This window comes from Halobacillus sp. K22 (genome assembly GCF_052246795.1).
In the GTDB taxonomy this organism is placed as follows: domain Bacteria; phylum Bacillota; class Bacilli; order Bacillales; family Halobacillaceae; genus Halobacillus.
Window position 1 is genome coordinate 57672 of record NZ_JBQQCN010000001.1, and the last position, 57671, is coordinate 115342.

Genomic DNA, 57671 nt, shown 5'->3' on the forward strand with positions numbered 1-57671 from the left:
AAAATGCTATCAGCTGGGTGTCGAGGGCATTTTTACTGATGTCCCTCATCAAGCACTTGAATATCGAAAGCTTATGCCTAATAACAGGAAAGGGTTCTTCTAATGTTCTGGCTAATGATTCTTATCTTCTTATTCTGGATGATAATCTTTGTCGATTTTCAGCGAGGTTTCAAAAGTCTTCCTTCGATCGACCATCAAGCATGTAAAGATGAAAGATCACTTATTTCCGTTATTATTGCCGCTAAAGATGAGGAAGAATCAATTAAACAAACCATCGAGACACTTCTGAACCAAAAATACGTAAAGCTTGAAATCCTGGCAGTTAATGATCGTTCTACAGATTTGACCGGCTCGATTATTGAGAATATCTCCGCTCATCATCCAAATGTTCATTCTATTACAATCAATAACTTACCATCTGGATGGCTGGGAAAGAATCATGCCCTTCACATTGGAGCCCAACAGGCTAAGGGTACATACTTACTATTTACAGATGCAGACATCTACTTCCACGAGAACGTGGTCTCCCAGGCCGTCACCTTTTTAAAAAAGGAAAACCTCGATCACTTGACCGCAGCCCCGAATCTCAGGGCCGGTTCTTTTTTTCTAAAAGGGTTAATTTCCTTCTTTCTTTTTGGATTTGCATATCTAAAACGTCCTTGGACGGCTAATAGACCTTCAAATAAGGGAGGAATGGGAGTAGGTGCTTTTCAACTCCTGACCAACGCATGCTACAAAGGAATAAGTGGGCATCGTGCGATCCGCTTCCGTCCGGACGACGATCTTGCTATGGGTCTGCGCATTAAAAAATTGGGTTACAGGCAGAACCTGGTTACAGCACTCCGAAGCTTATCTGTGGAATGGTATCCTGATCTTCCTTCTGCTTTTAAAGGATTTGAGAAAAACGCTTTTGCCGGGTTAAATTATTCCGTTTCATTTGCACTGCTAGCTATACTCGGTGTGTTCACCTCTCAAATACTTCCTTTTATAACCATTTGGAGTGACCGTCTTCCGCTTCAAATAATTAGCGCTTTTACCATCGGTTTGTTATTTTATTTATATGCTTTAACCACGCGGCACCTTACTACATATTCTGTTTGGATGGTTTTCGGACTACCCTTTTTTGCTATGTTATTTATCTATATGCTCTCAAGAGCCTTGCTTCTAACCTTTCTTCGTGGAGGTATTGAGTGGCGTGGCAGCCGCTATTCACTAAAGGAGCTGAAGAAATACTATCGTAACTCTGAGGAGGAATAGCTATTGAAACACCTATTATTTTCACCCTATACAATTAAAAATGTGACACTGAAAAATAGAATTGTCATGTCGCCCATGTGTATGTATTCTTCACATAATCAGGATGGTCATACCCAGCCGTTCCACTTAGCCCATTATGAAAGCCGGGCTGCCGGCCAGGTTGGTCTGGTTATGACTGAAGCCACGTCGATCACTCCTGAAGGACGAATCTCACACGAAGATCTCGGGATCTGGTCTGATGATCATATTAATGGTCTGGCAACTCTTACAGAAGCTATTCACCGTCACGGAGCAAAAGCTGGTATCCAGCTTGCTCATGCAGGCCGAAAGGCTAATCTGCACAGTGACATCTTAGCTCCAAGCGCTACAGCCTTTAATGAATCTTTAAAAACACCTGTTGAAATGAATGCTCAGCAAATAAATGATACGGTACAGTCCTTCAAAGAAGGGGCAAAACGTGCCAAAAGTGCAGGATTTGATATCATTGAGCTCCACGGGGCGCATGGGTATTTAATTAACCAGTTTTTATCTCCTCTCTCTAATTTCAGAAAAGATAAGTATGGCGGTTCTCGAGACAAACGATATAGATTCTTGCATGAAACCATTGAAGCTGTGCGAGAAATATGGAGTGGCCCGCTGTTCGTAAGAATTTCCGGAGCTGAATATCATGAAGATGGAAATAAAATGGAGGATTTTATCTACTTTGCTGAAAAAATGAAGGCGCAAGGTGTTGATTTAATTGATGTAAGCTCGGGTGGTGTAGTACCGGCATCTATTGATCCCTACCCAGGATATCAGGTCAAGTATGCCGAAGAAATTAAAGCTAAAGCTGGGCTTGATACCGGAGCTGTTGGAATGATTACGAGCGGGAATCAGGCCGAAGAAATTTTACGGAATGAACGCGCAGACCTTATCTTTCTAGCTCGTGCATTGTTAAAAAACCCTTATTGGCCTAAACAAGCAGCCGATGAACTTGGATATAAACTTGAAGGTCCAAGACAATATACTAGAGCTTGGTAGCCCACTTCACCGAGTGTCTTATTCATCGTGGATGTTAATTTTCATACCTTCATTTAGAACCAGACGCTTATATAGAAAAACTTAATTAACAATAAATAGTGGATTAGAAGTGTGTTACAAGTCTTCAGGTGGTATGATGAGATTAGTAGGAGGGAGTTCTAATGGAACTATTTTTTTTAGGTACGGGGTCCGGGGTTCCGTCAAAGGAAAGAAATGTTTCTTCTCTTGCCCTCCGCATGTTGGAAGAACGTGGGACAACCTGGATTTTCGATTGTGGAGAAGGAACGCAGCAACAGATCTTACATACAAATCTGAGACCAAGAAGAATCGAGGTCATATTTATCACCCACCTTCACGGTGATCATATTTACGGGCTCCCCGGCCTGCTTAGCAGCCGTTCTTTCCAGGGTGGCGAAACCCCTGTAACCGTTTACGGCCCGAGGGGATTAAAAGAGTATATTGACATTAGTCTGCAAATCAGCGGCACTCATTTGCGCTATCCTCTTTATGTGGAGGAAGTTGAAGAAGGCATTCTATTTGAAGATGAGCAGTTTGTAGTGGAAGCAGTTTCTTTGCAGCATGGGCTGGAAAGCTATGGCTATATTCTAACTGAAAAAGACAAAATCGGAGAACTAAAACCATCTAAACTTAAAGAATTGGGGCTTGAACCCGGACCTATTTACCAATTGATTAAAAGCCAATCTCAAACGCGCTTGGATAATGGAAAGGTCATTTATAGAAAAGATGTTTTAGGGCCTCCTAAAAAAGGTAGAAAAGTATCAATCCTAGGAGATACGCGTTACCTCCCTGAGCTAAAGAATAAAGTTAAAGATTCGGATGTTCTTGTTCATGAGGCAACTTTCGCCAGTGATGAAAATCAGATGGCCTATGATTACTTTCACTCGACGGTAAATCAGGCAGCTACTCTTGCCAAAGAAGCTAATGTAAGAGAGCTTATTCTCAATCATATCTCCTCCCGCTACCAGGGGAGCGCACTTAAACAACTCGAAACAGAAGCCAGGAATATATTTGCTCATACAAGAATTGCGCATGATTTTTTTCAGTACCCAATTACACGTAATACGTGAAGGAGGACAACGTGATGCAAACCATTGTTCAACAACAAAAACGGTGGTACGAAGAAGGTCACACCAGAAGTTATCAGTTCCGAAAGGATCAGCTTTTGCGCATGAAGAAAATGATTAGCACGTTTGAAAAACCGATCATTGAAGCGTTGAAATTTGATTTAAACAAATCTGAATTCGAAGCGTACGTTTCAGAGATTGCACTTTTAAAAACCGAAATTGATCATCATGTAAAGCATTTGAAACAATGGATGGCTCCTAGTAAGGTCAAAGCGCCTCTAACCCATAAAGGTTCTAAAAATATCATTTATAAAGAACCTTATGGAACTGTGCTTGTAATTGCCCCATGGAACTACCCATTCCAACTGGCTCTAGCTCCAGTACTTGGAGCTATTGCGGCGGGTAATACCGTTATTATTAAACCATCTGAACTTACTCCGACAGTTTCATGGGTCATTAAAAAGATGGTGGAACAATACTTTTCCCCTGACTACATTGCAGTAGTCGAAGGTGATAAAGAAGTGACACAAGAACTAATGGAACAGCCACTTGATTATGTCTTTTTCACGGGAAGTGTGCCCGTCGGAAGAAAGATTATGGAGAAAGCCAGTAAACAGTTAATTCCCGTGACGTTAGAACTGGGGGGCAAGAGTCCCGCGATCGTTAATAAAGACGCGGCTATTGACCTCGCTGCCAAACGGATTGTGTGGGGGAAATTTACTAATGCAGGACAAACGTGCATTGCTCCAGATTACTTGCTCGTCCATCATGAAGTGAAGGCTCCACTAATCAAGGCCATGAAAAAATATATCCATGAATTTTATGGGAAAGTGCCTCTGGAAAACCCTGATTACGTAAAAATTGTGAATGACCAGCACTTCCAGCGAGTTTCCGCTTATATGGATGCAGGTACGGTAGTTTCCGGCGGAGCTCTGGATGAAAAGCGCCAAAAGATTGAACCTACTATCCTGGATCAAGTGAATTGGTCAGACACTGTGATGCAGGAGGAGATTTTCGGTCCTATTCTTCCGGTCTTAACGTTCGATAACTTATCAGAAGTTATCACTCAAGTGAATAACCGTCCAAAACCACTAGCTCTCTATTACTTCGGAGAAAGCGAAGAAGATCAAGAAGAGATAGCGAAGTCCATTCCCTTTGGAGGCGGTTGCATTAATGACACCCTTTACCATATTTTAAATCCTCATCTTCCTTTTGGGGGCGTTGGGGAGAGCGGGATGGGAAGCTATCACGGACAAGCAAGTTTTGATACCTTTACTCATTTGAAGAGCATTACGAAACAAACAACGAAATTCGACCAGAAATTCAGATATCCGGGCTCCTCTTTAGGACTAACAATTATTAAAAAGGTACTCGGTTAAGCTTAAAAAAGCAGGGGCGTGACTAATATTAGTCACGCCCCTGCTCTATAGTTTTAATTATATTTCAAATTAGAAAGATGGAAGATTATCTAAATTATTATCGGGATCTCCATCTGGCTGACTTCGCAGATGATCTTCTCCATCCTTACCTCGTATTAGATTCACGTGTTCAAGCTCTCCATTTCTGGCCATCTGATGAGCCTGATGATAATCCACTACTTGACCTGATGATAACTTCATCTCCACTATACTTCCCTCTCCATTTTTCTTCACTGCGATAATTCGTTCTGCCATGTCAACTCCTCCTTTTTCTTAGTATGTATCCATTAAACTGAATTATGATGATTAAACCACTTAAGGGTATAAATACTGAAATTATAGTTAAATTAACGATAAGAACAGGAGGGAAAATCATGACCCTAACTCAATTTGAACAAGTAACCGAACAGTTGTCCAGAGCGAAACGAGCAGTGGAGCGGATGCAGGAAAATCAAACCGGTTATGCGGAAGCTCAGCAGCAAGTGAAAATAGCTGAAGAAGCTCTAAATGGATTAAAACATGACCTTGACTTAGATTCTGAAGCTGACCAGAAAGAAATTCAGCGGGCCACCGATTTACTTCGTCTCATTGTGGAAACCTATCAGGCTTCCAACTGACTAAATAAGCCACCGTGCTTGAGCACAGTGGCTTATTTATTTATCTCTATTACATAACCTTCTATGACACTGAATATATTTAGGACAAGCCATTTAAGAGGGAGTGTCCTGATGGGAGTTTTTTTTAGTTACATTTTGCTTGGTTTATCGCTAGCTGCACCCATTGGTCCAATTAACGCTGCGCAAATTGATCAAGGTATCAAGAACGGCTTCCTGCATTCCTGGGCGATTGGGCTTGGATCTATTATTGCTGATTTATTTTTTATTCTTTGTGTTTTTTTTGGAGTGGTTCACTTTTTAGAGATTCCTATGATGAAATCATTTCTATGGTTATTCGGAGCATTTGTATTGTTTTATACGGCTTTCGAAAGTTTTAAAGGAACAAAAGAAATTGGAGTTGGACAATCCAGGAGCAAGGAATCCATAAAGAAAACATTTACAAACGGCTTTCTGCTGGCTATTACAAATCCATTATCCATTCTTTTCTGGCTGGGTATTTACGGGAGTATTCTTGCTGACACCATCCAACGTTATAATCTGGCTCATGTTCTGCTTTATGGAGGAGCTGTACTTCTAGGTTTAATGATCTGGGATCTCTTCATGGCTTTCGTCTCCAGTGGCTTTCGAAAAGTTTTAACACCAAGCCTGCTCCACGTAATTTCATTCCTGTCAGGTCTAAGCTTATTAGGATTTTCTTTTTATTTTGGTTTTCAAGCATTCAAATTACTCTTCCACTTTTGAATGCTTCCACTTCTTTTTCATGAAAAGAGTTACAACACCTATAACCAATAAAAACCCTACGCTCACAAAAAAACCAATTCGACTCGTTTTATTTAATAATGTTCCTGAAACCGCCAGTAAAATCAGCGCTAATCCTATTATTCGTTTCAATCGTTTAAATGAAGTTAACTCCATAATTTTATTATAGGAAAACAGGATAAACAGCCAGATGTATAAAAGCATAAGGCCCGCAGCTGTCGTTAAGTATTCATATATCTTTTCCGGGAGCAGTAAAGCAACTATTATCGAACCGATTAAACCTCCAATAGTTAAAAGCACAGCATAATACGGGACTTTTCTAGGACCTGTTTTAGAAAAAAATTTAGGTGCGTCGCCATCTTCTGATAAAGAAGTTAATATCGTCGTGATTCCGTACAATGAGGCCACCATAGTGGAAAAACCTCCAATGATTAAAGCTCCATTAAATGCATGAGGCACAAAAGATAAATCATACTTACTTAAAGCAGTAATGAAAGGACTCTCATCTCCATTAAATTTAGTATAAGGCACGAGCCACAATGCCAGACCAATGGATACTATATAAATTGTTGTAAGCAATGAAAGCATAAATATTCCTGACTTAGGAGCATCTTTTGGATCCTTTAGTTCATTCGCCATAATACCCATTACTTCAATCCCGCCAAAGCTGTAAAATACATAAATGGAAGCTGCCCACAATCCTGTTATACCAACTGGCAGTAATCCTTTACTGTCCCATGTAAACGATGGGTCAGGCTGCCCGCCTTTTAGAAATCCCCCTACAGCAAGAAAAGCAATAATTATAAACATTAGAATGGCTGCTATTTTCATAACGCCAAATATGTTTTCAAATCGTTCAAATCCAGCTACACCGGTTATAATAACTCCAATTCCAAGAACCCCGAATATACTTGAGGAAACCCAAAGCGGGACATTCGGGAACCAGAATTGAGCAAAGATGGCTAAAGCTGTCAATTGACTCCCCATTATAAGAAGTTCAGAAGACCAGTAAACCCATCCGTTGCTAAAGCCTGCCCATCTGCCATAAGCCTTTTTAGCATAAGCACGAAAGGAACCTTTCTGAGGATCTTCGGCTGTCATAGCTGATAAGGCATCAAAGACTACATAAGTTCCTAAAGCAGCAAGCAAAAATATAAGAAGTACGGCTGGCCCCCCTCTTTTCAAGGCCAAAGCTGATCCAAGGAAGAAGCCCGTACCAATGGTGCACCCTACTCCAATTAATGACAGCTGCCACCACTGGATTTTCTTGTTATCTGTTGTTTCCTGTTTGTCCATACGGGGTTATCCCTTCCAATAAAATCGATTAGCGGATTTACATGTAAGTTTGATTTGAAAATAGTATATGTCATACCTCTGTTCTCATACGAGGAGAAGCTAGATGAAATACTCCGGTCAAACCCCGGTGTTAAAGAAAAGCTCCCATTACTGGAAGACTCAGTTTCGAGATAAATGGGAACGGTTACTATATTTGGAAGAGGGCTGGTGGGGAAATAACTCGTCTTGTTCCATCACCCAGACCCTCGAGACATAAGCCGCTCATCAACGGATGGAAAAACCGCCATCCTTTTGATGGTCGGCTTATGCTGTTCGTGTCTATCGGGGTGATTCCACATTTGAACACTTTCCTATGGCCCTGCACGACGTAGGGTCGATCGACGTTGCCACAGGACGTGGCGACCTTAGTCGATCCTCCTTTTACCATGAGCTTCCTCGCTCGTTTCACTCCCTGCGGGATCTCACCTAGTTCCTTCTCCCATGGGAGTCTCGCTATTTCCCCACCAACCCAGCCACAGGAGAATAACGGACCCTTCCAGAAGAGAAAAATTCTTCTGCTTCATCTCAATTAAATCCTTTTAGGACAAGCTATTGCGGGTAGTTCCATCCTGAAAATGGGCAGAAAACCATATGATTTAATTTTACATCACGCGAAGGATATTTGAAGCCGTTTCGAGCTCCTGATTTAGCAAGGTCCGAAGGGGGATGATGAAGACTCCTGCGGAATAAACATGATCGGGGAGATCCCGCAGGGCTGTTAAGCCCGAGGAAGCTCAGCACATGCCCGCGGAAAGCGAAATCGTCCCCCGAAGGACCTTCACTATAACCCAATATCTCGAAACTGAGTCTTCAAGTAAACGGCCCTTTTGTTTAATAACGTGCGTATGAAATACCTATAATAATGTTCAATGATATGTAATAAAAAGGCAGCTGAGCTGCCTTTTTATTACATATCATGAGAAGTTTTCTGGTTTTGACGGGAATGGTTTTGGTTTTTAACTTTATGGGAGCCCTCTATAGGAGTGCCGTAAGGCTGGTCGGGGCCTGTTGTCAAATTTGGTTTAGTTTGCTGTTTGGGTCCTTTTTTCCTAGGTGACATCGTTTAATCCTCCTTCTTAAACTGAATTTATTTGCGCGTTCTTGCTTCTTCAGGACCTTCCATACCAGTAGCTCCTGGATAACTCAATTGCTGATCTCGGTCAGACTCCACTTTTCTTGATTTTTTTAATTTCTTTTCTTGTCGATCTTTGCCCATATAAATATCCTCCCTTCGCTCTTAGTATGAGAAAAGAGACAGGAGTCATACTCTCCTGTCTCATTGTAATATCTTCTTTATTTCTTTTTAAAGTCATCCAGAAAGTCTTTTTGAAAGCTGGTGGTAACAGTGTTATTTTGAGGAGCAGATAACGATTGGAATGGGTTGTTCCCATATTTTTCAGTTAAATCGTCAATAGCTTTATATAACTTTTCTTTACTTGCATATTGTTCATAATTAAATAAATCAAGCTGCTGAGTAATCTCGGATTTTTCAGCTAAATCTTGAGCAGTTACTCCAAGAAGCCGTATTGGTTCCTGATTCCAATGTTCATCAAAGAGCTGTAAAGACACTTGAAACAAATCCTCGGCTGACTGGATGAATTCCTTTAATTGACGGCTTCTTGTCACCGTTTTTCTGTCGTGGTAACGAATCATAATTTGTACATTCTGCGCGAGCACTTTTTTATTTTTCATACGGACTTCTACCTTATGTGTTAATTTTCTCAACACACTGCGCACTTCCTGATCATCCGTAGTATCTTCGGGTAAAGTAGTAGAAGTACCAATACTTTTAAATTCATGCACTGCATCAGGATCAACAGGGCGCTGATCATCGCCATTCGCACGATTTTGCAGCCGCTCCCCATTAATACCGAGCAGACGCTTTAATTCAAGAACAGGATGTACCGCCAGATCTCCAATTGTTTCTATCTTAACCTTTCTCAGCTTTTCTGCGGTTTTTTCGCCCACTCCATACATTTCTTCAATCGGTAACGGCCATAATTTATTCTCTAAATCTCTTTTTCTTAATATCGTAATTCCCATAGGTTTTTTCATATCTGATGCCATTTTTGCCAGGAATTTATTTGGAGCTATACCTATGCTGCATGGAAGATCAAGTTCTTCTGCAATTCGACGCTGTATCCGCTCCGCAATTTCAGGAGGAGATCCTTGACCCGCGCAATCAGTAATGTCCATGTACCCTTCGTCAATGGAAACAGGCTGAACGAGTGAGGTCACATCTGCAAGAATCTTAAACATCTCTTTCGAAGCCGTACGATATCTTTCAAAATTAGGTCTCATAACCATTAATTCCGGGCATAAACGTCTAGCCTCTCCTACAGGCATTGTTGTTTTTACACCAAATTTTCTTGCCTCATAGCTGCTTGTAACAACAATTCCACGCCTTTCTTCAGGGTTTCCGGCAATCGCAAGCGGCTTCCCTTTCAATTGGGGATCAAATGCCATTTCGACCGAAGCGTAAAAACTGTTCATATCTACATGAAATATGACCCTTCCATTTTTGGGATACCATCTAGACACATTAATCCTTCCTTTTTTCGAACTCTTGTTCTTCTATTGTAACATATTTGAAATAAGGCCAGAACCACAATAACTTTGAAATACTAGCAAAAAAAATCCCGGAATTTAAGTCCGGGATTTTTAACTATTCTCTTATTATTCTGCTGCTTGCTGAATAATTGCTGTTACAAATTCTGCTACTTTCTCCAGTTCCGCAACCGGAATGCGTTCGTTCGTGGTATGAATCTCTTCATAACCTACTGATAAATTGACCGTTGGAACGCCGTAACCAGCAATAATGTTGGCATCACTTCCTCCGCCACTAGTAAGAAGCTTGCTTTCCCTGCCAATCTTAGAAGCAGCTGCCCTGGCGATTTCTACTACCTGGTCGCCTTCCTTTTGCTTGAAGCCTGGATACATGATCTCAACATCCAAATCGACTTCGCCTCCCATTTCTTTAGCTGTTTCTTGGAAGGCTTGCTTCATTTTCTCTACTTGTTCTTGCATCTTTTCAGGAACTAGAGAACGTGCTTCCGCTAATATTTCTACATGGTCGCATACAATATTTGTCTTCTGTCCGCCCTCGAAGCGACCGATATTCGCTGTGGTTTCTTCATCAATACGACCAAGCGGCATCCTGGCGATTGCTTTTGAGGCAAGAGTAATAGCAGAAACCCCTTTTTCAGGTGCGACGCCTGCATGGGCCGTCTTCCCTTTAACCACTGCGTTTATTTTTGCCTGTGTAGGTGCGGCAACGATGATATTTCCGACTGCCCCATCACTATCGATGGCATAACCATATTTAGCTTTTAAAAGTGAACTGTCCAGGGCCTTCGCTCCTACAAGTCCACTTTCTTCTCCAACAGTGATAATGAATTGTAAGTCTCCGTGTTCTACATTCTGTTCTTGTAGGGAACGGATCGCTTCTAGAATTGCTGCTACTCCGGCTTTATCATCCGCTCCGAGTATGGTTGTTCCATCACTTACCACATACCCATCCTTTACGGAAGGATTTACTCCGTTTCCTGGAACCACAGTATCCATGTGTGAAGTAAAATATATAGGGTCTGCTTCTTTTTTAGAGCCTTCTAAATTGCAGATTAAATTGTTTGCTCCGTGACCGGTAATGGATTTTGCATCATCTTCCACTACTTCAAGTCCAAGGTCCTGGAATTTTTTCTTAAGAACTGCTGAAATCTCAGCTTCTGCTCCAGTTTCAGAATCCACCTGGACTAATTCTAAAAATTCTTCAAGCACGCGCTCTTTATTAATCATAACCATTTCATTGTCCTCCTTCGTATGTAAACCATGTCCTCTTAGTACGTTAGCTGAACTAAGAGGTGGTGTCAATTATAGAGGGATGTTTCCGTGTTTTTTATATGGACGGTCTTCTTGTTTATTTTTTAACATATCCAGCGCCTTTATCAATGTAATCCTCGTTTCCCTAGGATCAATTACATCGTCAACCATACCGAGTCCTGCTGCTACATAGGGATTAGCAAACCGCTCCCGGTATTCATCGATCTTGCTTTTCCGTGTTTCTTCAGGGTTTTCACTTTCCTTTATATCTTTGGCAAAAATAATATTCGCTGCGCCTTCAGGTCCCATTACGGCTATTTCTGCATTCGGCCATGCATAAACAAGATCCGCACCAATGGACTTACTGTTTAATGCTACGTAAGCTCCTCCATAGGCCTTACGGGTAATCACTGTCAGTTTTGGAACAGTGGCTTCGGAATATGCATATAAGATCTTCGCTCCATGTCTTATAATGCCGCCGTGTTCCTGTTTGATGCCAGGAAAAAAGCCTGTTACATCTTCGAAAGTAATTAATGGAATATTGAAAGCATCACAGAAGCGAATAAATCGAGAAGCTTTATCGCTGGAATCAATATCAAGACCGCCGGCCATGTATTTAGGCTGGTTACATACGAGTCCCACTGTCTTTCCATTTAAACGAGCAAAGCCTACCACTATATTTTTCGCAAAATCTTTGTGGATTTCAAAGAATGATCCTTTATCGACTACTTCATCAATGATGATCCTTACATCATAAGGGCGCAGCGGATCAAAAGGAATTTTATCCGTTAGGTCAGGTAGATAATCATCTTCTTCCTTTACTTCCGCTTCTGGAGGTTTTTCCTTGTTATTTTGAGGGAGATAGCTGACTAAGTCTTTAACGGCGTCGAGAGCAGCGGCTTCATCTTCCGTCTTTAAATGAGCGTTTCCGCTCAGTGTATTATGAACCTTAGCCCCGCCAAGATCCTCAGAGGATATTTGTTCACCTGTAACTGTTTCAATTACTTTTGGACCGGTTATGAACATTTGAGAGGTTTTTTCTACCATAATGACAAAATCGGTAATGGCAGGTGAGTAAACCGCTCCACCCGCACACGGTCCCATAATAACAGATATTTGAGGAATGACTCCTGAATAAATAGAGTTACGGTAAAAAACTTGGCCGTACCCATCCAGAGAGGATACTCCTTCTTGAATTCTTGCTCCTCCTGAATCATTTAAACCAATGAAAGGCGTGCCGTTTTTAACAGCTAGATCCATTACGGCTGCTATTTTCTTTGCATGCATCTCACCGAGTGCGCCGCCATATACGGTAAAATCCTGAGCAAATAAATAAATATCCCGTCCATCTATCTTTCCAAATCCCGTAACTACTCCTTCGCCAGGAGCTGTCTTTCCATCCATTCCAAAAGCATCATGGCGGTGTTCGATGAATGGATTCAATTCAATAAATGAATCTTCATCAACAAGGTAATCAATCCGTTCTCTCGCTGTCCATTTTCCTTTGTCATGCTGCTTATCTATTCTTTCATCCCCGCCCCCCATTTGGACCTGACGGCGTTTATCGTAAAGTTCATTAATTTTATCGAAAATATCCACAGCTCATCACTCCTTAGACTTTGGTTGGCAAAGCTCATAAAGCACACCATTGGCAGCTTTTGGATGTAGAAAAGCAATTTGGCTTTCATGAGCTCCTGATTTTGGTTCTTCATGAATCAAGGGGATGCCCTGTTGTTTATATTGTTCCAAACGAGTATAAATATCATTGACTTCAAGAGCAATATGATGAATTCCTTCGCCCCTTTTGTTCAAAAAGGATTGTATAGCAGATTGCTCACTAAGAGGCTCAAGCAGTTCAATTCTTGTTTCACCAATATTTAAAAAAGCTACTCTTACTTGCTCGGAATCTACTTCTTCTACAGATTCAAGGTCAATTCCTAGTGTATGCTGATAAAATGGAAGGGTCATGTCAATACTTTCTACGGCAATTCCGATGTGCGCAATCTTTTTAGGTGTTTGCACCGTTTCTTTATGAATCAATTGCTTAATATATACAGCGATCGCATCAGTAGGGGAGCCGCTGGTAAATATCTTAGCCACCCCTTTTGATTCCAAATAGGGGATGTCCTCCGCTGGAATTACCCCGCCTCCGATGACAGGGATATCTGCTGCTTCTTGCTCCTTTAATGCCTCGACCACCTTAGGGAACAACGACTTATGAGCTCCTGACAAGGAAGATAGACCAATAACGTCCACATCTTCTTGTATGGCAGCTCTTGCAATCTGTACAGCCGATTGTCTGAGACCTGTATAAATAACTTCCATTCCGTGATCTCTTAACGCCTGGGCAATTATTAAAGCACCCCGGTCATGGCCATCCAGACCCGGTTTTGCTATTAAAACTCGTATAGGCTTCATCACCATCATCCTTTCCTACATTCCCGTGTATTCACCGAATTCATCACGCATCACGTTTGCGATTTCCCCTACGGTTGCATATGCTTTAACCGCTTCTACAATACAAGGCATGACATTATCGTCTGAACGGGCTGCTTTGCGCAGCTCTGCCAAGCAGGTCTCCACATTGGAATCATCCCTCGTATTTCTAACGTGCTGAGTTTTATCGATTTGTGCTTTTTCAAGAGCTTCATCGACCCTCAATAAATCCTGGTGAATTTCTTCATCTGATTGATATTCATTGAGCCCTACTACAATATCTTCATTGGCCTCCAGTCTTTTCTGAGCATCATATGCAGCTTTATGAATTTCACGCTGCATATAACCTTCCTCAACAGCCTGGACAGCTCCGCCTAATTTTTTAATTCGCTCAATGTATTCGTTAGCTTCCTTTTCAATTTGATCGGTGAGTGCTTCAACATAGTAAGAGCCCCCAAGAGGATCGATCGTATCGGCAACCCCGCTCTCATTCGCTATAATCTGCTGGGTTCTTAGTGCAATTCTGGCGGAATCTTCTGTTGGAAGCGCCAGAGCTTCATCTCTTGAATTTGTATGGAGACTCTGTGTCCCGCCCATAATAGCAGCAAGCGCTTGCAAAGTAACGCGAACAATATTATTGTCCGGCTGCTGGGCAGTCAGAGTACTTCCGCCTGTCTGGGTATGGAATCGCAGCTTCCAGCTTTTAGGGTTCTCTGCTCCGTAATGTTCTTTCATAATTTTGGCCCACATTCTTCTTGCTGCCCTGAATTTAGCCGCTTCTTCGAAAAATTGATTATGAGCATTAAAGAAGAATGCCAGCCTCGGTGCAAACTGGTCCACTTCCAGACCCGCTTCAATGGCTGCATCTACATAAGCCATTCCGTTAGCGAGTGTAAAGGCTACCTCCTGCACCGCTGTAGAACCTGCTTCCCGTATGTGATACCCCGAAATACTGATGGTATTGAATTTGGGCAAATGAGTTTGACAATAAGCAAATATATCAGTGATTAATCTCATTGAAGGCTTTGGCGGATAAATATACGTGCCTCTTGCGATATATTCTTTCAAAATGTCATTTTGAATTGTACCGGTAAGCTTTTCCGGTTTTACTCCTTGTTTTTCCCCGACTGCAATGTACATGGCAAGCAAAATAGAAGCTGGTGCATTGATCGTCATGGATGTGCTGACTTGATCCAAGGGAATCTCATTAAAGAGTTGTTCCATGTCATGAAGAGAATCAATGGCTACTCCTACTTTTCCAACTTCTCCTTCAGCCATTGGATCATCGGAGTCATAGCCTATCTGAGTAGGAAGATCAAAAGCTACTGACAAACCTGTCTGCCCCTGCTTCAGTAAGTATCGGAATCGTTCATTCGTTTCCTCTGCAGAACCAAACCCTGCATATTGACGCATGGTCCAGTAACGGCTGCGGTACATTGTCGGCTGAATTCCCCGCGTGTAAGGGTACTGTCCCGGAAAGCCAATTTCCTCTATGTATTGATCCTCACTTTGGACAGGTTCATATAAACGGTCGATCTCTAATTCTGAACTTGTTATAAATGATGGTTTACGCTCCGGGAACCGTGCCGTAGTTTTTTCGACATCTTTTTCCCACGCTTCTTTGGAATGATTATATTTAGATGAACGGGTCATATTAAAATGCCTCCTCTTATCAGTAAGTCCCTCTCTAGCATACCAGAAATAAAGCGCTTACCTACCTAAAAATTAGTAAAATTCTCATTTATATTGTAATTGATTTCCTGCCCTTGTCCAAATGAATTTTTTTCGATAGAATGTTGTGTAGGATGGAGCAAGAAGGAGGTTAAAAACCTTGGCAGCAAGTAATAAGCAGAATCAACCAACAAAGAAGAAGAAATCCAAACGGGAAAAGCGTACGAAGGCCGTTATTTATTTGATGATACTTTCTATGGTCCTGTCGACTCTTTTAGCTGGTGCTTCTTTTTTCTTATAACCTTTAAGAAAATTAAAAAAACTGCCGGAAGCCTAATAAGCTTCCGGCAGTTTTTTATGTGGCAGGGTTTAGTATTCTGTTCAATCCATCTCTTACCCACGATTCATATAGGCTTTCCATTTCGCTACTGCTCTTCACAATAACCACCTCTGATTCTATGGAAATTAAATCAAACAGCTTTTCCACATCTTTATTCTGAAGACGGATACAGCCAGCCGAGACTGACCTGCCAATTGAATCAGGCCGATTGGTGCCGTGTATTCCGTATATTCTCCCGTCCGTGCCCCGGGCATCAAATCCAATCCACCTCGTCCCTAGTGGGTTTTCTGGAGTTCCACCGGGGATATTCTTTTTTCGATAGTAAGGATCTTTAGCTTTAACTTTGATATGAAATTGGCCTTCCGGGGTCAATTCGGTAGTCCTCCCTATTGCTGCTGACGTGTTGAATATTTCTTTCCCTTTTTCAAAAACAGAAAGTTCATGAGTTGCTTTATTAACTATGATCACTGGGTCTTCACTTATTTGCGGCGGAAGCAGTGGGAGGAACATCATCATGACTAATATCGCCAAATGCATAAGTCTCATCCTCTTTTAGTTCAAGTCTTCCCCTGCCGAAGATGGTTATGCATGAGCTAAAAAGAGCTTTTAAAAATTAAGTACTGTTCAATTTCATTTAAAAGGTGAAAGAGACTAGCCCGGGCTTCAAACTCTTCTCTCGTTTCCGGAAGCTCGTCATCACGGAATTCCTCTTTCATATCATTTAACTGATGCAAAAATAGTACAGCCGTATTCCCAGGATGGACAGCCTCGGCTAGTTCATCAAAGAAATCAGCAATTCTTCCGCCATGTTTAGACGGAGGAGTTATACGGCTAACAAGGGGCAGCATTCGCTGTAATAAATCGAATTGTTTTGTTCGCATATGAAAATAATGATAATGACGATTATGAATCCGTAATAGATGATTTTCTACATCTCGAAAAGCAAGTGATGTAGCTTTCTCCAGAATCTCTTCCGTTTCAGCTATTTCTTTACCTGTCCAGGAATCCCTGCCTTCTCTTAAGTAAGTAGCAATTTCTTTAAGGATAATCCGGAAATTTTCTTCCACTCTTTTCTGATAATCCTCTAGTTTATTCTCTAAACTTGGCATATATAAATTTAATAGTAGAGCAGTACCAATACCTACAATAATTAAAACGATTTCGTTCCATATAATACTCCATCCAATATCACCGGAGATATACAAGTGAAGAATAATAACTGAACTGGTGACGATTCCCTGTGTTAACTTTAACCTTACAGTCACTGGGATAAATGCAAAAAGCATCAAACCAATAGCAATTGGATTAAACCCAATTAGTATCTCAAAGAAAATGTAGGAAAACCCCATGGCTAACAGGCAAGCAGAAAAGCGGTACCAGGAAGTTAGAAAAGAGCGTTTTCGGGTGATTTGAATGCAAAGAATGGTTAAAATTCCAGCTGAAACAAAGTTCTCCAGCTGAAGGAGCTGTGCAATCCAAATGGCGATTGGTGTACCAAGCGCCGTTTTTATCGTCCGATAGCCGATTTTCAAATCTATTATTCACCTCGATACTTGTAATTTATAAAAGGCTCTGATAAACGTTATTGTTGATTTTTACATATGAAGATTTATTACACTATAGGGCCGTTGCTAATAAAGAGAAGGCTGGCTACGGAAAACAACTCGCTTTCCTGCGGCACCCAGCCAATATCGGGTAAACGGCACATTCTAAAAGAGAAGTAAGCGTCCTGAATCAGCCTTAAATACTTATTTTGCGGGGTTTTACACTTAAATACACTAGAACGCTAACAGGTTATCCTCATTTACCAGGCACCTACGTAGAGAGTCGAGCTCCCTATTTCGCAAGGCCCGGAGGGGGACGATAACGACTCCTGTGAGATCAAAATGACAGGGAAGACCCCGGAAGGCGAAGCCTGAGGAGTCCGCGCAGAAGAGGTTCGACTAAGAACGCCACCTCGTATGGCAACGTTGAACAATCCTGCGTCGTGCAGGGCCGGCAAGCGAAACCGTTCCCGCAGGACCTTCCGCTCAACAAATATCTAGAAACAAATTAACACGAAGGTTTAACAGCTCCTCATATTAAAAAAGGGACCTTTGTAAGTACAAAGATCCCTTAGACTTATCATTATACTTCTTCACAATACTCATCAAAGCTGCGCTGAAGCTTACCAATGACTTCCATTGGTTCAAAACCTTCGATATCATGACGTTCGACCATTGTCTGGATTTTTCCATCTTTTAATAGTGCAAATGAAGGTGAGGATGGCGGATAACCTTCAAAATATTCTCTTGCACGGTTAGTTGCTTCCCGATCCTGACCTGCAAAAACAGTAACCAGCTGATCCGGACGTTTGTCATAGTGAATGGCATGAGCTGCGGCCGGACGAGCAATACCTCCAGCGCAACCACAGACAGAATTAATCATAACTAATGTTGTGCCTTCTTTATTTAAAGCTTCATCAACTTCTTCGGGTGTAGTTAATTCGCTGTAACCCGCCTGCCTAATCTCATCACGTGCTTGCGTTACAACGTCGTTCATGAAAATATTAAAATCCATGTAGCATGGCTCCTTTATTAAGTACTAGAGTCATTTTACCAAGATATTCATCGTCTTTCAATCCAATTGAGTTATCTGGAAGAAAAGGATGTACTTATTCGCTCCTTTTTTCTGACTTTATTTATACTTAGTGTTGATCGATCTGCTAAGAAACCCGGGATTTTATTTTCAAGTGACAGACACGACCGGCCAACTTATTGCGGTTTTAAATGGAGAAATTGTCTTAGGGAACCAGGTAAAGTATTAACATACTACTTTATTATGTAAGCAATCTTTATAAGGTCCGTCTATCGCTGATAAATGAAAAAATACTGTTCCCATAGATACAAATTGAATCCATAGGAACAGCTTTCTTATTAATACACTGAAGTATTATCTTCTGACATTTTTTCTAGAATCTCTTTGACGCGTGCAAGGAAATTACCAGCCACTAGTCCGTCCAATACCCTGTGGTCGAGGGAGAGACAGAGGTTAACCATGTCACGTGCCCCGAACATACCATTCTGATATACAGGTTTTTTCACAATAGATTCCACCTGAAGAATAGCTGCCTGCGGATGGTTTATAACACCCATAGATTGTACAGAACCAAATGAACCAGTGTTATTAACAGTAAATGTGCCGCCCTCCATATCTTTGGAAGTCAACTTGCCATCTCTTGCTTTACCAGCTAATTCCGTAATATCTTTAGCAATTCCTTTAATGCTCTTTTCGTCAGCATCGCGGATAACTGGTACAAATAATTGATCTTCTTTAGCTACGGCAATATTTAAGTTAATGGCTTTTCGCTGGATGATCTTGTCTCCGCCCCAGGTGCTGTTCAACTGAGGGTATTCCTTTAATGCTTGTGCTACAGCTTTCACAAAGAAAGCAAAGTAGGTTAAGCTAAATCCTTCTTTTTCTTTAAACTGTTTTTTCTTTGCATTTCGAAGTTCCACCAGATTAGTAACATCCACTTCTACCATCATCCAGGCATGTGGAATTTCGGTTTTAGATTTCACCATATTTGCAGCAATGGCTTTACGAACCCCATTCACCGGAATTTCAATATCCCCTTCACCTGCTTGTACACTGGAAGCGGCAGCAGCTGGGGTTTGTTTTTCAGAAGGAGCCGCGGCCGGCTCAGTAGAAGGCTGCACATTTTCTTCTGAATCTTCCTGGGCTTGTGGAATCTCTCCACTTTCAATAATCTTCTCAATATCTTTTCGAGTGATTCGCCCTCCACGGCCTGATCCTTCAACTTGATTTAAATCAATTTCGTGATCTTGAGCAAGAGTCATTACAGCAGGAGAATAGCGCTTTTTATTCCCTTTATCCTGTTTCGGCTGATCGGACTTTTGGGCAGTAGTCGTTTTCTTCTCATCCGGTTTCTTTTCTTGCTTAACCGGCGCTTCTTCATCTTTAGGTTCCTCCGGCTTTTCTTCAGAAGTCGAGCCTTCTACTTCTATATGGCACATTAAATCACCAACAGCCAGTGTCTCTCCCTCTTCTGCTACAAGCTCTTTTATTACACCAGAAAAGGAAGATGGTACTTCCGCATTCACTTTATCGGTCATAACTTCAGCTATAGGATCATATTTATTTACTTGATCACCTGGCCCAACCAGCCATGTGCTTATGGTCCCTTCTGTGACACTTTCTCCAAGCTGAGGCATATTGATTTTTTCTACGCCCACACGAACTCCTCCTTAATTAAAATTCAGCGAGATCCCGCATCGCTTTTTCTACTTTATCTGGATTCATCATGAAAAACTTCTCCATTGTCGGTGCATAAGGCATGGATGGAATGTCAGGACCTGCAAGACGCTGAACAGGAGCATCAAGATCAAACAAGCAATTTTCACTGATGATCGCTGATACTTCAGATATAATTCCGCCTTCTTTATTATCCTCTGTAACTAAAAGCACCTTTCCTGTCTTGGAAGCAGCTTCGATAATACCTTCCTTATCCAATGGATAGACGGTTCTTAAATCAAGAATATGAGCGTCTATTCCTTCTTCAGCTAACTTTTCAGCAGCCTGTAGGGCAAAGTGCACACATAGGCCGTAAGTTATTACGGTGATATCTGAACCTTCCCTTTTAACATCCGCTTTTCCAATCGGTAACGTATAATCCTCATCAGGAACTTCACCTTTAATCAGCCGGTAGGCGCGCTTATGTTCGAAAAAAAGAACAGGATCATTATCACGGATAGACGCTTTTAACAGCCCTTTAACATCATAAGGAGTTGAAGGCATGACAATCTTTAACCCCGGTTGATTGGCGAAAACAGCTTCTACTGACTGAGAATGATAGAGAGCGCCGTGCACACCCCCGCCGTAAGGTGCACGAATGGTCATCGGTACACTCCAATCGTTATTCGAACGATAACGAGTCTTAGCAGCTTCTGAAATGATCTGGTTTACAGCAGGCATAATAAAGTCAGCAAACTGCATTTCTGCCACAGGTCTCATGCCATACATAGCCGCGCCAATTCCAACTCCTGCAATTGCAGATTCAGCGAGCGGCGTATCTAGAACACGATCTTCCCCAAACTCATCGTAAAGCCCGTCTGTTGCACGGAATACGCCGCCTCGCTTACCGACGTCCTCTCCAAGCACGAAAACTTTATCATCTCGTTTCATTTCTTCTCTCAAAGCCTGTGTTACTGCCTGAATATAAGATATAACTGCCATATTTTATTCCCCCTCCTTACTCTTCATAGACATACTTCATTGCGGACTCTGCATCAGCGTATGAGGCATTTTCAGCATAATCAGTTGCGTCATTGACTATTTGATTAATCTCTTCATTCATTTCCGTTTCTTTTTCTTCGGTCAATATGTTTTGTTCACGTAAGTAATTTGCAAAAGTGACAATCGAATCTTTCTTTTTAGCTTCATCGACTTCTTCTCGTTCCCTGTATGTGCGGTCGTCATCATCACTGGAGTGAGGTGTCAAACGATAGGAAACTGTTTCAATCAGCGTGGGGCCTTCGCCTTTTCTTCCACGGTCTGCAGCGGCTTTAACCGCTTCATAAACGGCTAACGGGTCGTTGCCGTCCACTGTATGCCCCGGCATACCATATCCAATGGCACGGTCAGAAACCTTTTCACAGGCAAGCTGCTTTGAGACAGGTACAGAGATAGCATATTTATTGTTTTCTACCATAAATATAACCGGTAGTTTATGAACGCCCGCGAAATTTGCTCCTTCGTGGAAATCCCCCTGATTGGATGAACCTTCCCCGAAAGTCACAAGCGATACAAAATCTTTCTTTTCCATCTTTCCAGCCAGCGCTATACCTACTGCGTGGGGTACTTGAGTTGTTACTGGAGATGAGCCTGTGACAATTCGGTTTTTCTTCTGTCCAAAGTGACCAGGCATTTGACGTCCACCTGAATTCGGATCCTCGGCTTTTGCAAAACCTGAAAGCATCAAGTCTTGAGGAGTCATTCCAAAAGAAAGGACAACTCCCATATCCCGGTAGTAAGGCAGGGCATAGTCTTTAGTTCGGTCAAGGGCATAAGAAGCACCTACTTGGGCAGCCTCTTGACCCTGACATGAAATAACAAAAGGAATTTTACCTGCTCGGTTCAATAGCCACATTCTTTCATCAATCTTTCTTGCCATAAGCATGGTACGGAACATGTCTAACACTTCTTCATCACTAAGTCCTAATGATTTATGGCGGTTTTCAGCCATGTTTTCGCCTCCTTTATTCCTTATCCGTGGATTTGGTTACCATCTACGGCCATAGCTGCTTCTCCTATCGCTTCAGCAAGCGTTGGATGTGGATGAATACTCTCAGCAATTTCCCATGGAGTGGCATCCAGTACTTTCGCGAGACCTGCTTCAGAGATCATATCCGTTACGTGCGGACCAACCATATGAACTCCTAATAGATCATCTGTATCTTTATCAGCAATAATTTTTACGAACCCATCAGTTTCTCCAAAGACCAGAGCTTTACCGATAGCCTGAAACGGAAACTTTCCAACCTTCACATTATAATTCTCATCTTTAGCCTGCTGTTCCGTCAAACCTACACTCGCTACTTCAGGACTTGAATAAATGCAAGTGGGAACATGATTATAGTTCATCGTGTGAGGATTTTGATTAGCCATGTGTTCAACGGCTGTGATCCCTTCATGAGAAGCAACATGAGCAAGCTGCATACCTCCGATTACATCCCCAATCGCATAAATATGACTTTCTTTTGTTTGGTAATAAGAATTCGTCTGAATTACGCCATCTTCAACCACTATGTCTGTATTTTCCAGACCAATATTTGTAACGTTGGCAGATCGTCCCACTGAGACAAGCATGCGCTCAGCTTCATAAGTAACCGCTTCGCCATCTACTTCCGCCTGAATGGAAATACCGTCTTCTTTGTTAAGCGTATCCGGCATTACTTTGGCACTTGTGACAATATTAATTCCTTTTTTCTTCATTTGTTTTTGCATTTCTTTGACCACATCTTGATCTTCTGTCGGTAAGATCTGCGGCATATATTCAAGTACGGTCACTTTGACTCCGAAATCTGATAGCATGGAGGCCCATTCGATTCCTATGACTCCCCCGCCTACAATCACAATGGAAGATGGTAATTCCTCCATATAAAGCGCTTCATCTGATGTCATTACCTGCTTTCCGTCAACCTCCAGGCCTGGTAAAGATTTAGGGCTTGATCCGGTAGCTATTAATACATTTTTAGGAATTAACATTTCATTTTCTTCTCCATTATTCATCTCCACAGAGATCGTTCCAGCGGTTGGGGAGAATATAGAAGGTCCTAAAATTCTTCCCAACCCTTCAAAGATGTCAATTTTACCTTTTTTCATTAAACCTTGCACACCATTATGTAGGGTGTCTACAATTGACTGTTTACGCTCTTGAACCTTAGTGAAATCAAGGGTAGGTTCTTGGACAGTTACTCCAAAATCTCCTGCTTCTTTCGTCTGGCGAAAAACCTCTGCACTTCTGAGCAAAGCTTTCGATGGAATACACCCGCGATGAAGGCAAGTCCCTCCAAGTTCGCGTTTCTCTACAATTGCTACTTTAAGTCCAAGTTTCGAAGCACGGATAGCTGCAACGTATCCGCCTGTTCCGCCTCCGAGAACGACTAAATCATATTCTTCAGCCATGTGGACTCTCCTTCCTATTCTATAAAATTAGGATACTGTTTTGGAACTTCCTCGTGATTCAGTATCCGTAAAGTGCCTTCGTTTAACGCTTCTAATTCATTCTCACCTGGGTAAACAAGTACATCAGCAATCCAGTGAATTCGTTTCGATATTTCTTCCACGAACTTTTTCCCGTAAGCAAGACCGCCAGTGAGGGCAATCGCATCTACTTTTCCTTCCAGCGCCGCACTCATGCTGCCTATTTCTTTAGCGATCTGGTAAGCCATCGCTTCGTAAACAAGTTTAGCTTTGCGGTCACCATGCTGAACCATTTTTTCTACTTCTCTAGCATCGTTTGTATCTAAGTAGGCCATTAATCCACCTTGTCCTACCAACTTCTTCATGACTTCATCTCTGTAGTATTGCCCTGAAAAACAAAGAGATACCAGATCCCCCGCAGGAACCGTTCCTGCCCTCTCCGGTGAAAAAGGGCCATCTCCATGCAGACCATTATTAACATCAATCACACGGCCATTGGCATGGGCGCCAACAGTAATGCCTCCACCCATATGAGTAATGATTAAGCGGGTGTCTTTATAGGGAGTTTCCAAGTCTCTTGCAGCACGCCTGGCCACTGCCTTCTGGTTCAAAGCGTGGAAAATGCTTTTACGAGGAATTTCAGGAACCCCTGAGACCCGGGCAATATCCTGAAGCTCATCGACTACAACAGGATCAACAATGTAAGCTCCAATATTTAACCCTTTTGCGATTTCATTAGCTATTATTCCACCCAGATTTGAGGCGTGTTCACCATTGTAGCCGTTTTTTAAATCCTCAAGCATAGCTTCATTGACTTCATATGTGCCTCCTTCAATAGGACGAAGCAGACCGCCTCTTCCACAGACAGCACTCAACTTGCTAATATTAATCCCTTCTTGATCTAATTCATCAAGAATGACTTGCTTTCTGAATTCGTATTGGTCAATGATTTTATTAAATTGGCTGATCTCTTCAGGCTGATGCCTGATGGTTTTTTCAAAAATAGCTTCTTCATCGTCAAAGACGCCGATCTTTGTTGACGTAGAGCCAGGATTAATTACTAGTATGCGATGATTTAGCAATGTCTTTGACCTCCAAACCCGTACTTATTTCCTACTTAAAATGTGATGGCCGTTTTGCAGAAACTGGCTGCGGGATCGACGCAGACGTTCAATGCGTTCTTCTGCCATGCGGTCGGCTGCTCTATAAGTAGGTATGTTATCACGACGGGAAATTTCAAATACGCGGGAGACATTGTCATAAATTGTTTCTACACGCTTCATAGCTCGCTCTTTATTATACCCGTGAAGTTCATCAGCTACATTAATTACTCCACCTGCATTGATGACGTAATCTGGTGTATAAACCACGCCTTTTTCGTGGAGAAGATCGCCATGGGATGTATCTTTCAACTGATTATTGGCCGCACCAGCAATGACTTTCGCCTTTAACTGCGGAATGGTTTCATCATTAATGGTCGCACCCAAAGCACAAGGAGCGTAGATATCACAGTCCACACCATATATATCGTCAGTCTCCACCGCTTCAGCACCGAATTCATCTACAGCCCGCTGAACAGCTTCCTTATTAATATCTGTGACGATTAAATGGGCTCCCTCTTCATGTAAGTGACGGCAAAGTGTGAAGGCAACATTTCCTACGCCTTGTACGGCAACCGTTTTGCCTTCTAATGAATCACTGCCGAAACCTTCTTTTGCGGCTGCTTTCATTCCTCTGTAAACACCATAAGCTGTTACTGGAGAAGGGTTTCCCGAGGAGCCAAATGCTGGGGATATACCTGTTACGTAATCTGTTTCTTCGTGGATTAGATCCATATCCTGTACCGTTGTTCCTACGTCTTCAGCTGTAATGTAGCGCCCGTTTAAACCCTGAATGAAACGGCCGAATGCACGGAACATTTCTTCATTCTTTTCTGTCTTCGGATCTCCGATGATTACTGTTTTGCCTCCGCCGAGATTCAATCCTGCAGCTGCATTTTTGTAAGTCATCCCTTTGGCTAAGCGGAGAGCATCCTCAATCGCATCTTCCTCAGAAGCGTAGGTCCACATACGTGTTCCGCCAAGAGCCGGCCCTAGAGTAGTATCATGAATAGCAATAATAGCTTTCAAACCGGATTGCTCATCCTGACAGAATAATAGTTGTTCGTAATCGTATTCCTTCATATAGTTAAATATTTGCATTGTTATTTCCTCCTATTGTTTGCTGGACTGTAATGCCAGTGCTAATGAATAAACCTTGCTCTCTGCTGAATCAGCGCGTGAGGTCAATACAATTGGTGCTTTTGCTCCACTTATAACGGCAGCAACTTTGGCGTTAGCGAAATACATAAAAGACTTATATAAAGCATTCGCCACTTCTATCGTGGGTACCATTAAAATATCTGCCTGTCCAGCAACTTCAGACTGGACCCCTTTTTGTTCAGCGGCTTTCTTATCAACGGCGTTATCAAAGGCCAGCGGTCCATCCACGATACAATTGCTGATCTGTCCCCGCCGGTTCATTTGGGTTAGTATAGCAGCATCCTCGGTAGCCGGCATAGCTGGATTAACCACTTCTACAGCAGTAAGCGCAGCAACCTTTGGAAGATTCCAGCCTGCTAAGCTTGCTACTTCTACTGCGTTATTAATAATCTGAACCTTTTCCTGCAGGGTAGGAGCAATGTTCATAGCTGCATCAGTCAAAAAAATTAACTTTTCCCTTCCTGGCACTTCAAATAGCGCAACGTGAGATAAAACACCCCCGGCTCTAAGACCATAGTTTTTATCCAGCACCGCTTTAAGCAGCGTTTTAGTATCTACATTCCCTTTCATTACAACGTGGGCTTCTTTATTATGCACGGCCTTTACGGCTTCACTTGCAGCGTGTTCACGCGCACAATTCAGTAAGGTAATCCCTTCATCTTTAAGATCTATATTCATCTTTTCCGCAAGTGTTGTAATAGCTTCCTTGTCTCCAGTAAGAAGAAACCTTCCAATTCCAAGCTCTCGTGTTTTCTTAACCGCTCTCAAGACTTCTTCATCTTCAGCTTGCGCTACGGCAACGGTTTTTAACTCTAATCGATTCACTTGTTCCACCATTTGATCTAAGGTTTTCATACATTCACCTCTTCCTAATGAATTATGCAAGTTTCGTGCCAGCCCAGTGTGCCCACCTAAATGTACGTATTAATAAGAATTTACTCTGCAATTTTTTTCATTTATGAATATTCTTGCATGCTATTTTTATCTAATTTATATTTTTCCAATTTATAATAGAAATTTCGTATGGATATGCCGAGCGCTTTTGCTGTCTGCGTCTTATTGAAGTCATGAGCCCTGAAAGCATCTGCTAGCAGCCTCTTTTCATATTCATCTACGGCTTGCTGCAGAGTTTCCCCCAGCCACTGATTCCCTGGTATATTAGTACCCGGATCTGCAGTAGATTTTTTTGCTAGGTTCGGTATATGTTCAGGAAGAATAATTTCTTCTAAATGATCCATATAAATCATGGCTCGTCCAATGATATTTTCGAGTTCCCTTACATTTCCTGGCCAACTGTACGCTTCTAATTGCTGAAAAGCTCGCTCATCAATAGATGTCACATGCCTGCCATAATCTTCATTCAGCTTTTGAATAAGATGCTCAGATAAAAGTTTTAAATCTTCTATCCTCTCCCTCAAAGGAGGGATGTAAATGGGGAGACGATTTAAACGATAATAAAGATCCTCACGAAAAGATTTATTCATGATCGCTTTTTCTAAATTCATATTCGTAGCAGCAATTACGCGTACATCAATATGTACAGGCTTAGTACCGCCCACTCTTAGAATTTCCTTCTCTTGTAGAACCCGAAGCAGTTTTGCTTGCATAGGTAAGGTTAGTTCTCCAATTTCATCTAAGAAAATGCTGCCAGAGTTCGCTTCTTCAAAAAGACCTTTCTTACCCCCGCGCTTGGCCCCTGAAAAAGCTCCATCTTCATAGCCGAACAATTCACTCTCTAACAAGGTCTCAGCTATAGAAGCACAATTAACACGGATAAACTTATTATGGCGCCTCTCACTCTCATTATGAATGGCATGAGCAAAAAGTTCTTTACCAGTTCCAGATTCCCCTCGCAGTAAAACAGTAGCTGGTGTTCTGGCTCCCACTTTTGCCTGCTCCAAAGCAAGTGTCATCTCTGAAGACTCACCGATTATGTCGTCAAACGTGTACTTCGCTTCAAGACTTCTTATAATCTGGCGAGCCCTTCTGAGTTCACTTGTTAAAGACTGGATTTCTGTTACATCATGAAGAACACCCACACTACCTTTTAATTTTCCATCTACAATGACTGGAGCTACATTTACTAGAACATCCTTTTTATGAGGTCCCACTTTCATCCTGACCCCCCGGACCGGACGCCTTGTTTTCAGGACCTTCATATGCATACTTTCCCCTTCATAGATATCCACCGTGGCAGGTTTACCTACGATTTCGTCTTCTGATAACCCTGTAATCCTTGAATAAGCGGGGTTCACCATTAAACCGCTTCCATTTTCATCCACCACTGAAATAGCTTCATCAGACGATTGAATGATAGCTTCAAGCATTGTTTTAACTTCTTTTAAGTCGGTAATTTCTTCTGCCAGATCTACTACTTCTGTTATGTCCTGAAAAACAGCATATGCCCCTATGACTTTCCCGCCTGGACCAATCATTGGAATCCTTGTCGTAATGACTTTCTTCCCATTTTCCAGGCTAAGTTTCTGGTTCACTTCTTTTTCCCGTGATTTTAATAACTGAGGAAGCCTCGAAGCCGGTATAATCTCCTGGATAGACCTGTCGAGGACGGCCTCCTTGTCCATACCCAAAATTTGTTCGGCACTGCGATTTACAAAAGAGACTTTGGCATCAGGTGTAATTACAATCATTCCATCGTGAATGCTGTTTAAAATAAGATGCTGATTCTCTGTCTGACGCTTCAATTCTTGAACGAGTGCTTCTTTTTCTTCAAGCAACTCTGAGGTAATATAAGCAACCGAGCCCGGAATAACAACCGTTCTCTGATTTCGTCGAGTTCTGATCTCTTCAAATACCCCATCGTTTCCCGTGGCTTCAATTACTATATCTATATTTTTATGTATAAAATCCTGCCAATGAGCGCCTGTTGGAATATGGTAGGACTCTGCTAACCTGAGCCCATTCGCTTCCTGGTTAATATCTGTCACCGCTACAATTTTCATACGATCTGTTTCATTCAGTAGTTTCAACAGGGCTGTTCCACCTTTGCCTGCTCCGACAATCAATACACGTTTCATTATTATCACACCCTGCAATAATTTGCGCATCTTCATCCTACCCTATTATGCACTTTTTAGCAAGCATGATTGTATTCCCACATCCTACTGCATTTGATATACTAAATAATGATTGTTAGAAAAGGAGAAACTAACTATGCGCTTAATTGCTTTACTACTATTAGCCACTCCAGGAATCATTGCGGTTTATGGCATAAAATTAATGCGGGATGCATTATTTGGCGAATTTCACCCTATATTTTTTCACATAGCATTACAAGGAGCTGCCGGTCTTCTATTTTTCTTGGGAGGACTTGCTTTTATTGGCGGATTTATTCTGCATCGTGACAGGAAAAGAAATCTTACTAAAGGTCGCTTTGACCAAAATCGTAGTTCGAAATGAAGGAGTTTTGCTCTGTGACAGAGTTTGAATTATTTAAGAATCAATATCCTTTTGACTTATTAGCTGAAGATGAGTTTGAAGAGGTATTCGGAAATGCTGTAGTAAAAGAATACAGCACGAATGAATTTATTATTCATGAGGACCAGTCCGACAATTCAATTGACATCCATTTCCTCACTTCTGGACTCGCGAATAATATTATGCATCGTTCGAATGGAAAACAGTTGTCTGTACGCTTTTATTATCCAGGGGATTTAATAGGGGTTATGATACTCCTAACCAGTGGCGAAATGAGGTTTTCCGTTCAGGCTTTAGAACCAGTGAAGACCATCTGTTTTGAGCGAGAATCCTTTTTAAAAGTGATGTCTAATAATACACAATTTTCAAAAGTCGTCATGGATGGTATCAGTAATTTAATGAAGAGTCTTTATGATGAAGTTAAATATAAAAGTTCGACTACTGATGATCAGGACGACCGTGACCTATATAAAAAGCGTGCCGACGCCTATATGGAACCCCCTACATTTATACATCCCGAGTCTTCCATTGAAAAGGCAGCTCGAATGCTACAACAGCAGAAAATTGAAGCTTTAATAGTAAGTGATGATCAAAAATCGATGCTTGGTATGATAGGGTACGGTGAAATCCTTCGGGCCTATTTCGAAAACGACCACAATAACCCTGTTAAGGCCTATATGTCTCAGGAAGCCTACGAAATTAACGAGCAAGAGTTCATCTATGACGCTCTTAGTTACTTGAAACACCACCCTACTGAAATCATTCCAGTACTTCATAAAGATAAAATTGTAGGTATCCTGCGCCAATCATCCTTTTTCACTATTAAAAACTCAGTTTATTTCGATCTTACCTATCGAATTTCTAATGCAACAACAATCCAAGAAATCATTGAACTTTCTCCAACCTATAACCAGAGGTTTCAAAAGTTCATCGCGAGCCTAATTGAGGATAATATGTTTGCCTACGATATTGCTGAGCTTATGACCAATTATAACGATCGTATTCATAAACAGGTTGTACAAATCGCTGAAGATGAAATGATTGCGGAAGGCTATGGCGCCCCCCCCATCAACTATTGCTTTTTGGTCATGGGAAGTGAAGGACGTAAAGAGCAGGCTTTTTCGACTGATCAGGATAATGGAATGATTTTAGCTGATTACAACCATTCCAAGCATAAAAACAGAATAAGTGATTATTTTGAGCGCTTTACTACAAAAATTAATGATATGTTAAATGAATGTGGATTTCCGTATTGTAATGGTGGAATTATGGCAAAAGAAGAGAAATGGCGTAAACAAATGACAGAATGGCATACGAATGTAGATACTTGGATAGAAAAAATGGATGCAGAGGAAATTCGTGACTTTACAATCTTTATGGATTTCCGGCCGATATTTGGAGATTATTCGCTCGCTTACGAGCTGAAAAAATATGTTACCAAAAGAGTACAGAAATCATTAAGTCTTCATCAGCTTCTAATGAAAGACACTCTTAGGTTCCGCGTCCCCGTCCAGCCTTTCGGACGCATATCGGGTGTTGGAAAAAAGCGCACTCTTAATTTGAAAAAATCTGCTATCATGCAGGTCGTTAATGCTGTGAGAATCTACAGCATGAAATACGGCATTGAAAACATCAATACCGTCAGCCGCCTGAACGCATTAGCTGAACATGAACGGTTCCACCCAAGAGATGTAGAGAATGCCAAAACTGCTCTTCACCGTTTAATGCTATTTCGATTAAAAGAAAACCTGAAGCAGCTGGAAAATGAAGAAGTTCTGTCCAATGATCTAAAACTCACTCAAATGAACAAAGAGGAGCGTCGTTCGCTGCGAGAAGCATTGATTATAGCAAAACGTCTTCAGCAGGTGCTGGAATTGAGTTATAACCGGAATAGGGTGATGTAATGCTACCTGTGGACCTCCAGATCTTAAAATATATTTTATTTGAAAAGCCTATTTACTATTATAAAATTAAACCTTATTTAAAGTGGAAGAGTTATGAAAATCTCCACCACCAGCTGCAAACAAACGAACCCGATTTTAGTATTACCAGGAAAAACCTTAATGAAGCAGATTATACTATTTTCGATCTCGAAACCACTGGGTTTCTTCCTGAGATCGGCCACGAAATCATCTCAATTGGTGCCGTAAGAATCAGCGGCCTTGATTCATGCTATCGCAAGAAACTTCATCAGGTTATCCGTCCAATCAGACCGGTAAACAAGCAGACATTGAGATTAACTGGTCTAAACAAAGAACGTCTTAAAAACTCGAGTCCTTTTATTGAGGGATTCCAAAATTTCCTAGATTTTAGTGAAGGGTCAATTCTGGTCGCTCATCCAGCAAAATTTGATATGAGATTTCTCCAAGCGATGTTAAAACGATGGAAACTGCCAGCTTACCATCCGCCGGTTCTTGATTCCCATTTAATGGCTCAATGGCTGTTTCCTGACATTAAACACCAGCTTGATCCACTGCTTAAACACCTCGGAATCGAAAAGCGCGAGCGCCACCATGCTTTAAACGATGCTATTATGACCTCTGAATTATTCACTCACCTCATGCGTTTAACAATGAATGAGGGAATAAACACAGCAGAAGAATTACAAAATTTGCTGCGTTGTCACAACTAAAAAAGTAAGGATTTGAATTCAAGAAAAATTAAGGGAATACATTATAATAGGAGTAAAAATAAAACGCACAGATCAACTATCTGTGCGTTTTTGTATGCTAATTGTAGCGCTTTTTAATTATTGTTCAAAAAAATTCTTGTAAAGGGATTGAACAGCGGCTGTAAGTGATTCAGATCTTACACCAAACATCATGGAGACTTCGGAAGACCCCTGGTTAATCATTTCAATATTAACCCCTGCCTCCTTAAAAGCTGTGGCAGCTTGGCTAGCTATCCCTACAGCCTGGTTCATACCTTCCCCAACAATCATAATCATAGCCATATCTCTCTCAATAAGTACCATATCAACATCCAATTCATCTTTGATCCGCTGAACCACTACTTCTTCCTTCTCTTTTGGAAGCTGATAATCCCTGAGAATGACAGACATATCGTCTATACCAGAAGGTGCATGTTCAAACGAGACCTCTTCATCTTCCAGAATCTGTAGTAAGCGGCGTCCAAACCCGATCTCTCTGTTCATTAAGAATTTACTTACATAAATATTTACAAAGCCATGGTCGCTTGCTATACCAACTACGTGACCTTCTCGGTCCGGCTGTTCTGCAACTATCATTGTTCCAGGAGCTTCTGGATTGTTGGTATTCTTTATGCATACTGGAATTTTTTCTCTGAAAGCCGGGATTAGCGCTTCATCATGAAAAACTGAAAACCCAGCATAAGATAATTCACGCATTTCCCTATAGGTAAGAGAAGTCAGCTGTTTTGGCTGATCTACAATTTTTGGATTCACACAATATACAGAATCTACATCCGTAAAGTTTTCATAAAGATCCGCTTTAACCCCAGCAGCTACTATGGCTCCCGTTATATCTGAACCGCCGCGAGAAAATGTAACTAGCTGTCCATTGGGAGTAAAGCCAAAGAATCCTGGGATAACTAAGACTCCTTCACGCTCTCTCAATTGATAAAGCCTCTCAAAACTCTCTTCGTGTACAAGAGCACCCCCCAATTGATTACGAACGATTATTCCTGCATCCTTAGGGTTAACATAAGACGCTTTTTGGTTTCTAGATGTTAAGAAGGCGCTTATCACTAAGGCCGATCCATCTTCACCGCAGGATTTCAAAGCATCCATCCCATGAGGTACACCCTCCTTAATCAAGTCCATTGCATCATCAATCTTAGATTGGACAGCCGTAAAGACTTCCTCTCGCAGATCAAGTTCATTAACATTACTGCGAAATCGATTTAATACTTGATCATAAACGTTTCTGTCAAAAGAAGCCCCACGTATTGACTCCCCAAGTTTGATGAGAAGATCCGTTACTTTTTCATCTCCACCATATCGTTTACCTGGTGCAGACACTACAATAACACTTCTTTCACTATCTGCTTCTATAATGTCCGTAATTTTTTTTATTTGTTCTGCATTAGCTACAGAACTTCCACCAAATTTCACTACCTTCATATGTAAACACCCCATTAATCAACAAAGTTACTAATAATTAAGAATTGTATCACAAATCAGCCTTAAAAATGAACCTAAATGGTTTAAAAACCTAAGTTATCATTTTTTATTTTTTCAAAATGGAAGCAAATCCCATAGTGAATGATGTATAATAGGTGCAGGTTTAAATATATGTAATTTTTTGGAGAAGGAGGTCAGAATTTGATGGTGTATAGAAGGGATGGTTTTGGTGGATCAAGATTTTATCCTGAAAACGGTGAAATAGAAATATTGTGTACATTTGTTGAAACGGGGCATCGCTATGTGATCCTTCAGTATTTAGAATTGCCTTTTAGTTATCGACTTATAAAAAGACATGGGATTCATCTGCTGGATGATAGAGCTCATCTTTGCCTAATTCCCTATCTAAATGCCATAGATCAAGGAGTATACGATAATCCTATCCTTGCTCATGATATACATAAGATAATGTCTTGAACTATCCCACTTACTCGCTCCTCTTTAAAGCGGAACCTTCCTAAGAGCACAAAACTAATGGTTTGTTCATTAATTAGGCTAGTCACGACATTTAAAAGAATATATAGGACGATGGTAGGTGATGGCCTCCACAGGACTTAAATCTCCAGGTTCTAACGGATAAGTTTATTAGGGAGTCTTCTGCCGAAATTGGATAAAATGAGTAAAGGTCAACTATCACCAAAACCTTCCTATAAGTAATGGTTAAAAAAATAAAAAACCTTCTATTATCGGATGGGTGAGCTTCACCCGATAATAGAAGGCTTGAGAAGGCGTTATTTAAAATTTTCTAATTTATTCTTTTAACACGAGTTACGAAGCCTTATGTTCTAACCGTAAACGATCTGCAACCATCGCAATGAATTCGCTGTTTGTCGGTTTGGCCTTTGTAGTCGAAATAGTGTAGCCGAATAAAGAAGATATAGCATCAATATTCCCACGATTCCAAGCAACTTCAATCGCATGACGAATAGCGCGTTCGACTCTTGAGGCTGTAGTATTATATTTTGTTGCGATGTCAGGATAGAGGACTTTTGTAATTGAGCCAAGTAGTTCAAGGTCACGGTAAACCATTGTAATCGCTTCACGTAAATATTGATATCCTTTGATATGAGCCGGGACACCAACTTCATGGATGATATGTGTGATACTGGTATCAAGATCAGGCTTTTTAGATTTGGTTGATGTGTAACTGCTGCCAAGTGCACGGTTAATCGGGTCTCCCGCATGCTTGATTTGTCTTACCTGTTCTCCAAGATGATCCAGGTCAAAAGGCTTCATCATAAAATAAGCAGCACCTAGTTCTACAGCTTTTTTAGTTACTTCTTCCTGGCCAAAAGCCGTGAGCATAATTACTTCAGGCTGTTTATCAAATTCTTTAAGCCTTCCAAGTACTGCCAGTCCATCTAAATGAGGCATAATAATATCTAGAATTAAAACCTCCGGCTGTTTCTCTTCCACCATCTGAAGACAATCCTTACCATTATAACTGGTACCAATCACATCAATATCATTTGTGTCATCAAAATATTCCTGAAGAAGTTTGACTAACTCCCTATTGTCATCTGCTAAACAAATTCGTGTTTTTTCCATTTACCTTCCTCCTTACAAAATTATCCTCTTCTGCTTGAATACATATATTCGACATTGAGGAAATCTATCCCTTTTCATTATAACAAATAAATTTCAAAAATAGATGATATCTTCAAAATGCTTAAAAATACTTACAAAATCGCAGTTATTCGACATTTATAATACACTTGTGTCGAATTTTGTCGAATAAAAAAAGGCTCTCTGAGAGCGCCTTTTTTTAACTTGCTTTTTGTTGTTTTTCATATATTTCAATACCGGCTTCTTGAAGCATCCACTCAATATGAACACCATATCCGCTAGTGGGATCATTAACGAACACATGAGTAACTGCACCAATAATTTTTCCATTTTGAATAATAGGGCTTCCACTCATTCCCTGTACAATTCCACCCGTCTTATCAAGCAAATCAGGGTCGGTAATTTTTACTATCATACCTTTTGTTACAGGGCTTTTCTTAGGCATGTTGCTGACAATTTCTACATCGAATGTCTGCATCTTATCTCCATCTAACACTGTAAGAATTTTAGCAGGACCTTCCTCTACCTGTTCAGCATATCCAACAGGCAGACCGTCAGGATACGTTTTATTATCCATAGATCCGTCCAATTCTCCAAAGATGCCAAAAGAAGTATTCTTAGTTATTGTTCCTAAACGATCATCTTTTATGGAGAATTTAGCCCGCTTCTCACCAGGCACTCCCTGACTTCCTTTTTCAATGGAAGTAACATGCGATCGTACAATAGTGCCTTCATGAATTTCAATTGGCTTTTTTGTATCCATATCTGAAATGACATGGCCTAAAGCTCCATATTTTTTACTATCTGGATGGTAGAACGTCATTGTTCCAATCCCAGCTGCAGAATCACGGATATATAATCCAATCTGATATTCGTTTTCTTGTTTGTTAAACGATGGATTTATCGTAGTGGTCATAATCTCTTTATTTCTTTTTAACGTAAATTCTATGGCTTTTCCATCTTTTCCTGCATCTTTTACCAGGGATGACAGATCCTCCATACTATTGAGTTCCTCACCATTTCCTTTTAACAAAATATCCCCGACTTGAACACGGGCGTCTTCACCTGGAGAGGTTTTCTCATCCGCTTCTCCCGTTACAAGGTGGTGTCCTACGACCAGGACTCCTTTTGTGTGTAATTCTACGCCTACCGATTGTCCACCAGGGATCAATCGGATATCCTTCATCTTTTTAATGTCCGTTTTCTTCAAAGGAACGCCGGCAAATTCATGAAAAACCTGGTTGTCATTTGTAGATGAAAATGCTGTCCAGGCCTCGTCAGGGTGACTCGAAACCGGTGCTGCCTCTATTTCATCAGAAGTACTTACTTTCACTTCTGTTGGAATAGCTAAATATTTCTGAAGGGGGCTGAATAAAGGTAATATAAGCATCAACAGCAGGAGAACAGAACCACATATATGTTTACTTGTCAACTTATAATTCAAGGGTTCAACACTCCTTATTACTCCAGTACCAACTTTCTTGGCTTACTTATAATGTGGTCTTCAAAGACAGTTTTTAAACAAGTATAAACTGAGTAAATATAGTACCGATTCCCTTGAAATGAAACATTCACCATAGTATAAATTAACGGATTAAGATAATCCTATTCCTGTCCCATTAAAAAAAACGTATGGATAAATCCATACGCTTATTTTCCCCAAATTATGGTCATATCATTTATTTAATTTATGTTTATGTGCCATTTCCAACAATTCTCTTGCATGTTCAAGTGTTGTCTCCGTTAATTCTGCTCCTGTAATCATTCGTGATAATTCATCAGCTTTTTCCTGATGGGATAATTCCGTAACTCCTGTGTAAGTACGATCATTATCCACCCGTTTCTCAATTCTTACATGAGTATCTGCCATGGCAGCCACTTGAGGTAAATGAGAAATACAAAGAACTTGCGACCCTTCTGATATACCATAAATTTTCTCAGCTATAGCTTGAGCTACACGCCCGCTTACTCCCGTGTCTACTTCATCAAAAATGACACTTGTTACTCCTTGATGTCGAGAGAATATACGTTTAAGAGCCAGCATAATTCTAGACATTTCCCCTCCGGAAGCTACTTTATGTATTTCTCTTAGAGGTTCACCTGGATTCGTTGTAATTAAAAATTTAACATAATCAAATCCGTTGGATTGTAGGCGTACTGGCTTACCATCTAATACTGGATCAGTTTGTCGCCCTTCTTTTATAGAGATATCAACATCGAAAGCAGCTTTTTCTAAATATAAATCCTTTAACTCGTCATGAATATAACCAGTCAACAATTCTGAAACACGCTTACGGGTATCATGAAGATCCTTTGCTTCTAATACCGCATCCTGCCCAAGTTCATCAATTTGACTCTCCATATTGGCAAGTCGTGAATCTTTATTTCTAATCTCATCGATTTCTTCTTCTATTCTAGATGCATATTCCAGCATCTCCTCCACGTCTGCACCATACTTCTTCTTTAAACGATTCAATTCATTCAACCTGGTTTCAATTTGATTTAACCGTTCAGGATCAAACTCCAAGTTCTCCATTTGTGAACTTAATTGAAAGGTTAATTCCTCGATTAAATAATAGGAATTGGAAAGTTCTTCAGACATTTTAGATAAACTATCGTCAAAGTCAGCTGTGCTTTCAAGAGAGGTCATAGCATGGCTTAGCCAATCAAGGCCTTTTTGCTCTCCATAAAGAGAATAATAAGCGTCATGGATGCCTTGATAAATCTTTTCATAATTATTTAATTTGGTTCGCTCTTCACTTAACTCCTCGTCTTCTTTCGGCTGAAGTTCAGCTTCCTGGAGTTCTCGAAGCTGGAAATCTAATAGATCAAGACGCTGAGCCATTTCCTGTTCATTTTCGCTCAGTTCTTTATATCGATTCACTAACGTACGATATTTTTCATATACCCTTCGATATTCCTGCATCGAGGACTTCATTTCAGAGGATGCAAACAAATCCAGAAGTTCAATGTGCCTTTCTGGATCCATTAGCGATTGCGTCTCATGTTGACTATGGATATCAATCAGAGTCCGGCCAAATTCTTTTAGTATTCCGAGAGTTACTAATTTACCATTAACCCGGCAAATACTTTTCCCTTGGTGGGTAATGGCACGGTTAAGTACAACCATTCCGTCTTCACTAATATCTACACCGAATTGTTCGGTCTTGTTGTGAATAGGATGGTCCGGTTCTACAGTAAATAAACCTTCAATTTCAGCTTTTTTTGCTCCATGACGTACAAACTCAACAGATCCTCTTCCACCGGATAATAATTGAATAGCATCAATGATAATTGACTTACCCGCACCTGTTTCACCTGTTAATACTGTCAAACCTTCTTTAAAAGTGATTGAAATATGATCGATGATTGCAAAATCACGAATTGATAATTCAGTTAGCATGAAACGCTCCACCTCAGTTATAGCATATTTAGCAATTGTTCACTTATAGTTTCAGTCTGTTGCTCACTTCGGCAGATGATGAGACAAGTATCATCCCCGCAAATTGTACCCATTATTTCTTCCCATTCTAGATTATCTACAAGTGCTCCAACAGCATTCGCATTACCAGGAAGTGTTTTTAGAATGATAAAGTGTCCTGCTCGATCTATACTAACGAAAGCATCCATCATTAAGCGCTTGAGCTTTTCAAACGGGTTGAAGCGTTGATCCGCCGGGAGACTGTATTTGTAACGGCCATCCATCATTGGCACTTTCACAAGATGCAGTTCCTTAATATCACGGGAAACTGTCGCCTGTGTTACGTTATAACCCATTCCCTTTAATCGATCCACCAGTTCATCTTGTGTTTCAATATCATCATTGGTAATCAACTCTCGTATCTTTATGTGACGCTGTCCCTTGTTCATGGTAATCCTCCGTTTCAAAAACCATCCAAAGTAAAAGGGCTATTAAAAAAGCCCCTTCAAACCTGTTTTATCCATTGTGTGCTTCATGCGCGTTTTTAACCACGTCATCCACCTCAGCCTTGGTTAGTTCCATTCTGGCCCCATCAAGACAAAGATGTACTAAAAATTCTATATTTCCATCTCCTCCTGTAATAGGAGAAAAGGTTAATCCCTTCGAAGAAAAGCCATGCTGTTTAGCGAATCCGAGAATATTATGAATGACATCAGTATGAACCTTGGCATCTTTTACAATCCCTTTTTTGCCAACCTGTTCCCGACCTGCTTCAAATTGAGGTTTAATGAGTGCTGCCACATCTCCTCCTAGAATTAGGAGCTTGGCAAGAACAGGCAGAATAATACGCAGAGAAATAAATGATACATCGATAGATGCGAATTCAGGTTGGCCATAAGCTAAATCTTCCATTGTTACATAACGAAAGTTTGTCCGTTCCATCACTAGGACTTGAGGGTGGTTTCTCAATCCCCAGTCAAGCTGATTATAACCAACATCTATCGCATAGCTCATTTTAATCCCGTTTTTTAGACCACAATCAGTAAAGCCCCCCGTAGATGATCCAATGTCAATCATTACCTTATCTTTAACATCAATATTAAATTCTTTGAGAGCTTTTTCCAGTTTAAGCCCACCTCTGCTTACATAAGGAATAGCTTTCCCTTTTACCGTGATCGGAAGGTCTTCATCTACTTTTACTCCAGGTTTGTCCAGACGTTCTTGTTCTGAAAAAACCAGCCCGGCCATTATTGTGCGTTTTGCCTTTTCTCTTGTTTCAATATATCCTTTTTCCACTAATAAAACATCTAAACGAATTTTTCTTCCCATTTATTAAGCCCTCTGCTGTTTAGTCGGAATCATTTCTTTTAAATTTTCAATTATTTTTTCCTTCGTTAAACCGATTTCTTCCCACAGTTCAGGTACATTTCCATGTTCTATAAAACGATCTGGAACGCCCATACGTCTTATCCATTGAGACCTGTACCCTTCTTCTGCCGCAAATTCCAAGACACTAGACCCAAAGCCACCTTGTAGCACTGCTTCCTCAACAGTAAGTACAGGAATGTCTTTTTTCATAAGATCATGAAGCATGGAATTATCCAGAGGTTTCATAAATCTGGCATTCACAACACACACAGATAGCCCTTCTTCTTCAAGCTGTTCACTTGCTTCTAGAGCCATTTTGATTGTCGTCCCAAAAGTTAGAATAACTCCGTCTTTTCCATCTTTAAGAACTTCCCAGCTGCCAATCGGGATGGTGTGGAGTTCTTCATCTACATTCACGCCTTCCGCATTACCCCGAGGGTACCGTATAGCAATTGGGCCATCATCATACTTAACCGCGGTATGCACGAGATGTTGAGCCTCATTTTCGTCTTTTGGCATGGAAATGACCATATTAGGAACGGAGCGGAGGAAGGATATATCAAACACCCCCTGATGGGTTTCACCGTCGGCTCCAACAAGTCCGGCACGATCAATACCAAAAATCACATTCAGGTTTTGTCTGGCAACATCGTGAATAACTTGATCGTATCCCCTTTGGAGGAAGGTTGAATAAATAGCCAGGAAGGGTTTCATGCCCTGGGTAGCCAAACCTGCCGATAGTGTAGTAGCATGCTGTTCTGCAATACCTACATCATATAATCGATCAGGAAACTCCTCACCGAATTTTTCAAGTTTAGATCCAAGAATCATAGCAGGCGTTACAGCGACAATGCGGTTATCTGTACGTGCTTCTTTGCTTAGCGCTTCACTAATTACAGAACTCCACGCCGGAGGAGCTGAAGATGGTTTTATTTTTTCTCCAGATTCAATCTTATAAGGGCCTACACCGTGCCATTTATCTTTAACGTCATTTTCAGCTGGGTGATACCCTTTGCCTTTTTGAGTCATAACGTGAACAATGACTGGACCCTCGGTTTTTTTCGCATAGTTTAAGTTTTCCATCAGATCTTCAAAATCATGTCCGTCTACCGGACCGTAGTAAGTAAAGCCAAGTTCCTCAAAGAACATTCCCGGCACAACGAAATATTTCATACTATCTTTTAAACGCTCTGCGGCTTGAGCAATTCTTCCACCCACGGCAGGAATCTTCTTAAGCAGCCATTCCAAATCATCTTTAGCACGATTGTACTTCCCTGCACTTCTCATTCGTCCTAAAGCTCCATGAAGAGCGCCGACGTTCTTAGCTATCGACATTTCATTATCATTAAGGATAACGGTTACGCTCTTTTTCTCATGACCAATATGGTTCAGTGCTTCAAGAGCCATTCCTCCCGTCAATGCACCATCCCCAATTACCGGGAGGATAGAATGGTCTTCATTTTTTAAATCACGTGCAATCGCCATCCCCATAGCAGCGGATAAGGAGGTAGAACTGTGCCCTGTTTCCCAAATGTCATGTTCACTCTCAATCCTTTTTGGAAAACCGCATAAACCTCTATACTTTCGTAATGTACTGAATTGGTCTCCGCGCCCAGTAAGTATCTTATGAATATAAGACTGATGCCCGACATCCCACAACAACCGGTCCTGCGGGCTGTTATAAACTTTATGCAGAGCAAGTGTAAGCTCTACCACACCCAGGTTAGCGCCTAAATGCCCACCCGTAGTGGCAAGATTGCCAATTAAAAACTGTCGCATTTCCTCTGCTAAATCTTCAAGTTGTTTTGTGTTCATTTCCTTCAGTAGTGAAGGATTATCAATTTTACTCAGATCCATTAATGGACCCCCTTGTAATTATCTTGTTTTTTTATTGGATGACGACGCGCTTGATAAGATCCTGATTTTTGTAGTTGACTCCAGCCATGCAATGACTCTTGCGGCGAAGAAAATGATTTTAGTTGAGGAGTTAATGGCAAAGAATTTACCTAATGCTTTGCCACCTACAGTAAGTGCCGCTACTATACTCGTTAAAATTACAGATATCGTAATCTGTACTGTAGAACCATCATTGTATCCTAATACGTTTACCACTTGCAGAACTACAATCGCTGATGCCGTCCCACTTACTATACCAGAAATATCTCCAATAACATCGTTACAAAAACTAGCAAACCTATCAGCGTTCCTAACGATAATGATGGCTTCCTTTGCTCCTGATACTTTTTCTGATGCCATCGCGTGGAAAGGCTTCTCATGAGCAGCTGCGGCTGCTATTCCTAACATATCAAATATAACACCTGTGAACACAATAATGAAAACGATAACAAGCCCAATAAACCATATAACTTCACTTAAAACGGAAGATGATATAACTGAAAAAATAGCCGCTAACACGAATGTGATAACGGCAATACTTAAACTGAATTTTAAGGATTTTTTTAATTTATTGTCCATTCTCAACCTCTATATCCTTTAATTGACTTCATTATGTAGCGAAAGGAATGGTCACGTAACAGGTAAAAATTGCGGCTTAGGTCTAGTAGGTTTTCCCAATTAAGCACCGAGTGTCACCACTCTGGCGGTTCCCCTTTAAGCTCAACTCAGCTCCGTTTCCGAAAGCTGGACTAGATTGCCACTTAGTCCGCACTATAATTCCTGTTACATGTACTAAATAGAACAGCCTAGGGGATTTCCCCAACAGCCTTTAACCGATCCTTAGCCTCTTTTGCAGTTCTGATTTCATGTAGCTTACACATCAAGTCTTCAGTGGCCATCCGAAGTACTATGACATTCATTAACTATAATCCCCTCAGAACCACTCAAGGCAGGCTACGCTGCGCATATAGATATTACTCCATATACTGCAGGTTCATACCCCATTCCATAAGGACCCCTGGCTCAGGGATCCTTACAGAGATGGGCCTCCGCGGAAGCAGGGTCAACGCCCACATGCCTTTGTGGATCGCCCTGCAACCTTAACTCCCAGCATCGACCCAAGGCTGGGCGCCTCAAGCCAACACAAGGAACTTCATCGATATGCCCTTTGGCGGATTTTTAGGCCCGCCTTCAGGACCGGAGGGCCGACTAGAATACTGCACCATTCCTTACTAATCATAATATATCACATTCTAAATCCGTGCTCAATCTAAAACGTTTTTAATGATCGCGACTGCTTAAATAGTGGATGAGCTCAGATAAAATCGTCTGGTTTACACCTGCGTTTTTAAGTGCAGCTTGAGCCGTTTCCACATAAGATTCCATTTGCTCACGAGCTCCGATAAGACCTAGCAACTGGGGGTAAGTACTCTTTCTATTGCCTTCATCACTACCAACGGGTTTCCCAATTTTTTCAGCATCACCTGTTACATCTAAAATATCGTCCTGAATTTGAAAAATCAGCCCCAGGGCTACCCCCATTTTATTCATTTCTTCGAATTTTTCATCTGAAGCATTTCCGAGAAACGCGCCTGCAATAATAGCAAATTTCAACAACTTACCAGTCTTTTTTTTGTGAATATTCTCTAACTCTTCAAGTGATATTTGTTTGTCTTCGCTGAGCATGTCCTGCATTTGACCTTCAACCATACCTGAGGCGCCGCTGGCTTTGGATAATTCTTGTATCAGAAAAACCCTTTCCCGATCATTAAGCTCTTGATCATTCACAATAATTTCAGAACTTAAGGTAAGTAGCGCGTCTCCAGCAAGAATAGCTGTGGCCTCATCAAAGCGGCGGTGGCTCGTGGGTAACCCTCTTCGGAAATCATCATTATCCATCGCAGGAAGATCATCATGAATCAAAGAATAGGTGTGGATCATTTCAAGTCCGCAGGCAACAGCCATGGCCTTATCGGCTTTTGCACCAAAAGCTTCAGCTGTAGCTAATAAGAGAATAGGACGTAATCTTTTTCCACCCGCTTCAATGGAGTAAAGCATAGCATCCTGAAGCCGGCCAGGAACGGTATAATCCCTTACATAGTGAATTAATTGCTCATTGATCAGCTGCCGCTTCTCTAACAGATAATCTGATAAAATCACAGTCATTCTTCTTCCTGGATAGAGAAAGATTCAAATTCGCCGTGTTCGTTCAGGATCTGCTGCATTTGATTTTCTACATTTCCTAATTTTTCACTGCAGATTTTAGACAGCTTCATGCCTTCTTGATAATACTGTATAGCTTTTTCAAGCGGCACTTCTCCTGTTTCCAATTTTTCAACCAGTTCTTCCAGCTGCTTCATTGCTTCTTCAAAACTCAGCTGCTTTTCTTTTTCGCTCATTCTTCATCCTCCTCTACGTCCAAAACTTCACAATTGATGGTACCATCGTGAACTTTCAAGGCTAACCTTGCACCTTGTTTTACGTGACTTGTTTCTTTAACAACATTTCCATCTTCTTTAAATGGGATAGCGTATCCTCGCTTCATAATTTCTAGCGGGTTCAGCAAAGATAATTTATCAAGACGATTATGAAACTGATCTTTTTTAGAATTTAATGCTTCTTTAAAGCGAAGCTGTAATTGCCTGGTCTGTTTGTTCAATCGGTCTTTACTTTCTTTAATTTGAGTCCCTGGACCCTGCTGCTTTAACCGATTACGAATATTCTTCCATTTTTCAGTCTGCTGTGAGTGGATCAGTTTCATCTGCATGGAGTGTCTTTCCATCATACGATCCAGGTCCTGTTCTTTCTGACGCAGCAGCTGTTCTGGATATTTAAAAGCGTAAGACTTTTGTAACCTATTCAGTCTTTGTCTGTCTTCTACTGATCTGGACTCCATGAACCGCATGAGGCGGTGCTTCAATGAACGAACATTGTCTTGCAGTTCTATTAAGGAAGGAACCGCCAGCTCTGCTGCACCTGTAGGTGTAGCGGCTCTCAGGTCTGCTGCAAAATCACTAATTGTCGTATCCGTTTCATGGCCAACAGCGGAAATAACAGGAATAGAAGAATCAGCAATGGCTCTTGCGACAATTTCCTCATTAAAGCCCCATAAGTCTTCAATCGAGCCCCCTCCACGCCCAACAATCAAAACATCACAATCAAGGTTATGATTGGCATATTGAATGGCGTTGGCCACTGATGTGGCTGCTCTTTCACCTTGAACGAGGACAGGAAGAATTGAGACGGGGACCACAGGATATCTACGTTTAATGGTCGTTAAAATATCTCTGACAGCTGCTCCTGTAGGTGAGGTAATAACACCAATGTGGTTTGGATAAGCAGGAATGTTTTTTTTACGTTCTAATGCGAAAAGGCCCTCTTGTTCAAGTTTTTCCTTTAATTGCTCAAATGCTAAGTACAACGCGCCAATTCCATCAGGCTGCATTTCTTTTATATAAAGTTGATACTGTCCCATCGGCTCATAAACATTTATTTCGCCTTTAATGAGAACATTCATTCCATTCTCGGGGTTGAATTTAAGGCCTCGATTGTTACCTGCAAACATGACAGCTTGAATCCTTGCAGCATCATCTTTTAAAGATAAGTACATATGCCCCCGACTATGGTGCTTGAAGTTTGAAATTTCTCCCCTAAGCCAGACGGTCTTTAGATGTGGATCTCCCGAAAGTTTACGCTTAATGTATTTAGTGAGTGCCGTTACCGTAAGATATTGGTCGTTCACACGAAAGTCCCCTTACTGATTATTGTGTATTCGTTTTGCAGCTTTAATCGTGTTGTGTAAGAGCATGGTGATGGTCATCGGTCCTACTCCTTTAGGTACAGGAGTGATGTAAGAAGCTTTTTGACGAGCGGATTCAAATTGTACATCCCCAGTCAATTTCCCCTCTACGCGATTTACACCCACATCAATTACGACAGCTCCTTCGCTAATATCATCCGCCGAAATTAAACCTGGTTTTCCGGCAGCCACAATTAATATATCCGCTTTTTTCGTGTGCTCCCGTAAATTTTTTGTACGGGAATGGCAATGAGTTACGGTAGCATTTTCATTTAGCAAAAGCTGTCCTACCGGTTTGCCAACGAGATTACTTCTCCCAATGATTACTACGTGCTTTCCTTCCAGACTGATATCTGCCCGCTCAAGCATCACCAAAATCCCGTAAGGAGTACAAGGGTAAAACGTCTCCTGTCCTGTCATCATCTTACCCACATTACTAGGATGGAAGCCATCTACATCTTTTTTCGGATCTATGGCTTCAATTACTTTTTGGTCTGCAATTTGGGAAGGCAAAGGCAGCTGAACCAGAATTCCATGAACAGTTTGATCCTGGTTCAGCCTTTCGATAAGTTCTAACAGTTCTTGTTCTGATGTCGTTTCCGGCAGTTCAATTAATTCGGAGTCCAGTCCTACTTTTTCAGAGGCTCGTTGTTTCCCTCTTACATATGACATAGATGCCGGGTCCTCTCCTATAATAACCACTACTAGTTTCGGATGAATTCCGTTTTCCTTTAATCCCTTAACTTCTTCTTTCATCTCTTCCCTAAGCTCTTCGGCCAATTGTTTTCCATAAATTACTTCAGCTGACATTTCGCATCCCCCTTGCTTATATTTAGATCATTTTAGAGAGTACACCATTCACGAACTTTCCGGATTCTTCCTCACCGAAAATCTTCGCTAATTCTACGGCTTCATTGATCGCTACTTGTGATGGAACATCTTCATTGTACTTTATTTCGTAAGCTGCCATTCTTAAGACCGTTTTTTCTACCTTCGGAAGTCGAGAAAAGGTCCAATTTACCAGGTTGTCCGAGATCCATTGGTCAATCTCTGTCTGATGATTTGCTACACCGTGTACCAAATCATGCATAAAAGCATCGACCACAGGCTCCTCAATTACATGTTGAATCGCTTCCTCGATATCGATCTCACTATTGTTGATTTGAAAAAGCGCCTGAAAAGCCTTTTCTCGTGCTGCACGTCGTTTCATGTTCATTCTCCTTTTAGGTAATATCCGTTTGCATAATAACATTTTAGTACAATAAAAGCCATTCCAACCTGAGGATTCAGAAACTCAATTTAGAAGATGAAAAGGCCGGAAAGGGAAATGGCTCCCTTTTCCGGCCTCCTGCTAAACTTCTTCACCGATGATTTCGTCTTCCTTCGCTTCAATTTGTACTCCTACAATATGGACATTTATTTCATTGATCTCAAGTGCTGTCATATTTTTGAGTGCTTGACGAGTATTGTCCTGTATTTTTTGAGCCGTATCGGGAATTGAAATTCCGTAGTCCATAACAACATAGGCATCTATAAGTATTCCACCTTCTGTAAGCTCTACTTTAACACCTTTACCATGGTCTTTTTTTCCCAGACGCTCAACAACTCCAGAAGCGAAATTACCACGCATGGAAGCTACACCGGCTACTTCAGAAACTGCTATACCGGCAATTACTTCTATGACTTCAGGAGCAATCTCGATATTACCAAGTGTCGATCCATCCGTCACATTCAACAATTGCTTCTCACTCACAATGACCACTCCTTTTATTCTTCATCCTTCATTATAGTATATTTCTCAAGAAACATTGTGTTAAAGTCTCCGCCCACAAAAATTTCATGCTCCATCATACGCTGATGGAATGGAATTGTTGTGTGCACTCCTTCTATAATAAATTCATCCAGCGCTCGTTTCATCCTTTGGATCGCCTCGTCGCGATCTCGTCCATAAGAGATGAGTTTAGCTACCATTGAATCATAATAAGGAGGAATCATATACCCTGGATAAGCAGCAGAATCAACACGTACTCCAAACCCGCCCGGAGGAAGATACATATCAATACGCCCCGCTGAAGGCATGAAGTTCTTGAATGGATCTTCTGCGTTAATACGGCATTCAATCGCCCATCCCTCAAACTTGATCTCTTCTTGGGTAAAGGAAAGTTTTTCATTGTTAGCAATTAAGAGCATCTCTTTAATTAAGTCCACACCTGTTACCATCTCTGTTACAGGATGCTCGACTTGTATTCGAGTATTCATTTCCATAAAGTAGAATTCTTTCTCTTCTTTATCAAAAATGAACTCTACAGTCCCAGCTCCCGAATAATTAACAGCAAGTGCTGCTTTTACCGCAGCATCACCCATTTGTTCACGAATGTCCTCAGTAACTGCTGGAGAGGGTGTTTCTTCAATGAGTTTCTGTAACCTTCTCTGGATCGTACAGTCACGTTCTCCCAAGTGTACGGCATTTCCATGATTATCTGCCAGCACCTGAATTTCTACGTGACGGAAGTTTTCAATATATTTTTCAATATAGACTCCAGGATTGCCAAAGGCGGTTTCAGCTTCCTGCTGGGTCATACGAATGCCCGTTTTAAGATCATCTTCATCGCGTGCCACTCGTATTCCTTTTCCACCTCCACCGGCTGTTGCTTTAATAATTACAGGATAACCAATCTCTTCCGCAATTTTTAAGCCTTCCGCTTCATCCTTAATGATACCTTCCGACCCCGGAACAATAGGTACACCTGCTTCTCTCATCGTTTCACGTGCGACATCCTTTGTACCCATTTTCTGAATGGCATAGGAAGAGGGTCCAATAAACGTAATATTACACTCTTCACACATTTCAGCGAACTCAGCATTCTCTGAAAGAAAACCATACCCAGGATGAATGGCATCTGTTTCCGAAAGTGTAGCTACACTCATGATATTCGTATAATTCAAATAACTATCTTTACTTAATTTAGGCCCTACACAGTATGCTTCATCAGATAACTGAACGTGAAGAGCCTCTTTATCTGCCTCAGAATAAACCGCCACCGTTTCGATACCCATTTCTTTACAGGCGCGGATAATTCGAACAGCTATTTCCCCTCTATTGGCTATTAAAACTTTTTTAATCAAAATCTCATCCCCCGTTACTTAGACTTTACGCGGAATAATGGTTGTCCGTATTCTACAAGTTCACCGTCTTCTGCAAGAATCTCGACGATTTCCCCGCTGACTTCCGCTTCTATTTCGTTAAATAACTTCATTGCCTCTACAATACAAACCACGCTGTCTTCTTTCACTTGATCTCCAACCTGAACGTAAGCTTCCTGGTCTGGAGAAGGTGATTGATAAAAGGTTCCTACCATAGGAGAAGTAACTTCGGCATCGTAATCAGTTCCCTGCTGCTCGCTCTTACTGGCTTCTTCCGGTTCCGCTTTTTCCTGTACTTCCTGCTTAGCAGGCTCACTCTTCTGTTCTTGCACAGAGACTGACGGAGCAGACTCCTGTACTTTTACAGGTTCTGCAGCTGCCTGGCCTTGTTCCTTTTTCATAGATACTTTAGTTCCGTTAGATTCATAACAAAATTCATCAATGTTTGATTGATCAATGAGTTTAATTAATTCACGTATTTCCTGGACCTTTAACATAGTTGGCACTCCTTTATGTACATAGCTTTTTTATAACTGGTATTAATAATTCCTCTTAACATTTTACGACAGAATACCACTTGACTGCAACTTCCCGGTTGGAAGCGGTTTTATTTTTAACCTGTTCGTGTTTATAAAAACAGGGCATTAGTCCCCGTTTCACTATATAATAAGTTATAAAAAAAGCCCCCTGACATTTTGGTCAGGGGGCTTTCCATCAGTTAGAAGGCTGGAATTGTACTTGGACGCGTTTTTCTCCAAATTCATCTGAGACCATTTGGATAATTTGATTGGTTTCAGATTTTGATAACTCATCAGCTTTTAAGGTTACATGGACCACATCTTCTTCTGCTCGAACTAATACATCTTCATATGGAGCACTCGCTTGGATAGTATTTTCTAATATAGACTCTTTTGATTGATTTTCTTTAATTGTTTCCATTCTTTCTAAGGCTTCATTTTTTTCTTCTGTCGTAAAATTACTCGAAGCTACAATCTCCGATAGCTGTTCTTGAAGCTGATCTCTCTCATTTAGTTTTTCTAAACGGATAGCGGCGAATAGCTCTTCCGTTGAAACCTGTGAAATAACGGAACCGTCAGCAGAGGTTTCAACCCCTTCTACATTCTCTTCACTCTTTCCATCTTCATTCACTTCTGTCCAGCCATCTTCCTGAATAAAGGCCATTTCTCCATTATCAGGGGACGTCATATAATAGACACTTAATACAATTAACAGACTCAACATCGTAAGTAACCAAACGGTTTGTTTTTTAACCAAGAGAACCCCTCCTTATTGTTTAGGCAAGACAGAAATCCGATGACTGGGTACGTCTAACACTCTTGAGACAGCTTCGACCACCCACCCTTTAACTTGAATTTGATCGACCCCCTTAGCGGTGACGAATACACCACTGACCTCTGGTTTGGTCGTTTTAGTGAGTAAAGGAACTTCACGGTCTCCTTGTCGGACCAGGACTAACTGCTGTTCCTTTGAATAATCTTCAATCTCTCTTTCCCCCCCATTCTTATCTGTTTCCTTCGTGGTCTGCTTTCCTATAATTAAATTTTTGTCATACACTTTTTCATGAGTAGCTGATAGATTAATCATAATATCCACAGAACTTACGCCTTCAATGTTCTCAAGAAGTGGTTTTAACTGTTCCTCATATCCCTTTTCCAATTGGTTTATGGAGTCGGTTAATTCGGGTGAATCACCTGCCTCAGAAGATACAGTGGATTTTTCCGCCGTTTCACCTTGCGAAGGCGGGGCGGGTTCATTACTTTGGAACCAGTTACTAGAGAGAATGATCAGAACTCCGATTAATCCAAGACCTATGAAATACTTAGGTTTATTGATTTTTTTTCCTTCTTTAGAAGTCAAAGGTTCTAATAATTTACTCCACCATTTATTCATCCTCTTCCTCCCAGCGGATTTCTATTTGTTCTTTTTCTAATTCCAAGTATTGGGAGACCCAGTTTTGAATGCTTTCCAGCTGCTTATCCTCCTTCGGTGCCTGTTTCTCCATGATGGATATAGAAACATCTTCCACGGACTTACTTTCTTCAAGAGGTTTTATAGTCAGCACCAGCTTGTCCAGTGAATCCATTTGGTAGGGTTCTTGAAGAAAACTTATCTCCAGGTCAACCAGCTGTAAATTCTGCTCTTCTTTAAGCGGGTCTTGAAGCTCAGCTGCCAGTGATTGGGTAACTTGTTCTAATTTATATGCATCTTGTCCTTCAAGTATTTCTTTTTTCTTTTCTTCAATACTATTGTCGAGTGAATCGACTTCCATCTCTTCATTCATCGTGTACTCTGCTTGTTTCAATATCTGATCAGGATTTAAATTCAATAGTTGTAATAGGGGACCCAGAAATATTAATAAGAGAAGTACAGACAGGACTAGACGAGCGTATTTCTTCATTAATCCTGATGGAAGAAGAGCATCAGCAACAATCGCTAAAAGGAGAAATAAAACAATTCTTGTAATCCACTCTATAAAAAGGTTCATCATCCCCACCCTTATCTAACCATCATGGTAATATTACTGGCTGCCACCATGATGACAATGACTAGAAAGAACATCATGGAAACCATTAATAAGGCGGCAAACACATACATGATGTGTCTGCTTATTACATCCATAGCTCGTATGATGGGACCATCCCCTAACGGTTGCAACAAAGCAGCGGCTATCTTATAGATAAGTGCAATAGCAAAAACTTTAAGAGCCGGAAATATGGCGATTCCCAGTAGTATAACTACTCCCGCAATTCCCAGCGTATTTTTCAATACAAGAGAGGCACCTAATATGGTGTCTGTGGCATCGGTAAACAAACGACCCACCACCGGGACAAAATTTCCTGTTACGAATCTTGCCGTCTTCATCGTTACGCCATCCTGAACAGCTGTGACTGTTCCCTGTACAGATATAACGCCTAGAAAGATCGTTAAAAAAATCCCCATGATTGCCAAGCCTGTTTTCCTTAACAACTCTGCCAGCTGATCAACTTTATATGTCTCATTGAGCGACCCAATAATCAGTAGCAAAGCAGAGGAAGTAAACAAAGGAATTAAAAGAAATTTCACAAGAAGACCACTGGACTGCACTAGAGCGACTATAATCGGATGGAAAAAGGAAATAGACATTAAATGGCTGAAAGAAGCCATAATCCCCAGTAAAAGAGGGAGCAGTCCGATCATAAAGCTGCTCATTCTATCAATTGCATCTATCGTGTACTCAATAACCTGCCTGAAACTTTCCAGAGCGAGGGTAAGCAGAACGAGATAGACGACTAAATAAGCGATTTTACTTATTACTGGATTTTCGAAAGAATTCTGAACCGATTGTAGTAATGTACTGAATAGAGTTAAAAATAATAACGAGGCAAGTAATTTACCATTTAACATTAATTCCTGAAAAAAGAATTGAAGAATTCCCGAGAACCAGTCCGACGTCTTCATTGAGCCTTCATTTTGAATGTATTCACGAAAGTTTTTCATATTGAAGGAAGGCATGTAATCTCCATAATCCTGATCGAGCTGCTCCCAGCTTTCCTCGAGCTCTTCAGTAGAAATATAATCCAACATGGAAGGAGCTGCATCGGGATTTTGGGAAGCCGATGAGATCAAAGGAAAACAGAGGATGCCAAGGAGTAAACAGACTATGAAAGATAAACGTTTCATTTCCTACCTCGCTATCTTATCCTAAGTATCCAGGAATAAAGTTTAAAATGGTCTCTATTACTGCCGTTACTATAGGAATTGCAAGCATTAATATGAATAATTTTCCAGCCAGTTCAACTTTAGAAGCTAAGGAATTCAAACCAGCATCTCTGATTAATTGAGCTCCAAATTCTGCAATATATGCGATTCCTATAATCTTCAAAATAGTCTTAAAGTAAATGGGTTCCACCTGAGCTTGCTCAGCCATATAGGAAAGAAGCGTAAATATATGTTTGACCTGATCCAAAATGGATAAGAAGATAATGATTACGGTAAACAAAAGGAGCAGGAAAGCGGCCGAAGATTTATGCTCTTGTAATAAGATAATTAACAAGGCCGCTACTAGTCCTAAAGATACAATTTGTATAATATCCATAAATTCCTACCCTTGGTATAGAAAAACTGATTTAATTTCCTGAAATAAATCAGCGAGTCGGTATAAAACGATAAACAGGACAATAATGAATCCTGTGAGCGTAACCGCCTGCGCAATCTCCTCTTTTCCCATTTGCTTTAAAATACTGTGTATCATCGCGACAATGATTCCTACACCGGCAATTTGAAAAAGAATCGTAGCATCTTGAAGCACAATGACTCTTCCCCCTTTATATAATTAATATTATGACGAGCAGTCCGCTTAATACCCCCATTCCACGGGCCATTCTCTGGTACTGATCGACGCCTTCCAAAGCTTCCTGAAGTTCTCGATCTAAGTGGTGGAGCGTTAATTGAATTTGTTTCTGCTGCTGTTCCAGATCGTGCTGGCCTAATGTGCGTCCAAACTGTGTCAAAATCTCCCATTCGCTTTTCCCCATTGCATTCGACGCCCAATGCTTTTTCAAACGAGCTTCCCATAAGAAAGCAAAATCTGAACAGGGTTCTTGATCCTGGTTGATTTTTTCAAAAAACTGAGAGGTAGGCGGAGGTAAGTGTTTTGCTAAACTCTCACAAACTTCCCATAAGGAGGACTGCCCATAGACCATTTCTGCTTCAATCATTTGTAAGGCATTTTTCCATTGCCGGACATGACCTGGTCTTTGCTTAAACCGGGCAGCGATATCAAAACCTGCCAATGTAGTTACAGTCAATATGAGTACGGCCCCGATCCACTCCATTTAATTCCCTTCCTTTCCAATGAGCTATGGGTAGTCCACACTCATCTAAAATGGAAACGGACCCCGCGTTATTTGGGCTTAACCTTTCGAGAACAAGGTATCGTTCAAAGACCCCTTCTTCTATCAATTCTTTAGCAGACGGCCGTTTCTTTACATTTGTTAAACTGGTTCCATGAATGCTGCAGATAACCTCAACCCCAGTAAAAGTGGCTTCCCTAATCGCATTCGCATCTGCTATCCCGCCAATTTCATCGACAATCATTACTTCCGGAGACATCGAACGTATCATCATCATCATGCCTTCGGCTTTTGGACAGGCATCCATGACATCTGTGCGTTCACCTACCTCAAGCTGAGGAATTCCGCGGAGACTGGCCGCTATTTCAGACCGTTCGTCCACAATGGCCACTTTACATGCATGCTGATTTTGATAATCGGAACCGATCCTTTGGGCCAACTCCCTAAGCAAAGTCGTTTTGCCTGAATGCGGAGGACCTATAATCAAAGTGCTTGCCCATCTGCCATCTTGGTACAAATAGGGAATCAGTTGATTAACTTGTCCAACTGTATTCTTGGCCACACGAATATTCATGAAGGCAATATGTTTTAGTGTCTCAATCCGATTGTTTACCGTATTTGCCTTTCCGGCCATCCCTACTCGATGACCTCCCTGAATAGTTATGAAGCCTTCTTTTAATTCATCTTTAAATCGGTAGAGGGAAAACTGACTGATTTGATTCAGCACATATGATAAATCAACAGATGTAACAAGCGGACCCTCTATCACTGCAGTTTGCCTGGCATCAAGAACCTCAATTTTTCGATTGATTCTCAAGCGAATTTCTTGAGCTGTCTTCCAATTCACTTTCCTTTTTAAGAGGATTTGGAAGTGATCGGGAAACAACCTGATAATCTCCTCCATCCTACTCTGCTCCTTTAATTGGTTTACTTCATATGTATGTTCTATCTCATCCCTTATGACAATTTAAGAGATATAAAATAGATTTTCTCTATTAAAAAAAGCTCATCCCAGGTATGGGATGAGCTCTAAAAGAAGATCTCTATTGTTATGCACGTGAAACATATTTTCCATCAGTAGTGCTGATTAACAGGTTTTCGCCTTCATTAATAAAGAAAGGTACTTGAACAGTCAAACCCGTTTCCAATGTGGCAGATTTGGTACCGCCGCTTGCGGTATCCCCTTTGATTCCAGGCTCTGTTTCCACTACTTTTAATTCAACGTTTTTAGGAAGTTCCACACCAATGGTTTCTGCTTGGTAAGACTGGATGTGTACTTCCATATTCTCTTTCAGATAATTTAATTGGTTTTCAAGCACGGACGATGGAATTTCTACTTGTTCAAAAGTTTCCATATCCATAAATGCATGCATATCTCCATTGGCGTATAAGTATTGCATCTTACGGTTTTCAATATGAGCGCGCTCTACCTTTTCACCGCCACGGAATGTTTTCTCCTGAATGTTTCCGTTTCTCAAATTACGTAATTTGGACCTTACAAACGCTGCCCCTTTTCCTGGTTTAACATGCTGAAAGTCCATTACTGACCAGATATCTCCGTCCACTTCAATAGTAAGACCAGTTCTGAAATCATTAACTGAAATCATATTTTTTCCTCCTTCTATTCTTTTACAACGTAATAAGTTCTTTAGTAGATGTGCTTAAACGATTATTACCAGCGCTTGTGATCACCGTATCATCTTCGATCCGGCAGCCGCCAACATTCGGTACATATATTCCGGGCTCAACGGTCACTACCATGCCCTCTTCAAGCACCATATCGGAACGGAAAGAAAGACCAGGTCCTTCATGGACATCTAAACCAATTCCATGGCCAGTTGAATGGCCAAAGTATTCTCCATAACCTTTTTCTTTAATATAGTCACGCGTTAAGGCATCTGCTTCCTTCCCTGTAATACCAGATTTCAGCCCTTCCATACCTTTTACCTGCGCCTGAAGAACAACATCATAGATTTCCTGCAGTTCTTCACTAATCTCACCAATAGCAACTGTACGGGTAATATCAGAACAATAACCTTTGTATAGAGCGCCAAAATCCAAGGTAACCAGCTCTCCAGACTGAATTTCTTTTTCAGATGCTACACCGTGAGGTAAAGCGGAACGGTACCCTGAAGCAACAATAATATCAAAACTTGAAGAGGTAGCTCCCTGCTTTCTCATGAAGAACTCCAGTTCATTTGATACATCAATTTCTCTAACCCCCGGCTTAATAAACCCTTGTATATGTTCAAACGCATCATCAGCAATTTTAGCAGCATCTTGTAAAATACTAATCTCATCTTCGGTCTTTATCAAGCGCAGCTTCTCGACAATACCGGAGGTGGGCACAAGGCTTGCTTTTAATTCTTTTCTATATTGTTCATAGACACTGTATGTAACATGATCTTTCTCAAACCCAATTCGTTTAAGCCCTAAACGCTCAACTTGATTTGCGACTTCTTTAACCATAGGATTTTTATGCTCCACGATATCAAAACCCGTTGCTTGTTCATTAGCTTGTTCCATATACCGAAAATCGGTAATGAGCAAGGCTTCCCCACTTGTCACAAGCAGCGCACCTGAGGAACCGGTAAATCCTGATACATACCGTCTGTTTTTAGGGCTCATAATTAGTATACCATCGAGTTCATCACTCATAACGGATTTCCGTAGATTTTCTAATTTACTCATCTTGCATGTCTCCCTTCTGATTCTATCTTATTAATTAATCCTAATGCAGCCAGGCGGTAACCATCTATACCAAACCCTACGATTTGACCTTGGCAGACGGGAGCAAGCATGGATTGATGACGGAAAGATTCTCTAGCATGAACGTTGGAAATGTGTAGTTCTATAACTGGCTGGGAGATAGCGCTAACAGCGTCTCTTAATGCAATACTAGTATGAGTATAGGCAGCTGGGTTTATAATAACACCCGCCGCCTGTCCGTCAGCTTTATGCAATTGGTCTACAAGATCCCCTTCATGATTCGACTGGAAATCCTCCACTTCATATCCATACTCCCAGGCTGTATCTTTGACGAGTTTTACTACTTGGTCCAAAGAAGCTTTTCCATAAGTACCCGGCTCTCTTTTTCCAAGCATATTTAAGTTGGGTCCATTAATTAAGAATAGACGTTTCGCTGCCATCATTCCATCCCACCATTTACAAAATTGTCATACATTTTTTAGTTTATCATACTACTCCTTTCTTTGAGTATTAATTTGCTGACTCATTAAACTCCTTATATTCAAAGGAAATAGAAAAACCTATGAATAATCCATATAAAAGAAATAAACAACCTGTAGTTACCCATGTATCACTTGATAATTCCATAAATGTTGGTATTGCAGGAAATAAGGGAGTGAGTACCACAAAAATAACTGCCCATAACACCAACCCAAAAATCAGGCCTGGCCAGATGCCATTTTTCTTTTTCAGTAACATATAATAGAGCAAAGCACTAATCAGAGATAATACTCCCACAAAAATAACCGCAAGCACTTCAGCAAGCCAGGTTCCTGTCCATTCCGTCTGCCAAAAGGAGCGAAAAAGGAAGGAAGCAGCAGAAACTTCACTAAAGTGAAAGTAATAAGCTATCGCTGCTAAACCACTCCATAATACACCTGAAGCGAAACCAATGATTAACGTTTTAGTAAGTACACTTTGCTGGGGTTCCTGTTGATTTTGTTCTTTTGGTTTATCGGACATTATAATCACCTCTGCACATATCTTTAACCATCTGCGAATTTTTCATGCTCTTTCGACATAATAAAGGCTAGAGATGCGGACTGAAATAAGGTAAAATATAACTAAGAAAAATAAAATCAGGCGTTTATCCAGCCGTTTACTTAGGGAACATTTAAGTAATGTAAATGATTCCCATAAAAAAATTCAACTTCGTGTTTCTACTAAAATGTCTTCCACACAAACAAACCATAGTCTTTGAATAATTTCAGCTGAACAGGAAATAATCTTTAATAGAACTATTTACACTTTACTATCCCATCTTGGATCCTATTATGCTGATCCAATATATGATTTCGGGATATAAATACTTTTTTAAGTGGTATATGTAATATTAAAAGATCTTTAGTCGATCATTTTGAGAAGGGGGGAACAACGATCATGCGCAACTGGATGACTCCTATCATATACACATTGGTGGCTTTAGCAGTTTTCTTTGTAGGCTATCAATTATTGACTGACACTAGCAGCTTTCTAAGCTCAATTGCCATGATGATCGGTATTGCAGCAGTCGTCTATGGGGCTATTTATTTCTTCTTCCTGCGTAACCGTGGAATA

61 protein-coding genes (2 of these 61 cut by a window edge) are annotated in these 57671 nt (G+C 41.0%); 13 read left to right on the forward strand and 48 right to left on the reverse strand.

The features are described from left to right. The 5 genes from ACTWPM_RS00280 to ACTWPM_RS00300 form a co-directional block, all read left to right on the forward strand. Nucleotides 1-103 carry the final stretch of a glycerophosphodiester phosphodiesterase gene (locus ACTWPM_RS00280; RefSeq protein ID WP_443131071.1) on the forward strand. It extends 653 nt beyond the left edge of the window, so only the last 103 of its 756 coding nucleotides appear in the window; its start codon lies off the left edge, out of view; the stop codon is at nucleotides 101-103. Further along, a complete protein-coding gene (locus tag ACTWPM_RS00285; RefSeq protein WP_443131072.1) occupies nucleotides 103-1257 on the forward strand; it encodes a glycosyltransferase in 1155 nt (384 codons plus the stop codon). The genes ACTWPM_RS00280 and ACTWPM_RS00285 overlap by 1 nt, the downstream gene beginning before the upstream one ends. Nucleotides 1258-1260: 3 nt before the next feature. Then, nucleotides 1261-2277: an NADPH dehydrogenase NamA gene (namA, locus tag ACTWPM_RS00290; RefSeq protein ID WP_443131073.1), complete on the forward strand. Its 1017-nt coding sequence runs from the start codon at nucleotides 1261-1263 to the stop codon at nucleotides 2275-2277. 161 nt (nucleotides 2278-2438) lie between these two features. Next, the gene (gene rnz, locus ACTWPM_RS00295) at nucleotides 2439-3365 is read left to right on the forward strand and encodes a ribonuclease Z (protein WP_443131074.1); all 927 of its coding nucleotides are present in this window, start codon (nucleotides 2439-2441) and stop codon (nucleotides 3363-3365) included. A gap of 14 nt (nucleotides 3366-3379) precedes the next feature. Next, the gene (locus ACTWPM_RS00300) at nucleotides 3380-4741 is read left to right on the forward strand and encodes an aldehyde dehydrogenase (protein ID WP_443131075.1); all 1362 of its coding nucleotides are present in this window, start codon (nucleotides 3380-3382) and stop codon (nucleotides 4739-4741) included. A gap of 69 nt (nucleotides 4742-4810) precedes the next feature. Here ACTWPM_RS00300 and ACTWPM_RS00305 read toward each other — a convergent pair whose 3' ends face one another. Further along, a complete protein-coding gene (locus ACTWPM_RS00305; protein ID WP_443131076.1) occupies nucleotides 4811-5035 on the reverse strand; it encodes a DUF3892 domain-containing protein in 225 nt (74 codons plus the stop codon). A gap of 119 nt (nucleotides 5036-5154) precedes the next feature. Between ACTWPM_RS00305 and ACTWPM_RS00310 the strand changes: the two genes are divergently transcribed. Next, entirely contained in the window at nucleotides 5155-5397 is a 243-nt protein-coding gene (locus ACTWPM_RS00310; RefSeq protein WP_443131077.1) for a hypothetical protein, read from the forward strand. A 111-nt stretch (nucleotides 5398-5508) separates the two neighbouring features. Next, complete coding sequence (locus ACTWPM_RS00315) at nucleotides 5509-6138, forward strand: LysE family transporter (protein WP_443131078.1); 630 nt, start codon at nucleotides 5509-5511, stop codon at nucleotides 6136-6138. Here ACTWPM_RS00315 and ACTWPM_RS00320 read toward each other — a convergent pair. From ACTWPM_RS00320 to ACTWPM_RS00355, 8 genes are all read right to left on the reverse strand, one after another. Next, nucleotides 6121-7452: an amino acid permease gene (locus ACTWPM_RS00320; RefSeq protein ID WP_443131079.1), complete on the reverse strand. Its 1332-nt coding sequence runs from the start codon at nucleotides 7450-7452 to the stop codon at nucleotides 6121-6123. The genes ACTWPM_RS00315 and ACTWPM_RS00320 overlap by 18 nt on opposite strands. 946 nt (nucleotides 7453-8398) lie before the next feature. Next, nucleotides 8399-8551, reverse strand: coding sequence for a small acid-soluble spore protein P (locus ACTWPM_RS00325; RefSeq protein ID WP_443131080.1), 153 nt, complete (start codon nucleotides 8549-8551; stop codon nucleotides 8399-8401). Between the two features lie 27 nt (nucleotides 8552-8578). Beyond that, the gene (locus ACTWPM_RS00330) at nucleotides 8579-8707 is read right to left on the reverse strand and encodes a YpzI family protein (protein ID WP_443131081.1); all 129 of its coding nucleotides are present in this window, start codon (nucleotides 8705-8707) and stop codon (nucleotides 8579-8581) included. 77 nt (nucleotides 8708-8784) lie between these two features. Continuing rightward, nucleotides 8785-10032, reverse strand: coding sequence for a DNA polymerase IV (locus tag ACTWPM_RS00335; protein WP_443131082.1), 1248 nt, complete (start codon nucleotides 10030-10032; stop codon nucleotides 8785-8787). A gap of 135 nt (nucleotides 10033-10167) precedes the next feature. Further along, the gene (locus tag ACTWPM_RS00340; protein ID WP_443131316.1) at nucleotides 10168-11286 is read right to left on the reverse strand and encodes a M20/M25/M40 family metallo-hydrolase; all 1119 of its coding nucleotides are present in this window, start codon (nucleotides 11284-11286) and stop codon (nucleotides 10168-10170) included. Nucleotides 11287-11361: 75 nt separating this feature from the next. After that, complete coding sequence (locus tag ACTWPM_RS00345; RefSeq protein WP_443131083.1) at nucleotides 11362-12909, reverse strand: acyl-CoA carboxylase subunit beta; 1548 nt, start codon at nucleotides 12907-12909, stop codon at nucleotides 11362-11364. A gap of 6 nt (nucleotides 12910-12915) precedes the next feature. Beyond that, complete coding sequence (gene mce, locus ACTWPM_RS00350; RefSeq protein WP_443131084.1) at nucleotides 12916-13728, reverse strand: methylmalonyl-CoA epimerase; 813 nt, start codon at nucleotides 13726-13728, stop codon at nucleotides 12916-12918. 15 nt (nucleotides 13729-13743) lie between these two features. Further along, nucleotides 13744-15399, reverse strand: a complete 1656-nt coding sequence (locus ACTWPM_RS00355) for an acyl-CoA mutase large subunit family protein (RefSeq protein ID WP_443131085.1) — start codon at nucleotides 15397-15399, stop codon at nucleotides 13744-13746. 178 nt (nucleotides 15400-15577) lie between these two features. Here ACTWPM_RS00355 and prli42 point away from each other — a divergent pair, with 178 nt between their 5' ends. After that, entirely contained in the window at nucleotides 15578-15718 is a 141-nt protein-coding gene (prli42, locus tag ACTWPM_RS00360; protein ID WP_443131086.1) for a stressosome-associated protein Prli42, read from the forward strand. A 54-nt stretch (nucleotides 15719-15772) separates the two neighbouring features. Here prli42 and ACTWPM_RS00365 read toward each other — a convergent pair whose 3' ends face one another. The 11 genes from ACTWPM_RS00365 to ACTWPM_RS00415 form a co-directional block, all read right to left on the reverse strand. Further along, nucleotides 15773-16294 (reverse strand): L,D-transpeptidase, encoded by a 522-nt coding sequence (locus ACTWPM_RS00365; RefSeq protein ID WP_443131087.1) that lies wholly within the window; start codon nucleotides 16292-16294, stop codon nucleotides 15773-15775. 56 nt (nucleotides 16295-16350) lie between these two features. Continuing rightward, a complete protein-coding gene (locus ACTWPM_RS00370) occupies nucleotides 16351-17289 on the reverse strand; it encodes an aromatic acid exporter family protein (protein ID WP_443131088.1) in 939 nt (312 codons plus the stop codon). A gap of 595 nt (nucleotides 17290-17884) precedes the next feature. Then, nucleotides 17885-18316, reverse strand: coding sequence for a BrxA/BrxB family bacilliredoxin (locus ACTWPM_RS00375; RefSeq protein ID WP_443131089.1), 432 nt, complete (start codon nucleotides 18314-18316; stop codon nucleotides 17885-17887). Between the two features lie 356 nt (nucleotides 18317-18672). Next, nucleotides 18673-19992, reverse strand: coding sequence for a dihydrolipoamide acetyltransferase family protein (locus ACTWPM_RS00380; protein WP_443131090.1), 1320 nt, complete (start codon nucleotides 19990-19992; stop codon nucleotides 18673-18675). A 16-nt stretch (nucleotides 19993-20008) separates the two neighbouring features. Further along, nucleotides 20009-20992, reverse strand: a complete 984-nt coding sequence (locus ACTWPM_RS00385) for an alpha-ketoacid dehydrogenase subunit beta (RefSeq protein ID WP_443131091.1) — start codon at nucleotides 20990-20992, stop codon at nucleotides 20009-20011. Between the two features lie 16 nt (nucleotides 20993-21008). Continuing rightward, on the reverse strand, nucleotides 21009-22001 hold the full coding sequence (locus tag ACTWPM_RS00390) for a thiamine pyrophosphate-dependent dehydrogenase E1 component subunit alpha (RefSeq protein ID WP_443131092.1): 993 nt from the start codon (nucleotides 21999-22001) through the stop codon (nucleotides 21009-21011). A gap of 20 nt (nucleotides 22002-22021) precedes the next feature. Continuing rightward, a complete protein-coding gene (gene lpdA / locus ACTWPM_RS00395; protein WP_443131093.1) occupies nucleotides 22022-23443 on the reverse strand; it encodes a dihydrolipoyl dehydrogenase in 1422 nt (473 codons plus the stop codon). A gap of 14 nt (nucleotides 23444-23457) precedes the next feature. Next, on the reverse strand, nucleotides 23458-24543 hold the full coding sequence (gene buk, locus ACTWPM_RS00400; protein ID WP_443131094.1) for a butyrate kinase: 1086 nt from the start codon (nucleotides 24541-24543) through the stop codon (nucleotides 23458-23460). 24 nt (nucleotides 24544-24567) lie between these two features. Continuing rightward, nucleotides 24568-25662, reverse strand: a complete 1095-nt coding sequence (bcd, locus tag ACTWPM_RS00405; protein ID WP_014643692.1) for a branched-chain amino acid dehydrogenase — start codon at nucleotides 25660-25662, stop codon at nucleotides 24568-24570. Nucleotides 25663-25674: 12 nt separating this feature from the next. Next, nucleotides 25675-26577 (reverse strand): phosphate butyryltransferase, encoded by a 903-nt coding sequence (yqiS, locus tag ACTWPM_RS00410; RefSeq protein WP_443131095.1) that lies wholly within the window; start codon nucleotides 26575-26577, stop codon nucleotides 25675-25677. Nucleotides 26578-26678: 101 nt separating this feature from the next. Next, nucleotides 26679-28757 (reverse strand): sigma 54-interacting transcriptional regulator, encoded by a 2079-nt coding sequence (locus ACTWPM_RS00415; protein WP_443131096.1) that lies wholly within the window; start codon nucleotides 28755-28757, stop codon nucleotides 26679-26681. 136 nt (nucleotides 28758-28893) lie between these two features. Here ACTWPM_RS00415 and ACTWPM_RS00420 point away from each other — a divergent pair, with 136 nt between their 5' ends. Genes ACTWPM_RS00420 through ACTWPM_RS00430 form a run of 3 tightly spaced genes read left to right on the forward strand, consistent with a single transcriptional unit; the run spans nucleotide 28894 to nucleotide 31789 of the window. Next, a complete protein-coding gene (locus ACTWPM_RS00420; RefSeq protein ID WP_443131097.1) occupies nucleotides 28894-29139 on the forward strand; it encodes a DUF2627 domain-containing protein in 246 nt (81 codons plus the stop codon). A 14-nt stretch (nucleotides 29140-29153) separates the two neighbouring features. Beyond that, nucleotides 29154-31061, forward strand: coding sequence for a DUF294 nucleotidyltransferase-like domain-containing protein (locus tag ACTWPM_RS00425; RefSeq protein WP_443131098.1), 1908 nt, complete (start codon nucleotides 29154-29156; stop codon nucleotides 31059-31061). Beyond that, nucleotides 31061-31789: a 3'-5' exonuclease gene (locus ACTWPM_RS00430; RefSeq protein ID WP_443131099.1), complete on the forward strand. Its 729-nt coding sequence runs from the start codon at nucleotides 31061-31063 to the stop codon at nucleotides 31787-31789. The genes ACTWPM_RS00425 and ACTWPM_RS00430 overlap by 1 nt, the downstream gene beginning before the upstream one ends. Before the next feature lie 117 nt (nucleotides 31790-31906). On the opposite strand, the gene ACTWPM_RS00435 is transcribed toward ACTWPM_RS00430, so the two are convergent. Next, nucleotides 31907-33259, reverse strand: a complete 1353-nt coding sequence (locus ACTWPM_RS00435) for an aspartate kinase (RefSeq protein ID WP_443131100.1) — start codon at nucleotides 33257-33259, stop codon at nucleotides 31907-31909. A 201-nt stretch (nucleotides 33260-33460) separates the two neighbouring features. On the opposite strand from ACTWPM_RS00435, the gene ACTWPM_RS00440 reads away from it, so the two are divergent. Next, nucleotides 33461-33736, forward strand: coding sequence for a hypothetical protein (locus ACTWPM_RS00440; protein WP_443131101.1), 276 nt, complete (start codon nucleotides 33461-33463; stop codon nucleotides 33734-33736). 351 nt (nucleotides 33737-34087) lie between these two features. Here ACTWPM_RS00440 and spo0A read toward each other — a convergent pair whose 3' ends face one another. From spo0A to ACTWPM_RS00575, 27 genes are all read right to left on the reverse strand, one after another. Further along, entirely contained in the window at nucleotides 34088-34867 is a 780-nt protein-coding gene (spo0A, locus tag ACTWPM_RS00445; RefSeq protein WP_443131102.1) for a sporulation transcription factor Spo0A, read from the reverse strand. 217 nt (nucleotides 34868-35084) lie between these two features. Beyond that, complete coding sequence (spoIVB, locus tag ACTWPM_RS00450) at nucleotides 35085-36329, reverse strand: SpoIVB peptidase (RefSeq protein WP_443131103.1); 1245 nt, start codon at nucleotides 36327-36329, stop codon at nucleotides 35085-35087. Between the two features lie 231 nt (nucleotides 36330-36560). Further along, nucleotides 36561-38288, reverse strand: coding sequence for a DNA repair protein RecN (gene recN / locus ACTWPM_RS00455; RefSeq protein ID WP_443131104.1), 1728 nt, complete (start codon nucleotides 38286-38288; stop codon nucleotides 36561-36563). A 17-nt stretch (nucleotides 38289-38305) separates the two neighbouring features. Further along, nucleotides 38306-38755: a transcriptional regulator AhrC/ArgR gene (gene ahrC, locus ACTWPM_RS00460; protein ID WP_443131105.1), complete on the reverse strand. Its 450-nt coding sequence runs from the start codon at nucleotides 38753-38755 to the stop codon at nucleotides 38306-38308. 67 nt (nucleotides 38756-38822) lie between these two features. Beyond that, the gene (locus ACTWPM_RS00465; protein ID WP_443131106.1) at nucleotides 38823-39635 is read right to left on the reverse strand and encodes a TlyA family RNA methyltransferase; all 813 of its coding nucleotides are present in this window, start codon (nucleotides 39633-39635) and stop codon (nucleotides 38823-38825) included. Between the two features lie 3 nt (nucleotides 39636-39638). Beyond that, the gene (gene dxs, locus ACTWPM_RS00470; protein ID WP_443131107.1) at nucleotides 39639-41531 is read right to left on the reverse strand and encodes a 1-deoxy-D-xylulose-5-phosphate synthase; all 1893 of its coding nucleotides are present in this window, start codon (nucleotides 41529-41531) and stop codon (nucleotides 39639-39641) included. Between the two features lie 18 nt (nucleotides 41532-41549). Next, nucleotides 41550-42149: a hypothetical protein gene (locus ACTWPM_RS00475; RefSeq protein ID WP_443131317.1), complete on the reverse strand. Its 600-nt coding sequence runs from the start codon at nucleotides 42147-42149 to the stop codon at nucleotides 41550-41552. Between the two features lie 702 nt (nucleotides 42150-42851). Continuing rightward, entirely contained in the window at nucleotides 42852-43736 is an 885-nt protein-coding gene (locus ACTWPM_RS00480; RefSeq protein ID WP_443131108.1) for a polyprenyl synthetase family protein, read from the reverse strand. Next, nucleotides 43733-43969 (reverse strand): exodeoxyribonuclease VII small subunit, encoded by a 237-nt coding sequence (locus tag ACTWPM_RS00485; RefSeq protein ID WP_443131109.1) that lies wholly within the window; start codon nucleotides 43967-43969, stop codon nucleotides 43733-43735. The genes ACTWPM_RS00480 and ACTWPM_RS00485 overlap by 4 nt, the downstream gene beginning before the upstream one ends. Beyond that, nucleotides 43966-45312: an exodeoxyribonuclease VII large subunit gene (xseA, locus tag ACTWPM_RS00490; RefSeq protein ID WP_443131110.1), complete on the reverse strand. Its 1347-nt coding sequence runs from the start codon at nucleotides 45310-45312 to the stop codon at nucleotides 43966-43968. Before xseA ends, ACTWPM_RS00485 begins: the two co-directional genes overlap by 4 nt. Nucleotides 45313-45324: 12 nt before the next feature. Continuing rightward, nucleotides 45325-46179, reverse strand: coding sequence for a bifunctional methylenetetrahydrofolate dehydrogenase/methenyltetrahydrofolate cyclohydrolase FolD (gene folD, locus ACTWPM_RS00495; protein ID WP_443131111.1), 855 nt, complete (start codon nucleotides 46177-46179; stop codon nucleotides 45325-45327). A gap of 22 nt (nucleotides 46180-46201) precedes the next feature. Continuing rightward, complete coding sequence (gene nusB / locus ACTWPM_RS00500) at nucleotides 46202-46579, reverse strand: transcription antitermination factor NusB (RefSeq protein WP_443131112.1); 378 nt, start codon at nucleotides 46577-46579, stop codon at nucleotides 46202-46204. Nucleotides 46580-46720: 141 nt separating this feature from the next. Continuing rightward, a complete protein-coding gene (locus ACTWPM_RS00505; RefSeq protein ID WP_443131113.1) occupies nucleotides 46721-47122 on the reverse strand; it encodes an Asp23/Gls24 family envelope stress response protein in 402 nt (133 codons plus the stop codon). 14 nt (nucleotides 47123-47136) lie between these two features. Beyond that, on the reverse strand, nucleotides 47137-48495 hold the full coding sequence (accC, locus tag ACTWPM_RS00510; protein ID WP_443131114.1) for an acetyl-CoA carboxylase biotin carboxylase subunit: 1359 nt from the start codon (nucleotides 48493-48495) through the stop codon (nucleotides 47137-47139). A gap of 14 nt (nucleotides 48496-48509) precedes the next feature. Beyond that, nucleotides 48510-49010, reverse strand: coding sequence for an acetyl-CoA carboxylase biotin carboxyl carrier protein (gene accB / locus ACTWPM_RS00515; protein ID WP_443131115.1), 501 nt, complete (start codon nucleotides 49008-49010; stop codon nucleotides 48510-48512). Between the two features lie 217 nt (nucleotides 49011-49227). Beyond that, nucleotides 49228-49788: a SpoIIIAH-like family protein gene (locus ACTWPM_RS00520; RefSeq protein WP_443131116.1), complete on the reverse strand. Its 561-nt coding sequence runs from the start codon at nucleotides 49786-49788 to the stop codon at nucleotides 49228-49230. A 12-nt stretch (nucleotides 49789-49800) separates the two neighbouring features. Next, a complete protein-coding gene (spoIIIAG, locus tag ACTWPM_RS00525; protein WP_443131117.1) occupies nucleotides 49801-50424 on the reverse strand; it encodes a stage III sporulation protein AG in 624 nt (207 codons plus the stop codon). Continuing rightward, the gene (gene spoIIIAF, locus ACTWPM_RS00530) at nucleotides 50417-51019 is read right to left on the reverse strand and encodes a stage III sporulation protein AF (protein WP_443131118.1); all 603 of its coding nucleotides are present in this window, start codon (nucleotides 51017-51019) and stop codon (nucleotides 50417-50419) included. Before spoIIIAF ends, spoIIIAG begins: the two co-directional genes overlap by 8 nt. Nucleotides 51020-51030: 11 nt before the next feature. After that, nucleotides 51031-52194 (reverse strand): stage III sporulation protein AE, encoded by a 1164-nt coding sequence (gene spoIIIAE, locus ACTWPM_RS00535; RefSeq protein ID WP_443131119.1) that lies wholly within the window; start codon nucleotides 52192-52194, stop codon nucleotides 51031-51033. 16 nt (nucleotides 52195-52210) lie between these two features. After that, nucleotides 52211-52609: a stage III sporulation protein AD gene (gene spoIIIAD / locus ACTWPM_RS00540; RefSeq protein WP_443131120.1), complete on the reverse strand. Its 399-nt coding sequence runs from the start codon at nucleotides 52607-52609 to the stop codon at nucleotides 52211-52213. Nucleotides 52610-52615: 6 nt separating this feature from the next. Further along, a complete protein-coding gene (spoIIIAC, locus tag ACTWPM_RS00545; RefSeq protein WP_014643720.1) occupies nucleotides 52616-52822 on the reverse strand; it encodes a stage III sporulation protein AC in 207 nt (68 codons plus the stop codon). A 16-nt stretch (nucleotides 52823-52838) separates the two neighbouring features. Next, the gene (spoIIIAB, locus tag ACTWPM_RS00550) at nucleotides 52839-53348 is read right to left on the reverse strand and encodes a stage III sporulation protein SpoIIIAB (RefSeq protein WP_443131121.1); all 510 of its coding nucleotides are present in this window, start codon (nucleotides 53346-53348) and stop codon (nucleotides 52839-52841) included. Next, the gene (spoIIIAA, locus tag ACTWPM_RS00555) at nucleotides 53293-54270 is read right to left on the reverse strand and encodes a stage III sporulation protein AA (protein WP_443131122.1); all 978 of its coding nucleotides are present in this window, start codon (nucleotides 54268-54270) and stop codon (nucleotides 53293-53295) included. The genes spoIIIAB and spoIIIAA overlap by 56 nt, the downstream gene beginning before the upstream one ends. Nucleotides 54271-54415: 145 nt before the next feature. Further along, nucleotides 54416-54973, reverse strand: coding sequence for an elongation factor P (gene efp / locus ACTWPM_RS00560; RefSeq protein WP_443131123.1), 558 nt, complete (start codon nucleotides 54971-54973; stop codon nucleotides 54416-54418). A 22-nt stretch (nucleotides 54974-54995) separates the two neighbouring features. Next, a complete protein-coding gene (locus ACTWPM_RS00565; protein WP_443131124.1) occupies nucleotides 54996-56057 on the reverse strand; it encodes a M24 family metallopeptidase in 1062 nt (353 codons plus the stop codon). After that, nucleotides 56054-56518 (reverse strand): type II 3-dehydroquinate dehydratase, encoded by a 465-nt coding sequence (gene aroQ / locus ACTWPM_RS00570; protein ID WP_443131125.1) that lies wholly within the window; start codon nucleotides 56516-56518, stop codon nucleotides 56054-56056. Before aroQ ends, ACTWPM_RS00565 begins: the two co-directional genes overlap by 4 nt. A gap of 67 nt (nucleotides 56519-56585) precedes the next feature. Next, complete coding sequence (locus ACTWPM_RS00575) at nucleotides 56586-57077, reverse strand: YqhR family membrane protein (RefSeq protein ID WP_443131126.1); 492 nt, start codon at nucleotides 57075-57077, stop codon at nucleotides 56586-56588. A 417-nt stretch (nucleotides 57078-57494) separates the two neighbouring features. On the opposite strand from ACTWPM_RS00575, the gene ACTWPM_RS00580 reads away from it, so the two are divergent. Next, nucleotides 57495-57671, forward strand: the start of a protein-coding gene (locus ACTWPM_RS00580) for an SA1362 family protein (protein WP_443131127.1). Its footprint extends 222 nt past the window's final position; the window shows 177 of its 399 coding nt (coding positions 1-177); its start codon is at nucleotides 57495-57497; its stop codon lies off the right edge, out of view.

What these genes read in the sequence shown, in the direction of transcription:
- spoIIIAA (WP_443131122.1), bottom strand. Translation starts at nt 54,270, where the DNA reads ATGGAGGAGATTATCAGGTTGTTTCCCGATCACTTCCAAATCCTCTTA.
- ACTWPM_RS00355 (WP_443131085.1), bottom strand. Translation starts at nt 15,399, where the DNA reads ATGACCCGTTCATCTAAATATAATCATTCCAAAGAAGCGTGGGAAAAA.
- ACTWPM_RS00485 (WP_443131109.1), bottom strand. Translation starts at nt 43,969, where the DNA reads ATGAGCGAAAAAGAAAAGCAGCTGAGTTTTGAAGAAGCAATGAAGCAG.
- rnz (WP_443131074.1), top strand. Translation starts at nt 2,439, where the DNA reads ATGGAACTATTTTTTTTAGGTACGGGGTCCGGGGTTCCGTCAAAGGAA.
- spoIIIAG (WP_443131117.1), bottom strand. Translation starts at nt 50,424, where the DNA reads ATGAATAAATGGTGGAGTAAATTATTAGAACCTTTGACTTCTAAAGAA.
- yqiS (WP_443131095.1), bottom strand. Translation starts at nt 26,577, where the DNA reads ATGAAAACCTTAGATCAAATGGTGGAACAAGTGAATCGATTAGAGTTA.
- ACTWPM_RS00480 (WP_443131108.1), bottom strand. Translation starts at nt 43,736, where the DNA reads ATGACTGTGATTTTATCAGATTATCTGTTAGAGAAGCGGCAGCTGATC.
- ACTWPM_RS00575 (WP_443131126.1), bottom strand. Translation starts at nt 57,077, where the DNA reads ATGTCCGATAAACCAAAAGAACAAAATCAACAGGAACCCCAGCAAAGT.
- ACTWPM_RS00365 (WP_443131087.1), bottom strand. Translation starts at nt 16,294, where the DNA reads ATGCATTTGGCGATATTAGTCATGATGATGTTCCTCCCACTGCTTCCG.
- ACTWPM_RS00565 (WP_443131124.1), bottom strand. Translation starts at nt 56,057, where the DNA reads ATGAGTAAATTAGAAAATCTACGGAAATCCGTTATGAGTGATGAACTC.
- folD (WP_443131111.1), bottom strand. Translation starts at nt 46,179, where the DNA reads ATGTCAGCTGAAGTAATTTATGGAAAACAATTGGCCGAAGAGCTTAGG.
- accB (WP_443131115.1), bottom strand. Translation starts at nt 49,010, where the DNA reads ATGTTAAAGGTCCAGGAAATACGTGAATTAATTAAACTCATTGATCAA.
- lpdA (WP_443131093.1), bottom strand. Translation starts at nt 23,443, where the DNA reads ATGGCTGAAGAATATGATTTAGTCGTTCTCGGAGGCGGAACAGGCGGA.
- mce (WP_443131084.1), bottom strand. Translation starts at nt 13,728, where the DNA reads ATGAAGCCTATACGAGTTTTAATAGCAAAACCGGGTCTGGATGGCCAT.
- ACTWPM_RS00415 (WP_443131096.1), bottom strand. Translation starts at nt 28,757, where the DNA reads ATGAAACGTGTATTGATTGTCGGAGCAGGCAAAGGTGGAACAGCCCTG.
- ACTWPM_RS00390 (WP_443131092.1), bottom strand. Translation starts at nt 22,001, where the DNA reads ATGGCTGAAAACCGCCATAAATCATTAGGACTTAGTGATGAAGAAGTG.
- aroQ (WP_443131125.1), bottom strand. Translation starts at nt 56,518, where the DNA reads ATGATGGCAGCGAAACGTCTATTCTTAATTAATGGACCCAACTTAAAT.
- spoIIIAD (WP_443131120.1), bottom strand. Translation starts at nt 52,609, where the DNA reads ATGGATATTATACAAATTGTATCTTTAGGACTAGTAGCGGCCTTGTTA.
- spoIIIAB (WP_443131121.1), bottom strand. Translation starts at nt 53,348, where the DNA reads ATGGAGTGGATCGGGGCCGTACTCATATTGACTGTAACTACATTGGCA.
- ACTWPM_RS00320 (WP_443131079.1), bottom strand. Translation starts at nt 7,452, where the DNA reads ATGGACAAACAGGAAACAACAGATAACAAGAAAATCCAGTGGTGGCAG.
- efp (WP_443131123.1), bottom strand. Translation starts at nt 54,973, where the DNA reads ATGATTTCAGTTAATGATTTCAGAACTGGTCTTACTATTGAAGTGGAC.
- ACTWPM_RS00340 (WP_443131316.1), bottom strand. Translation starts at nt 11,286, where the DNA reads ATGATTAATAAAGAGCGCGTGCTTGAAGAATTTTTAGAATTAGTCCAG.
- nusB (WP_443131112.1), bottom strand. Translation starts at nt 46,579, where the DNA reads ATGAAACGACGTGCAGCACGAGAAAAGGCTTTTCAGGCGCTTTTTCAA.
- spoIIIAF (WP_443131118.1), bottom strand. Translation starts at nt 51,019, where the DNA reads ATGAACCTTTTTATAGAGTGGATTACAAGAATTGTTTTATTTCTCCTT.
- spo0A (WP_443131102.1), bottom strand. Translation starts at nt 34,867, where the DNA reads ATGGAAAAAACACGAATTTGTTTAGCAGATGACAATAGGGAGTTAGTC.
- ACTWPM_RS00420 (WP_443131097.1), top strand. Translation starts at nt 28,894, where the DNA reads ATGCGCTTAATTGCTTTACTACTATTAGCCACTCCAGGAATCATTGCG.
- ACTWPM_RS00385 (WP_443131091.1), bottom strand. Translation starts at nt 20,992, where the DNA reads ATGGCAGTTATATCTTATATTCAGGCAGTAACACAGGCTTTGAGAGAA.
- dxs (WP_443131107.1), bottom strand. Translation starts at nt 41,531, where the DNA reads ATGGATCTGAGTAAAATTGATAATCCTTCACTACTGAAGGAAATGAAC.
- ACTWPM_RS00305 (WP_443131076.1), bottom strand. Translation starts at nt 5,035, where the DNA reads ATGGCAGAACGAATTATCGCAGTGAAGAAAAATGGAGAGGGAAGTATA.
- ACTWPM_RS00375 (WP_443131089.1), bottom strand. Translation starts at nt 18,316, where the DNA reads ATGGATTTTAATATTTTCATGAACGACGTTGTAACGCAAGCACGTGAT.
- bcd (WP_014643692.1), bottom strand. Translation starts at nt 25,662, where the DNA reads ATGCAAATATTTAACTATATGAAGGAATACGATTACGAACAACTATTA.
- ACTWPM_RS00310 (WP_443131077.1), top strand. Translation starts at nt 5,155, where the DNA reads ATGACCCTAACTCAATTTGAACAAGTAACCGAACAGTTGTCCAGAGCG.
- ACTWPM_RS00285 (WP_443131072.1), top strand. Translation starts at nt 103, where the DNA reads ATGTTCTGGCTAATGATTCTTATCTTCTTATTCTGGATGATAATCTTT.
- ACTWPM_RS00430 (WP_443131099.1), top strand. Translation starts at nt 31,061, where the DNA reads ATGCTACCTGTGGACCTCCAGATCTTAAAATATATTTTATTTGAAAAG.
- ACTWPM_RS00300 (WP_443131075.1), top strand. Translation starts at nt 3,380, where the DNA reads ATGCAAACCATTGTTCAACAACAAAAACGGTGGTACGAAGAAGGTCAC.
- ACTWPM_RS00315 (WP_443131078.1), top strand. Translation starts at nt 5,509, where the DNA reads ATGGGAGTTTTTTTTAGTTACATTTTGCTTGGTTTATCGCTAGCTGCA.
- ACTWPM_RS00435 (WP_443131100.1), bottom strand. Translation starts at nt 33,259, where the DNA reads ATGAAGGTAGTGAAATTTGGTGGAAGTTCTGTAGCTAATGCAGAACAA.
- ACTWPM_RS00465 (WP_443131106.1), bottom strand. Translation starts at nt 39,635, where the DNA reads ATGGGAAGAAAAATTCGTTTAGATGTTTTATTAGTGGAAAAAGGATAT.
- ahrC (WP_443131105.1), bottom strand. Translation starts at nt 38,755, where the DNA reads ATGAACAAGGGACAGCGTCACATAAAGATACGAGAGTTGATTACCAAT.
- ACTWPM_RS00330 (WP_443131081.1), bottom strand. Translation starts at nt 8,707, where the DNA reads ATGGGCAAAGATCGACAAGAAAAGAAATTAAAAAAATCAAGAAAAGTG.
- recN (WP_443131104.1), bottom strand. Translation starts at nt 38,288, where the DNA reads ATGCTAACTGAATTATCAATTCGTGATTTTGCAATCATCGATCATATT.
- ACTWPM_RS00325 (WP_443131080.1), bottom strand. Translation starts at nt 8,551, where the DNA reads ATGTCACCTAGGAAAAAAGGACCCAAACAGCAAACTAAACCAAATTTG.
- spoIIIAE (WP_443131119.1), bottom strand. Translation starts at nt 52,194, where the DNA reads ATGAAACGTTTATCTTTCATAGTCTGTTTACTCCTTGGCATCCTCTGT.
- ACTWPM_RS00475 (WP_443131317.1), bottom strand. Translation starts at nt 42,149, where the DNA reads ATGGACAATAAATTAAAAAAATCCTTAAAATTCAGTTTAAGTATTGCC.